This is a genomic window from Novilysobacter viscosus (assembly GCF_046600715.1).
Lineage (GTDB): Bacteria > Pseudomonadota > Gammaproteobacteria > Xanthomonadales > Xanthomonadaceae > Lysobacter_C > Lysobacter_C viscosus.
The window spans coordinates 221675-279345 of the sequence record NZ_JBJMAV010000004.1 but is presented as its reverse complement, the minus strand read 5'-3'; the positions used below and the strand labels follow the sequence as shown (position 1 = coordinate 279345).

Sequence of the window (57671 nt, the reverse complement as noted above, 5' to 3'; positions counted from 1 at the left end):
GGCATCGACGCCGACGCAATGGTGCCGGACGCGCTGCTGGTGCCGGTCGACGCCGCCGATCCGGAGCGGGCCGTGGTCATGGAACACGACGGACGCTGGCTGGTGCGAAGCCAGGACCGCGCATACAGCGCCGAGCCCGCCCTCGCCGCCCGGGTCCTGGGCGATGGCGACCTCCCGCCGCCGCGTGACACCAATGGGTTCGAGCTGGCCTGCGAGCGCGTGGGCGCGATCGACGCGCCGCCGCTCGACCTGCTGCAGGGGGGGTTCGCACCCCGCCAGCGCCATCGGACCGATCCCGGCTGGCGCCGCGCGGCGCTGCTGGCCGGCGTGTTGCTGGCATCGCCCTGGCTGTTGCTGGCTGCCGATGCGGTCCGGCACGGGGTCGTGACGCGGCAGCTGCACGACCACGCCTCTGCAATCGCTCTGCGGGTGGCGCCGGGGCACGCGGTGGGCGAGCCGCTGGAGGCGACCGCCGCCCGGCTTGCGGAACTGCGGTCGGTCGATGCACTGGCACGCGATGCGGGCGCTCTGTTCGGCGCCCTTGACGGGCTGCCCGGCACCCACCTGGCCAGCCTGCGCTACTCGACCGGTGACGGCCTGCGCGTCCAGTTCGTGCACCCGGGCGAGACCGAGCTGGAGACCCTGACCGGTTCACTGGCCGGGTCGGGCCTGACGCTTCAGCGCGCCGGCCGACAGCCGATGGGCGAGGCGGTCCGAAGCGACATCCTCATCGAGCCCGGCGCATGAACGGCGCGCGCGATCGGCTGGCGGCCTGGTGGCTGGCCCGCGACCCCCGCGAGCGCCGGATGCTGGCGGTGATGTGCCTGGCGCTGGTCGCGTTCACGGCCTGGTACGGGGTGACCACGCCGTTGCGCACGCTGCGCGACGATGCGCGCACGCGCCATGCGCAAGCGGCCGCGGAACTCGTGGCCACCCGCCAGGCGGCCGCCGAGATCGAAGCACTGCTGGCGGCTCGCCCTTCGCCGCCCAACGTCGAAACGCTCGAATCGACGGTGCTGGAGACCGCCCGCGCTGCCGGGGTCGCGATCAGTCGCCACCGCGCCGACGGCGCGGAGGCGATCCAGGTGGAGATCGAGTCGGTCACCACCCCTGCACTGCTGGCATGGCTGGACCGGCTGCGGCTGGACCATGGCGTGGCGCCGGGGCTGCTCGAGATCACCGGGGCCAACGGCGCCCTGCGGGTGCAGGCGCGTTTCGTGGCCATCGGGGCCGCCCCGTGACTGTCCGGCACCTGCTGCTGGCTCTGGTGTTGGCCTTTGCGGCATCGCTGGTGGTGTTCGCGCCGCTCGGGCTCGCGGCCCGGAGCCCGGCCTGGCCGGCCGGGCTTTCGGTGCTGCAGGCCCACGGCACGCTCTGGCGTGGGCACCTGTCCCGGGTCGCCTGGGGCGGGCACGCGTTCGACGCCGTCGACGCCGGCCTGCACCCGCTGTCCTGGGTGCTGGGCGTGCCACGGGTGCGGCTGCGCACCGGCGAGCTGGACCTGGCCTGGTCAGGCGGCCGCGTCCAGGGCCTGCATCACGGACAGGGAGGCGTGGAACTCCCAGCCGGGCCATCGTGGGGCGGGCTGTCCCTGGGCCTGCACCTGGAGGCGCTGCAGATGCTCTTTGCCGATGGTCGCTGCCTGCGGGCCGGCGGCAGGCTGCACGTGCAGGCCGACGGCGCCGCCCTGCCCGCCGGCCCGCTCGAGCTGGCAGGGCAACCCCGGTGCGAAGGCGACGAAGCCCGCGTGGTGCTGACGCCCCGCCAGGCACTGCCAGACCAACCCGATATCCGGGCCGACCTGGCGATCGGGGCAGACGGCCGCTACCGCCTGGCGGTGCGCGTCGCTTCGCAGGATCCAGTGCTGGGCATGGCCCTGCTGCCTGCGGGGTTCCAGGCCGGCCCGGCCGGCTTCAGCCGGATGGTCGAGGGCCAGTTGGGAGACTGAGTCCTTCGCCGCAACCACAGGGCACGCCGGCGTCCTCTGTCACGGGGCGGCAACGCGGAAGACCCGATCCGGACACCAGAACGTAACGGTCTCGAAACAAAACCGTCGAAATGTCACGGGACTGTAATGACGCGCCCCTAGCCTGCGCGGCATTCCCACCCCAATGTGACCTTTCCAAGTCATGAACATTGCACCTTCGCGACTCTTCATCGGCCTCGCCCTGGCCCTCACCGCCCCGCTGGCGCACGCCGAGATCAAACTCGACGAGATCGGTGGCATGGAGATCGGCTTCGAGGGCTTGGTCCAGGCCGATGCCACGTGGTTCGACAGCGACCGCGCGGAACTCGCCGACGGCGATCGCGCCACCGACCTGCGCCGTGCCGAACTGGTGCTCAAGGGCGGTATCGGCGAGTTCGACTGGGTAGTCGGCTATGACGCCGCCTCCGAGAAGTGGCTCGACGTGAACGGCAAGTTCGGGCTGGGCGGCGGCCATTACCTGCAGGCCGGCCAGTACAAGCAGCCCCACAGCATGGAAGAGCTGTCGTCGACCAAGAACAACGACTTCATCTCCAAGGCCGCCATCACCAACACCTTCGGCACCGGTCGCCGGCTGGGCGTGGCGTACGGCTATGGCAACGACGCGTGGACCTTCACGGCCAGCGCATTCGGCAACGAGCTGACCGACGGCGGCAACCGCGGCGCCGGCCACGGCCTGCGCGGCACGTTCGCCCCCATCAACGAGGCCGGGCGCATCCTGCATTTCGGCCTTTCCTACGTCGACCGCGACCTCGAAAACAACACCCTGCGCCTGCGCGCCAAGCCGCAGGCCGATCTCTCCGAGCGGCGGTTGGTGGATACCGGCAGCCTGTTCGATGCCGACCGCCTGGCCACCGTCGGCCTGGAAAGCTTCTGGGTCGCGGGCCCGCTGAAGCTGCAGGGCGAGTACATGACCGTCGCCGCCGATCGCACCGGCGGCAGCGAGGACTACCGTGGTGATGGCGCCTACGTCAGCGCGGTCTACAACCTGACCGGGGAGACCTGGGGCTACAAGTCCGGCGTGCCGACCACTGCCAAGCCGGCCGAACCCGCCCGCGGGATGTGGCAGGTGGGCCTGCGCTACGACACCCTGGACCTGGACGACGGGGCGGTGGGCGGGGGCCGGATGGACGCCCTCACCGCCGGGGTGAACTGGTACTGGCGCAAGAACTTCAAGCTGATGCTGGATTACGTCAGCGTCGACTCCGACCGGGCCGGATTGCCGGACGACCCCTCCAGCGTGCAGGCGCGCGTGCAGCTTCACTGGTGAGGTACGCGGACGACAGCCCGGAGAAGTCACTGGACTGACACCGGTACGCCCCCGCGGCCGTCATCGGATTGTCACTTCCGCAGTATCCAATGTCCGGGCGCCCTGGCACGGGATGGCCGGCGCCGCATCGAACCTCGAGCCCTCTCTCCCTCGTCGTTCCCGGCGCGGGCCCTTCACGGGGCCCGCGTTTTTCATTTCAGGCCCGCCAAGACCCTGAATTGCCTGCCATTTCCGGCATAAGACAAAAATGTGGCAACTCATGTCACATGCATGTAACAAAAACATCATTCCATGTCCGAGTCCCACCGGCGCACTGCCGGCCTATCACCCTGGAGCCAACCGATGACCGTTTCCTCGGCACGTACCGCCCTTCTCACCCTCGCCGTCGCACTGGCCATTGCCGCCTGCGGCGGCAATGACGGCGCCCCGGTCGCCGACACCGCCGGCCCGCTGCCGGGCCAGGCCGCGACCAGCAACGACCAGGTCAACGCACAGATCACCGGCGCGGGCGCCACCTTCATCTACCCGCTGCTGTCGAAGTGGTCCGACGAGTACAACAAGGCCACCGGCGCGCGCGTCAACTACCAGTCCATCGGTTCGGGCGGCGGCATCGCCCAGATCAAGGCAGCCACGGTGGACTTCGGGTCCTCTGACAAGCCGCTGCCGCCCGAAGAGCTCGCCGAGGCCGGGCTGGCCCAGTTCCCGTCCGCCATCGGCGGCGTGGTGCCGGTGGTCAACATCGACGGCGTCGAGCCGGGCCAGCTGCGCCTGACCGGCGAGCTGATCGCCGACATCTACCTGGGCAAGGTCACCAACTGGAACGACCCTGCCATCACCTCGCTCAACCCGGGCGTGGCACTGCCCGACACCAAGATCAACGTGATCCACCGTTCCGACGGTTCGGGCACCACCTTCAATTGGGTGAACTACCTGTCCAAGGTCAGTCCGGCGTGGAAGGACACCGTCGGCGAAGGCACCTCGGTGAGCTGGCCCACCGGCGTGGGTGGCAAGGGCAACGAAGGCGTGGCCGCATACGTCAAGCAGATCAAGGGCTCGATCGGCTACGTCGAGCTGGCCTACGCGACCCAGAACGGCATGAGCTACGCCTCCATGCGCAACGCCGCCGGCAACTGGATCGAGCCCAGCGCCGAGTCGTTCCAGGCCGCCGCCGCCAGCGCCGACTGGGCCAACTCGCAGGACTTCAGCCTGGTCATCACCAATGCCCCCGGCGCGGACGCGTGGCCGGTGGCGGCGACCAACTTCATCCTGATGTACAAGCAGCCCAAGGATCCCCAGCGCTCCAAGTCGGCCATCGAGTTCTTCACCTGGGCCTTCGAGAACGGCCAGGCGCAGGCCGATGAGCTGCACTTCGTGCCGCTGCCGGCGCCGCTGGTCGAGCAGGTCGAGGCGTACTGGGCCGAACAGATCAAGCTCTGAATTACAATGCGTTGATCGAAGCAACGCGGAAGGCCGGCACCTCGTCGTCCGGCCTTCCGCACGCTTCAACCAGGGGGCGATCCGTATCGCCCCTGTTGTATTTGCGGGGGTGCCCCGCCTGCAGGACCACCCCGGATCGACGGACGCCCGATGAACGCCACCACCCTGCCCACCGCGCCGCCCGCCTCGCGCGATTCCAAGGACTCGCGCGCCGACACCGGCTTCCGCTGGCTGGTCACCGGGGCCGGCATCCTGGTGCTGCTGTCGCTGGGTGCGGCGGCGTTGTCGATGCTGTGGGGGGGGCGCGCGGCGTTCGAGAAGTTCGGCATCCAGTTCCTCTGGCGCGATGCGTGGAACCCGGTGCTGCAGGACTTCGGCGCGCTGGTGCCGATCTACGGCACCCTGGTCACCGCGGCCATCGCCATGCTGATCGCGGTGCCCATCAGCTTCGGCATCGCCATGTTCCTGACCGAGATCGCCCCGAAGTGGCTGCGTGGGCCGGTCGGTGCGGCGATCGAGCTGCTGGCCGGCATCCCGTCGATCATCTACGGCATGTGGGGCCTGTTCGTGCTGGTGCCGTTCCTGGCCGAGCACGTCTACCCGTGGGTGGACGAGCACATGGGCGGGCTGCCGCTACTGGGTGCGCTGTTCTCCGGCCCGCCGCTGGGCCTGGGCATGGGCACCGCCGGGCTGGTGCTGGCGATCATGGTCATCCCGTTCGTCTCCTCGGTCATGCGCGAGGTGTTCCTGACCGTGCCGGGGCGGCTGAAGGAGTCGGCCTACGCGCTGGGTTCCACCACCACCGAGGTGGTCTGGGACGTGGTGCTGCCCTATACCCGCTCGGCGGTGATCGGCGGCATCTTCCTGGGCCTGGGCCGGGCGCTGGGCGAAACCATGGCGGTGACTTTCGTGCTGGGCAATGCCCACCGCCTGACCACGTCGCTGCTTGAGCCGGGCAACTCGATCGCCGCGACCATCGCCAACGAGTTCGCAGAGGCCGATTCACCGATGTACCTGTCCTCGCTGATCGCGCTGGGCTTCGTCCTGTTCCTGGTGACCTTCGTGGTGCTGACCATTGCGCGGTTGATGCTGCGCCAGCTGGCCCGCCGGGAGGGCAACTGATGAGCGCCTCCCTTTACCGCAAGCGGCGCGCCAAGGACGTCATCGCACGGGTGCTGGCGTTCGCGGCCACGGTGTTCGGCCTGTTCTGGCTGGTGTGGATCCTGTGGACCACGCTCAGCAAGGGCCTGGGTTCGCTCAACCTTGCCCTTTTCACCGAAATGACCCCCCCGCCCGGCGACGAGGGTGGCCTGCTCAATGCCTTCTTCGGCAGTGCGGTGATGAGTCTGATGGGGATCCTGATCGGCGCGCCGGTCGGCGTGCTGGCCGGTACGTTCCTTGCCGAGTACTCGCAGAAGACCTGGATGAACCGCCTCGGCGAGACCGTCCGCTTCGTCAACGACATCCTGCTGTCCGCCCCGTCCATCGTGCTGGGTCTGTTCGTCTACACCCTTGTGGTGGCTCAGATGGGCCACTTCTCCGCGCTGGCAGGCGCGATCGCGCTGGCGTTCATCGTGTTGCCGGTGGTGGTGCGCACCACCGACGAGATGCTGCGGCTGGTCCCCAGCCAGATGCGCGAGGCCGCCCTGTCGCTGGGCGTGCCGCAGTGGAAGGTGATCGTGCAGGTGCTGTACCGCTCGTCGATGCCGGGCATCGTCACCGGCATCCTGCTGGCGCTGGCACGCATCTCCGGCGAGACCGCGCCGCTGCTGTTCACCGCGCTCAACAACCAGTACTGGTCCAGCAACATCCTGGCCCCGATGGCCAACGTGCCGGTGGTGATCTTCCAGTACGCGATGAGCCCGTACGAGAACTGGCATACCCTCGCCTGGGCCGGCGCGTTCATCCTGACCATGTTCGTGCTGGCCGTCAGCATCATCGCGCGGCTGGTCGTCGCCCGGGGCCGGATCTCCCATGACTGACCTCGCCACGCCCTCCCGCCCCCGCTCCCACGACGCCCGGACCCCGGCCATGAACGATGCCCGCCTCAACCTTGCCACGCGCGAACGCGCCGACACCGGTGACGCCACGCCCGTCAAGCTCGCCGCGCGCGGACTGGACTTCCACTACGGCGACTTCAAGGCGCTCAATTCGATCAACCTGGAAATCCCGGAAAAGCAGGTGACCGCGCTGATCGGCCCGTCGGGCTGTGGCAAGTCGACCCTGCTGCGCGTGTTCAACCGGATCTACGCGCTGTATCCGAAGATGGTCGCCAGCGGGGAGGTGCTGCTGGACGGGGAGAACATCCTCGACCCCAAATACCCGATGAACCGGCTGCGCAGCAAGGTCGGCATGGTGTTCCAGAAGCCGGTGCCGTTCCCGATGACGATCTTCGAGAACGTCGCCTACGGCATCCGCCACCACGAGAAGCTGTCCAAGTCCGAAATGAACGACCGGGTCGAGCACGCCCTGCGCCAGGCCGCACTGTGGGACGAGGTCAAGGAAAAGCTCGGCCAGAGCGCGCTGGGCCTGTCGGGCGGCCAGCAGCAGCGCCTGTGCATCGCCCGCGCGGTCGCGCTCAGGCCCGACGTGCTGCTGCTGGACGAGCCGACCTCGGCGCTGGACCCGATCTCCACCAGCCGCATCGAACAGCTGGTCGAGGAGTTGAAGAAGAGCTACACGATCGCGATCGTGACCCACAACATGCAGCAGGCCGCGCGCGTGTCGGACTACACTGCCTTCATGTACCTGGGCGACCTGGTCGAGCACGGTGAAACCGGCCTGATCTTCTCCAACCCGTCCAAGCAGCAGACCGAGGACTACATCACCGGCCGGTTCGGCTGACCTCGCCCCGCCCGGGACACGAACATGGGAATCCACATGCACGACCACATCCTCAAGAGCCACGACGAAGAGCAGAAGCGGCTCCTCGACGAGACCCTGCGCATGGGCGAGATGGCCGCCTCGCAGCTCGAGGCCGCGCTTGACGTGGTCAAGCGCCGCGACGACAAGGCCGCCCAGCGCATCATCGCCAACGACGACGCGCTGGATGCGCTCGAGCAGGAAATCAGCCACGACGTCATGAAGCTGGCGCTGCGCGGGCCGATGGCGCGCGACCTGCGCGAGATCCTGGCCGCGATCCGCGTCGCCTCGGACATCGAGCGCATCGGCGATTACGCAGCCAACGTCGCCAAGCGCTCGACCGCCCTGAACCTGGCGCCACCCCTGCCCCAGGTCAGCGGCCTGCATGCGATCGGCACCCTGGCGGTGAAGCAGCTGCGCGACGTGCTGACCGCCTACCGCGACAGCGACGTCGAAGCCGCACAGCGCATCCGCGAGCGCGACGCGGAGATCGACACCGCGTACACCGCGCTGTTCCGCGAGCTACTGACCTACATGATGGAGGACGCCCGCGCGATCACCCCCTGCACGCACCTGCTGTTCATGGCCAAGAACATCGAGCGGGTCGGCGACCACGCCACCAACATCGCCGAGAACGTGTGGTTCCTGGTCAAGGGCGAGGAACAGCTGCCGCCACGCGAGAAGCGCGACGAGAGCAACACCGTCGCCCCCTGATGGGTCGGATGCCGGCCGACCATGCCCCCGGGCGTGCCGCGGCGGTGAGGGCTCCCTGCAGGGCGGACCGGCGACGGCCCGCCCTTTCCATTGGCTGCATCCGCACCGCGCCCCGCCACGAACCTGCCTTGGACCGCCGGAACCCGGTGGCACCCGGCCTTTCGGGCCTCGACGCGCGCCCGCCTGGCGCCAACCGTCGCCGCGGTAACGGTTTGCTAACCAGGGGTTGGGGTTGGCGGGTGTCTAATACCGGGCGCGGTGGCCAACCACCGACTCCAATCAATCCAAAGGAACTGCCATGTCCAAGACCATCAACAAGCCCGTTGCCCTGACTGCCGCCCTTCTCGGCGGCCTGGCCCTGTCCACGTCCGCCTTTGCCATGAGCGACCTGGCCGGTGGCTATCTGCTGGGTGCCCACGAAGCCGGTGCGCACAAGGACGCCGAGGGCAAGTGCGGCGAAGGCAAGTGCGGGGGCAGCGGCCACTCCATGGACGCCGTGGACACCGACGGCGACGGCAGCATCTCGCAGGCCGAGTTCGCCGCCGCCCATGAAGGCAACGCCGACCGCTTCGGGACCTACGACACCAACAGCGACGGCGCGATCGATGCCGCCGAGCTCAAGACCGCCCACGAGGGCAAGTGTGGCGAGGGCAAGTGCGGCAACGCCGACGCCGAGGCCGCCGCCAAGGCCGACATGGAAGGCAAGTGCGGTGAGGGCAAGTGCGGCGGCGCCAAGGCGGCCGACGAGAAGGTGGACCCGAAGGCCGACATGGAAGGCAAGTGTGGCGAAGGCAAGTGCGGCGGCTCCAGGTAAAGCCGCGCCCCGCCCCCGGCCGGTCGTGAGTTGACCGGTCGTGGGCGGACTGCACACCCCGCTGCCGAACGCGGCAGGACTCGGCCTGCGGCGGGCCCTGCTGGGCCCGCTGCGCGCCGCGCCGTCGCACGACTTGCCGGGGCGGGACTTCGACTTCCTGGAATGCGCGCCGGAAAACTGGATCGGCGTGGGTGGCGTGCTGGGCGAGGCGCTGGATGACCTGTCCAGCCGCCACCCGCTCACCTGCCACGGCCTGTCGCTGTCCCTTGGCGGGTTCGCGCCGCTGGATGAGACCTTCCTCGCGCGCGTGCGCAAGTTCCTCGACCGCCACCGGGTGGCGCTCTACAGCGAACACCTGAGCTACTGCGCCGACGACGGGCAGCTGTACGACCTGCTGCCGATCCCGTTCACCGAAGAGGCCGTGCACCACGTCGCCGCGCGGATCCGGCAGACCCAGGACATCGTCGGGCGCCGCATCGCGGTGGAGAACGCCTCCTACTACGCGTTGCATCCGCTGGACGCCGGCACGTTGCCGATGTCGGAGCTGGACTTCACCAACGCGGTGCTGGCCGAGGCCGACTGCGACCTGCTGCTGGACGTCAACAACGTCTACGTCAACGCGGTCAACCACGGCTACGACGCGACTGCATTCATGGCCGGCCTGCCCGGCGAGCGCATCGCCTGCATCCACGTGGCCGGCCATTTCGACGAGGCCGACGACCTCAAGATCGATACCCACGGGGCGCCGGTCAAGGCCGCGGTCTGGGACCTTCTCGCCGGCGCCTACGCGCGCTTCGGCGTCCGCCCCACCCTGCTGGAGCGCGATTTCAACTTCCCGCCGTATGCCGAGCTGGTCTCGGAGCTGGCGACCGTGCGCCAGCTGCAGGCCGCGGCCCACGCGCAGCCCGCGACGACCCGCGCCCGTGCCTGATGCGCCCGCACGGCTGCGCGAGCAGCAACTGCGCCTGACCCGGCACCTTCGCGACCCGCAAGGCCAGCCCGCTCCGGACGGCATGGATGACCGGCGCCTGCAGGTGTACCGAGAGCTGCTGTTCAACAACCTCGCCTCGCTGCTGGAGGGCAACTTCCCGGTGATACGAAAGGTGCTGGGCGAGGACGGATGGACGTCGCTGGTGCGCGCCTTCCATCGCGACCACCGCTGCCAGACGCCGCTGTTCCCCGAGATCGCGCGGGAATTCCTGCGCTATCTCGAGGCGACACCGGACATCAGCCCCGGGTTCCTGCCGGAGCTGGCGCACTACGAGTGGGTCGAACTGGCCCTACAGATCCATGAAGCCACCGCTCCTGAGCCCGACCCGTCACCGATGGACGACGCCGATCTGCTGGATGGCCCGCTGGCGGTGACACCCTTGGCATGGCCGCTGGCCTACCGCTGGCCGGTGCACCGCATCTGCCCGGATTTCCAGCCCGAATCCCCGCCCCCGGTCCCCACCCTGCTGCTGTTGAGGCGCCAGTCCGATGGCAGCGTGCGGTTCTCCGAGCTCAGTGCACTGGCCTGGCGCCTGCTGGAACGCATCGCCGAATCGCCCTCGCTCACCGGGCGCCAGCAGCTCCAGCAGCTCGCCGAAGAAGCGCGGGTGGCCGACCCCGGGGAGTTCCTTGTCCAGGGCGCTGCGTTGCTGCGCCAGATGCGCGGCAGCGGCGTGGTGGCGCCGGCGGCGGCGATTGCCGACTGAACACGTCGTCCCGCAGCCCGCCCCCCGCCGTCTGCTAGGCTTTCCCGATGCATGCCCCCACGCCCGCCCCGGCCGCCGACGCGCAGCCGGCGCCCAACCTGTTGCCTATGGCCGCCCGTTTCCGCGGCTACCTGCCGGTGGTGGTGGACGTGGAGACCGGTGGGTTCGACTGGAACCGGCATGCCCTGCTTGAGATCGCCTGCGTGCCACTGGAGCTGGACGAGTCCGGCCGGCTGGTGCTGGGCGAGACCGCCTGCGCCCACCTGGACCCCGCCCCGGGCATGGAGATCGACCCCAAGTCGCTGGAAATCACCGGCATCCGCCTGGACCATCCGTTCCGCTTTTCCAAGCCCGAGCGCGAGGCCTTGGACCACGTGTTCGCACCGGTTCGCGCCGCGCTCAAGAAGCATGGCTGCCAGCGCGCGATCCTGGTCGGCCACAACGCGCACTTCGACCTCAACTTCCTCAATGCGGCCGTCACCCGCTGCGGCCACAAGCGCAACCCTTTCCACCCGTTCAGCGTGTTCGACACCGTGACCCTTGCGGGCGTCGCGCTGGGCCAGACCGTGCTGGCACGCGCGGTCGCCGCCGCCGGCCTGGACTGGAACGCGGACGAAGCACACTCGGCCGTCTATGACGCCGAACGCACGGCCGAGCTGTTCTGCCGGATCGTCAATGCCTGGCCGGCGCCGCCGGCGCCCGGCGCCGCGACGCCAGCCGCGTCCTGACACGGACGCTGGCCTAACCGCCATTGCGTGTCCCGCCGCTACGGCGTGGCCAGCTTCAAGCCCACCAGGCCTGCCACGATCAGCGCGAGGCTGCCGATGCGCAGCGCGTTGACCGGCTCGTTGAACAGCACCACGCCCAGAATCACCGTACCCACCGCGCCGACGCCGACCCAGATGGCATAGGCGGTGCCGACCGGGAGCGACTTCATGGCGATGCCGAGCAGCCCCAGGCTGACGGCCATGGCCGCGACGGTACCCACCGTCGGCCACAGCCGGGTGAACCCTTCGGTGTACTTCAGGCCGATCGCCCAGCCGACTTCGAACAGGCCGGCTAGGACAAGGATGATCCAGGGCATGGCGGGACTCCTGACAGGTCCGGGGTCGTCCCCGATCGCGTGAGGGGCCGTCGGGTCGTCCCGGCGGCTGTACTGCTGGATGCGGGCTTGGCCTCGGCGTTGGCTTCGCCCCCACCTCCAGTCGGCACGCCCTGTAGGAGCGGCTTCAGCCGCGAGTACGATTCCACGAAACCCGTCTTGTAGGAGCGACGTGAGTCGCGACCGCGCAACTCCGCCGATGGGCGTGGTCGCGACTCACGTCGCTGCTACGGGGTTGCTCCAGGAAACGCGTCGCGGCTGAAGCCGCTCCTGCACTGTGGTTCGGCTCACGCCTGGCGCTGGCGTACGGCTTCGAACAGCGTCACGCCCGAGGCGACCGACACGTTGAGGCTCTCAACGCCGGCGCCTGCGCCCGGCATCGGGATCGACACCAGGCCGTCGCAGTTCTCGCGGGTCAGGCGACGCAGGCCGTCGCCCTCGCCGCCCAGCACCAGGGCAACGTTGCCACGCAGGTCCACCGAGTACAGCGACGCGTCCGCCTCGCCCGCCAGGCCGTACAGCCACACGCCCAGCTTCTGCAGCTCGCGCATGGTGCGGGCCAGGTTGGTCACCGACACCACCGGCACCGTATCGGCCGCACCCGCCGAGGTCTTGCGCACCGTCGCATTGACCTGCACCGCCTTGTCCTTGGGGATCACCACGGCGGTGGCGCCCGCGGCAGCCGCGCTGCGCAGGCACGCGCCCAGGTTGTGCGGGTCCTGCACGCCATCGAGCACCAGCAGCAACGCGCGCCCTTCGGCGGCCTCGACCAGGCCCTGCAGGTCACCCTCGCCGTATGTCTTCGCGGCGGCATAGCGCGCGACCACGCCCTGGTGGCGCAGGTTGCCGGTGACGCCATCCAGCGCCTGGGTGGCAACCCGGCGCACGTCGATGTCGCGGCGGCGCGCGTTCTCTTCGATCTCCACCAGACGCGGATTTTTCGCCCCGGCCTCGACCATCACCTCGCGCACGTTGGCCGCGTCGTGCTCGATGGCGGCGGCGACGGCGTTGATGCCGGCGATCCATTGTTTCTGGCTCATGGGAGGGCGTGTGTCGAGGGGGGCGCCATTGTAGGCCGGGGCGCCGGGCGGGGGGTCCCCCCCGGCGCTCCCGGCAGTCGAAAACCGCCACCAACCCACCCCCGATGCGGGGACAGCGAGTCGCGCCCGGCGGCCTGCGGACGAGGTCGCGACTCACGTCGCTCCTACACGTGCTCCCGGACGACCGGTTCTCCGGGACGTCGAGCTCCGCGGCTGACGCTCCGAAAGGGCCCCGCGGTAGCGAGACCTGCGACCCGGGTCAGGCCTGCGGCGTTACCCGGGCCATGGGAACCGCATCAATACGACTGCTTGCGGCGCTTGGCGGGCTGGCCGCGCGGCGGCGGCGGCTTGGTGTCGCGGTTCTCGGCCAGCTTGAAGTCGATCTTGCGCTCCTCGACGCTGGCCTTCATCACGATGATGCTGGCCCGGTCGCCGAGCCGGAACTCGCGGCCCGTGCGCTGGCCGGTCAGGGTCTTGCGGATCGGGTCGAAGTGGTAATAGTCGTGCGGCAGCTGGGTCACGTGCACCAGGCCGTTGACCTTGGAGTTGTCCAGCTCGATGAACAGACCGAAGCTGGTCACGCCGCTGATCACGCCGTCGAACTCCCCACCCACGTGCTGCTCCATCCACGCTGCGCGGTAGCGCTCGTCGACCTCGCGCTCGGCTTCTTCCGCCCGGCGCGAACGCTCCGAGCATTGCAGCGCGAGTTGCGCCATCGCGCTGGGCGAGTACTTGAACTTCTCCGGCTTCACCCCCGACAGCGCGTGCTTGATCGCCCGGTGCACCAGCAGGTCCGGGTAGCGCCGGATCGGCGAGGTGAAGTGCGCGTACGCCTCCAGCGCCAGGCCGAAGTGGCCGATGTTCTCGGGCTGGTACACCGCCAGGCTCTGGCTGCGCAGCAGCACCGACTCCAGCAGCGGCGCGTCGGGACGCTCGCGGATGGTGCGCAACAGCTGGGTGAAGTCGCGTGGCTGCACCTTCGACCACGTCGGCATCCGCAGCTTGAACTCCTTCAGGAACTCGAGCAGGTCGGTGTACTTCTGCTCCGGCGGGCGGTCGTGGATGCGGTACGGCGCGGGCACCTCGGCATCGATCAGGAACAGCGCCGCCTGCACGTTGGCCGCGATCATGCATTCCTCGATCAGCTTGTGCGCGTCATTGCGCTGGATCATGCCGGCCTGGGTGACCTCGCCCTTGGGACCCAGCACGAACCGCACCTCGCTGGACTCGAACTCGATCGCGCCGCGCTTGGTGCGCGCCTTGGCCAGCACCTCGTAGAGCTGGTGCAGGCGCTGGATCTGCGGGAGCAGCCCGCCGATCCGGCCCAGCGCATCCTCGCGCTCGTCGTCGGTGGCGTCGTCGCCCACCGCGTGCCAGACCTGGGTGTAGGTCAACCGTGCGTGCGAGTGCATCACCGCTTCGTAGAACTTCGACGAGGTGACCTCGCCCTTGCGGTCGACCTGCATGTCGCAGACGAAACACAGCCGGTCGACCTTGGGCTTGAGCGAGCAGATGCCGTTGGACAGGGTCTCGGGCAACATCGGCACGACAAAGCCGGGGAAGTAGACCGAGGTGGCGCGGCGCGTGGCCTCATCGTCCAGCGGCGTGCCCGGGCGCACGTAATGCGAGACGTCGGCAATGGCGACCAGCAGCCGGAAACCATCGCGGTTGGGTTCGCAATACACCGCGTCGTCGAAATCCTTCGCGTCCTCACCATCGATGGTGACCAGCGGCAGGTCGCGGATGTCCACCCGCGCCTTGATGTCCGCCGCCTGCACGTCCAGCGGCACCGCCGCTGCCTCGTCCAGTACCGGCTGTGGGAACTCGTGCGGTATGTCGTGGCCGTGGATGGCCGCCTGCACCGCGAGCGAGGCGGTAAGGCGCTCGCCCAGCACCGTCAGGATGCGGCCCATGGGCGGGCGGCGCCCATCCGGGGCTCGGGTGAGTTCGCACACCACCAGCTGCCCGGCCTGCGCTTCGCCGCGCGCTTCAGGCGGGATCATGATGTTGCGCTGGATGCGGCGGTCATCGGGCTCGACGTAGCTCACCCCGTCCTCGGAGGTGAACCGGCCGATCAGGCGGTTGAGCCGACGCTCCAGCACCTCGACGATCGCGCCCTCGCGTCGCCCGCGGCGGTCCACGCCGGTGACGCTGGCCAGCACGCGGTCGCCGTGCATGACCTTGCGCATCTCGAACGGGGGCAGGAACAGGTCGTCGCCGGTACCCGCATCGGGGCGCAGGAAGCCGAAGCCATCGGGATTGGCGATCACGGTGCCGGGCACCAGGTCGGCCTGCGCGGCCGGTACGAACGCGCCGCGCCGGTTCTGCAGCAATTGGCCGTCGCGGACCATGGCGCGCAGCCGCGCGCTCAGTGCGTCGAAGCGTTCCGGATCGGTCAGCGACAGTTTGGCAGCCAGCGCGTCGGCTTCCATCGGCCCGTCGGAGGCGGCGAGCATCTGCAGGATCATTTCGCGACTGGCGATGGGCTGCTCGTAGCGGGCGGCCTCGCGCTCGGCATAGGGGTCGTGCAGGCCGCCCTTGCCGTGGCTCGGCGGCGGCGTGCGCGTGCCCTTGGGGGGCGGCTCGGGCAGCCAGCCCGGCGCCTTGCGGCCCGGGCCCGGGCCGGCGCCCTTGGCCTTGCCCGGCGCGCCCCCCTTGCGGGGGCCCCGGGAGGGCGCGGTGCCCTTGGGGGTGTTGCCGGTGGAACCGCCGGACGAGCGCCGGGTCGACTTGCTGGGGGTCTTCTTGGTCATCCGGACATGGTCGCACAGCGCCGCCAAGGTGGCGTCGAACGGTGGCGCCGGGAAGGGAGCCGGAGAACGGGGACGCGGCCCGGCGCGGGTCAGTCGCGCAGCGTCAGCGTCGGGTTCTCGTCGATGGTGCCGTCGCCCTTGAGGAGCACGAAGCGGCCGTCCGGCGCGAACAGAACCGGGACCGGGTCCTGGAACAGCGGCCGGCGCACGAAGCGCAGGCTCCAGCGGAACTGCTCCATGGTCGCCAGCGTCTTGAGTTGCGCGGGAGACAGAGCCTCGCGCAACGCGGCGCTTTCGATCTCGCCGCGCTTGGCTTTCCTGCGCTCGCGTTCAGTCATCCCCGGCCCGGATGCATGTCCCGTGCCAGTGTCGCGACGGGGTGCTTCAGGCCGCGTGAATCCATGCCGCGGATGAGAATCGCCGCCAAATGGACGCGGCAACGCGGATCTCGATGACCCGCACCCCGATGCCGCCGAAGCGGACGTCGCCTCCTTCCATCATGGCCGTAGGCGACCCGCACGGAATGTGCGACGACCCGCAGCGCTCGGTCTGCACGGGCGGCCGGACACCCCTGCCGCCGTCCCGGCGGCGCAGGCATGATGCGAGGGCCGCCGCAGGCCGCAGCGCGCCACCACAGGGGCGGATTCGCGCCATGCATACGCGCCCTGCGCCAGCGTGGGGCGTTGACGAGGACATCCGCAGTGCCGCGCGTGTCTGTTTCTGCGGGACAGTTCCCGCCCCTCCAGGAGACATGGAAACCCTGCATGGCATACGTGAATCGAAAGACCGTGCTGGTCCTGGCCCTGCTGGCCGGGGCTGCCCTGGCCGCGATGGCCGGCCTGGTCTGGTCCGGCTTCTACAACGTCGCCGCGGACGACCCGCATTCGGCGCCGGTCTACAGCCTGCTGGCGACCATGCGCGACCGCTCCATCCAGGCCCGCGCGGGTGAACTCGAGATACCCGCGGACCTCATGGATCGCGCGCGCATCGTGCAGGGCTCCGGGAACTACGATGCCATGTGCATGGAGTGCCACCTGGCCCCCGGCATGGACGGGACCGAACTCAGCCGGGGCCTGTATCCCTCGCCGCCGGACCTGACCCGCAGCGCCGTCGATGCCGCGGAAGCGTTCTGGGTCATCAAGCACGGCATCAAGGCGTCGGGCATGCCGGCATGGGGCCAGAGCATGGACGACGCATACGTCTGGAACATGGCGGCGTTCCTGCAGGTGTTGCCTGGCCTGGACCCGGCGCAGTACCAGGCAATGGTCGACAGCAGCGGGGGGCACGAGCACGGCGGAGGTGAAACCCAACCCCACGCACACGCTCCGGGTGTTTCCGCCGACCACCACGATGCAGCTCCGGCCAGGTCGGAAGAGGGCAGGCCGGAAGCGGCGCAGGACAGCCCCGTACACGACCACCCACCCGGCACGCCCGCCAACCACCACGATGCACCTTCCGCCAAGGCCGACGCGCGCCTGCGCCAACCCGGGAATGACGGCCCGGCGCACGCGCACCCGCCCGGCACACCTGCCGACCACCACGCCACGGCCCCTGGCGCGAAGCCGATTGCGCAGCCAGAAGCACCGCCGCCGCAGCCGGAGTCGCACGCGGGCCACGACCACGACCACTGAGTGCCGGACGCGTTCGAGCAGGAACGGCGCCGCATCGGCCATCGGAGACCACATGACCCGGCCGCGGAGAGCGGACGAGCAATGCCGGTCCCCGCGCCGGATCCGGGAGTCCCGCCGGGGCGTCCTGGCGCAGCACCGGAGATCCGCCCCCGCGGGTCCTTCGGCCGTTCCACTCCCCCAAGAAAAAGGAGCACACCCCCATGAGCCACCACCTTACCCAGGCCGTCCGTGACTGCATCGCCGCCTGCAACGACTGCGCGACCGAATGCGGCAACTGCTTCAGCCACATGGTCGGCAAGGAAAGCAGCAACGACTGCCCCGCCTGCTGTATCGAATGCGCGGACCTGTGCCGCCTGAGCGCCGACGCCCTCGCTCGCAACAGCCCCTTTGCCAAGGAAATCTGCGAACTGTGCGCCAAGGTCTGCGAGTGGTGCGCCGAGCAGTGCGCGGCCCACGACATGGAGCATTGCAAGCGGTGCGCCGAGGCCTGCCGTCGTTGCGCTGAAGCGTGCCGTAGCATGGCGTGATCGACCCGGGGCCCACGCCCCCCGGCACGCGTTGGACTTCCCGTGCCGGGCGCGAGCCCGGCGCTGGGCCTGCGGCGTTCCGGGGATGGCCGCCCACGGGTAGGAAAGATCACCGCGGTAGAGCCAGGAGCCCAACGATGATCGACCCTGACACCACCCCGTCCCCCGGCGCGAACCCGGTGGACGCGCGATCGCCGCGTGATCCTGCGCGCGACCCGGTCTGCGGCATGCAGGTCGATCCCGACACGGCCCGACACCATTCGCAGGTGCAAGGCACCGACGTCTACTTCTGCTCGGCGCGCTGCAAGTCGCGCTTCGACGGCGACCCGGCCCGCTACCTCGATCCGTCATCGGCGCCTGCCGTGGACGCGGCCCCGCCAGGCGCCATCTACACCTGCCCGATGCATCCGCAGATCCGACAGCAGGGTCCGGGCACCTGCCCCATCTGCGGCATGGCGCTGGAGCCGGAGATGCCCTCGCTGGACGAGGAAGAGAATCCGGAACTGCGCGACTTCTCGCGGCGCTTCTGGTGGACATTGCCGTTCACGCTGGCGGTACTGGTGCTGGCCATGGCGGGTCCCGCGCTGGCGTGGCCGCCACACGACACACGCGCCTGGGTCGAACTGGGGCTGGCAACCCCCGTGGTGCTGTGGGCGGGAATGCCGTTCTTCCAGCGATGCGTGCAGTCGATCCGCAACCGCAGCCCCAACATGTGGACGCTGATCGGCGTGGGTGTCGCGGCGGCGTTCGGCTACAGCGTGGTGGCCACGGTGGCACCGGGCCTGTTCCCGGATTCGTTCCGCGAGCACGGCCGCGTGGGCGTGTACTTCGAGGCCGCGGCGGTCATCGTCTCGCTCACCCTGCTGGGCCAGCTGCTGGAGCTGCGCGCCCGCGCCAGTACCGGCGCGGCGATCAAGGCGTTGCTGGGGCTGGCGCCCAAGACCGCGCGCCGCCTGCAGCCCGACGGCACCGAAGCCGACGTCGCGCTGGACCAGGTCCGCGAAGGCGACCGCCTGCGGGTGCGCCCCGGCGAGAAGGTCCCGGTCGACGGCACGGTCGAGGAGGGCAGCAGCAGCGTCGACGAGTCCATGCTCACCGGCGAGCCGATGCCGGTCGGCAAGAAGCCCGGCGACACCGTGATCGGCGCCACCATGAACACCACCGGCGCCCTGGTGATCCGTGCCGACCGGGTGGGCGACGGCACCGTGCTGTCTCAGATCGTGCAACTGGTGGCCCAGGCGCAGCGTTCGCGCGCACCCATGCAGCGCATGGCGGACAAGGTGGCCTACTGGTTCGTCCTGGCGGTGGTGGCCGTCGCCCTGGCGACCTTCCTGGCGTGGGGGCTGTTCGGCCCGGAGCCGGCGTGGACGTTCGCGGTGCTCAATGCGGTGTCGGTGCTGATCATCGCGTGCCCGTGCGCGCTGGGGCTGGCCACGCCGATGTCGATCATGGTTGCCACCGGTCGCGCTGCACAGCAGGGCGTGCTGTTCCGCGACGCCGAGGCGATCGAGCGGTTCCGCACCATCGATACGCTGGTGGTGGACAAGACCGGCACGTTGACCGAGGGCCGGCCGGCGTTCCGCACCGTGGTCCCCGTGGGTGGCCACGCCGGCGACGAGGTGATCCGCATCGCGGCGAGCCTGGACCAGGCCAGCGAACACCCGCTGGCGGAGGCGATCGTGGCGGAGGCGCACGCGCGCGGGCTCGCCCTGCTCCCGTCCGCGGACTTCGAGTCGACCACCGGGATTGGCGTGCGCGGCACGGTCGACGGCCGCACGGTGGCGATCGGCAACTCCGCGCTCATGGACGAATTGGGCATCGACCTTGCACCCGTGCGCGAGGGCGCCGATGCGCTGCGCGGCGAAGGCGCCAGCGTCATGCATGTGGTCGCCGATGGACGACTGCTGGGCATCATCGCGGTAGCCGACCGCATCAAGGAGTCCACGCCGGCGGCGATCACCGAACTGCGCGACGCGGGACTGCGACTGGTGATGGCGACCGGTGATGGCATCGCCACCGCCCGGCACGTCGCCGACCGCCTGGGGATCGACGAGGTGCATGGCGAAGTGCGGCCGGCCGACAAGGTCGCCCTGGTCCAGCGGCTGCGCAGCGAAGGCCACCGCGTGGCCATGGCGGGCGACGGCATCAATGACGCCCCGGCGCTGGCGGCGGCCGATATCGGCATCGCGATGGGCACCGGCACCGACGTGGCGATGTCCAGTGCCCAGGTCACCCTGGTCAAGGGCGACCTGCGCGGGATCGCCAGGGCGCGCCTGCTGTCTGAGGCGACGGTGGCCAACATGCGCCAGAACCTGACCTTCGCGTTCCTCTACAACGCGCTTGGCGTGCCGCTGGCGGCAGGCGTCCTGTACCCGCTGACCGGCTGGTTGCTGACCCCCATGATCGCGGCGCTGGCGATGAGCCTGAGTTCGGTCTCGGTCGTGGCCAACGCGCTCCGGCTGGGTCGCCGCGCATCGCCACCGACCCTCGCGCCCCGTCCCGCCCCGGCCGTCCCGGACCACTGAACCCGGGCTCCGCCTCGCCTACCGAACACGCGTTCCGTTCCGGAGGGCCCCTGCCGCGAGCCGGTCAGACCCCGCTGGGCGCGCGCACCGTGACCCATGTCGGGGCATGGTCACTGGCCTTGTCCTGGAGCCGCACCCAGCGGTCCACGCCGGCCTCCTGCAGGTCCTTGGCGAGCACCGGATTGAGCAGCAGGTGGTCGATGCGCAGGCCACGGTCGCGCTCGGCGTGCTGGCGGAAATAGTCCCAGAACGTGTAGACCACGCGCTCACCGCTCGACTGCCGCAGCGCATCCGTCCAGCCCTGTTCCACGATCGATTCGAAGGCCTCCCGGACCTCGGGCTGGATCAGTGCGTCCTTGCGCCACGCCTTCGGGTCGTAGACGTCGATATCCGTGGGGATGACGTTGAAGTCGCCCAGCAGGGCGACCGGATGGGGCAGCCCGACCAGCGTCTTCGCATGGCGCGCCAACCGCTGCATCCACTGCAACTTGTAGTCGTACTTGGGGCCCGGCCGCGGGTTGCCGTTGGGCAGGTAGATGCTGGCCACCACGATGCCGTGGATGGCCGCCTCGATATAGCGGGCCTGCGCGTCCGAGGCATCGCCAGGCAGGGCGCGGCGGCTCTCGACCGGCACCGCGCCGCGCGCCAGCAACGCCACGCCGTTCCACGAGCGCTGCCCCTGCCAGATCGCGCCGTAGCCGGCGGAATCCAGTTCCGCCGCCGGGAACGCGGTGTCGACCGCCTTCAATTCCTGCAACGCGACGATGTCGGGCTGCTCCCGGCCGAGCCAGTCCAGCAGGTTCGGCAACCGCGTGCCGATGCCGTTGACGTTGTACGTCGCCAGTTTCAGGGTCTTCCGGGGTGCCATTGGGACTCCTTTCGCGCGCGGGCCCTGCCCGCCGATGCCGGCCTCGAACGTAAGCGAGCACCGCTCCGGGCAAGGTGAACCCGGCCGCGATGGACGTACCGGGCCGATGCACGCGCTGGGCGCAATGTCGGGCCGGGCCCTGCGGCCGGGCGTGAAGTGGATGCGGTGACCACCGGGGCGGTGTATATGATGCCGGCATGGGTTCCGACTCCTTTCCCATCCCGCCGGACGAGGACGCGCGCCTTGCGGACCTGGCGTCCTTCGATATCCTCGACAGCGCCTCGGAGCTCGACCTCGACGACATCGCGGCGCTCGCCGCGCAGGTGTGCGACACGCCGATCGCCACCATCACCTTCGTCGACGGCACCCGGCAATGGTTCAAGGCCAGGATCGGGCTGGACATGGACCAGACCCCACGCGAGGTCGCCTTCTGCGCCCACACCCTGATGCACCACGAGGTGCTGGTCGTGGCCGACGCGCAGCTGGACCCGCGGTTCCGGGACAACCCGATGGTGCTCGCCGCCCCCTTCCTGCGCTTCTACGCCGGCTATCCCCTGGTGACGTCCGCCGGCTCTGCGGTCGGGACGGTGGCGGTCATGGATCGCGTGCCGCGACAGCTGACGGCGCACCAGCATTTCGCGCTGCAGGTCATGGCGCAGCAGGTAGTGAAATGGCTGGAGTTGCGCCGCGCGGTGCGACGCCTGCAGGACACCGTGGTGGAGCGCGACCAGGTCAATCGCGAATTGCATGAGGTCAAGCACCAGCTGGAAGACGAGGTGGCCCGCAAGTCCAAGGCCCTGGACAGGGCCGCAAGCCGGCAGGCCCGGGCGGAGCTGCTGTACACCTCGGTCTGGGACACCACGTCCGACGCGATCGTGATCATGGACCGCCACAGCACCATCCGCTTCGCCAATCCCAGCGTGCTGGCGCTGTTCGGACATGAGCACGAGGCCCTCATCGGCCAGCCGCTCGCGCTGCTCCAGCCCGAACGGCTGCGCGCCCGCCACCTGGCCGGCTTGCAGCGCTACCTCGACACTGGCGTGCGCCGACTGGACTGGCGTTCGACCGAGGCCGTCGCGCTCAAACGTGACGGCAGCGAACTGCCCATCGAAGTTTCGTTCTCTGAAATCGAGCTGGGCGGCGAGGTGCATTTCGTCGGCATGTTCCGCGACATCACCGACCGCAAGCACGCCGAACAGGTCATCTTCGAAGAGAAGGAGCGTGCGCAGGCGACGCTGGGGGCCATTGCCGACGGCGTGATCGTCGTCGACCAGGCCGGCACCGTGACCTACCTCAACCCGACTGCCGAACTACTGACCGGCCTCAGCGCAGCACGGGCAATCGGGCGCAGCCACGGCGACGTGCTGGCGCTGGAGGATGCGCAGGGCGAGCCGGAGTCGCTGGACAGCGCGCGTCGTGATGGGCCTGACGAAAGCGCACCGCTGCCTATCACCGCGCCGTTCCTGCGCCGGCCCGACGGCACCACGATCGCCATCGAGGGCAACCTCACCCAGCTGCGCGACCGCGCGGGCAATCGCGCCGGGACGGTGGTGGCGTTCCGCGACGTGTCGCAGTGGCGGAAGCTGGCCGCCCAGCTCTCGTTCCAGGCCACGCACGACGCGCTGACCGGGCTGCCCAACCGCGCCGAACTCGAACGGCGCGTCGATGCCGCGCTGGTTTCCGCATCCCGGCTGGGCCATGTGCATTCACTGCTGTACCTCGACCTGGACCAGTTCAAGGTGGTCAACGACACCTGTGGCCACATCGCCGGCGATGAGCTGCTGGGCCAGCTCAGCCAGATGCTGGGGCCCCTGGTCCGCAGTCGCGACACCCTGGCCCGTATCGGGGGCGACGAGTTCTGCCTGCTGCTGGAAGACTGCGCCGAGCTGCCCGCGCTGCAGGTGGCTGAAAAGCTGCGGCAGGCGATCACCGAATTCCCGTTCGCGTGGAATGGCCACACCTTCAACGTGGGCGTGAGCATCGGCCACGTCTGCTTCGGCGACACCACCATGACCGTGGCCGACATCCTCAGCAAGGCCGACGAAGCCTGCTACCTGGCCAAGGACCTGGGCCGTAACCGCGTCCACACCTATCGCGCCGGCGACGAGGAGCTGGCGCGCCGCCACGGCGAGATGGAATGGGTCGGCCAGATCCGCAAGGCGCTGCGTGAGCAGCGGTTCGTCCTGTACGTGCAGCAGATCTTCTCGCTCGGCGACCCGCCCGGTCCCGCCCACTACGAAATCCTGCTGCGCATGCGGGGCGAGGATGGCCAGCTGGTTCCACCGATGTCCTTCATACCGGCAGCCGAGCGCTACAACCTGATGCCGGAGATCGACCGCTGGGTGATCGGCGCCGTCTGCCGCCACCTCGGCGCCCGGATCCAGGCCGACCCCGAGGCCGGGAGCCCACGCTACGCGATCAACCTCTCGGGCGGTTCGGTCAGCGATGCACACCTGGCCGGGCACGTCCGCGAGTTGCTTGCGGCAACAGGAGTGCCCGGCAGCAGCATATGCTTCGAAATCACCGAGACCGCGGCCATCCGCAACATGGCCCATGCGGTGCGGCTGATGCATGAACTCAAGGCCGAAGGCTGCCAGTTCGCCCTGGACGACTTCGGCAGCGGCATGTCGTCGTTCGCCTACCTGAAGAGCCTGCCCGTCGATGCCCTGAAGATCGACGGCGCTTTCGTCCGCGACATCGCCGACGACCCGGTCGACTACGCCATGGTCAAGGCCATCCACGACATCGGCCACCTGATGGGGCTCAAGACCGTGGCCGAATTCGTCGAGAGCGAGCGCATCCTCGAGCAGCTTCGCCACATCGGCGTGGACTATGGGCAGGGCTACGCCCTGGGCGAACCGGTGCACTTCCTCTAGGTCGCGGCACCGGCAGCGACGGGCCGCTGCTGCTCCGGGCCCCCTGTTGGAAACATGCGGAGAGGACATTGCCGCGCAGCGTCGTGGCCTGGAGCTCTGCTCCACTCCGCACAGGGCCCCATCAGACGCCATAGGCTCCCCTTCCGGCAGTACACGCTGTGCGGCGTACCGGCTCCACAGATGGGTCGATTGGTTCGGACGAGCAGGCAACAAAAAACCCCGCCGGGGCGGGGTTCTTCGCGGGGTGCCGGGACGCTGGTAGTCGTCGTCGGACTATAAGATGGTGCCCAGGAGAGGACTCGAACCTCCACGGAGTTGCCCCCGCTAGCACCTGAAGCTAGTGCGTCTACCAATTCCGCCACCTGGGCAAACCCGCACGCGTGTGGCTGTGCGGGGCGCGTATGTTGCGATGCGGCGATGGGGTTGTCAATACTGCCTCCGGATTCGCCCAACCCACGTATACAGCTGGAGTTGAACGCTCTTCGACCGGCGTAACGGCGGCTCGCCGCGGCTGCGCCACGACGAATTTCCACCCTCGCAAGGAGATGGGCAATGAAGAACCCGCACGGTCGATCCACGTCCGGCGTACGCTTCCTGGTACCCGCCATGATGGCGTTGCTGACCCTCCCGGGTGTCGCCGGCGCGCACGACTTCTGGCTGGCGGGGGAACGCGCCGACGACAGCGCTCCGCCGGCCGTGAGGATGCAGCTGGGCCACGCCCTCCACGCTGAAGAAGTGCGCGCCTACGATGCGGCCAGCACCATTTCCCTGCGCCTCATCACCCCGGAAGGCAAGCGCAGCATCATCGGAAGCGCAAGGAATGGAGCGTTGCCGTACCACACGCTCCCACGGGATACGCCCACGCCCGCAATGGTGGTACTGAACCGCAAGCCGGTCACGCTGGCCTTGCCGAACAAGAAGTTCGCCAGCTACCTCCAGGAAGAGCATCTCGGAGACATGCTGGCGCTGCAGCGCCGGCAGACGCCCACGGCCTCGGGCGAGGATCGCGAGCGTTACACCCGCCACATCAAGGCCCTGGTCACTGGACCCGATGCGGGCAGCCACGACGTGCACGCGGCAGTGATCGGATTGCCACTGGAGATCGTCCTGCTCGACGCGCCCCACGATCCACAGGCGGCCGAGGAGCTCAGGGCGCGAGTGCTGTTCCAGGGCGAGCCACTGGCCGGCGCCACGCTGACGGTGCTCCACCATCCCACGGGTGATTTCAAATCACACGGCAGCTCGCGAACGGTCAAGACCGACGGCGATGGCGTCGCACGGTTCCGATACGACAAGCCCGGGTTCTGGCTGCTGCGGATGGTGCACATGAAACCCTGCCCGAAATGCAGGGGCGCAGACTGGCGCAGCTATTGGGCCGCCTATGCCATCCAGCAGGACTGGCTGCCGCCGAAAAAATAGGGCTCGCCGCACAATGGGCCCGCCAGCGCCTGTCGGCGGGCCCGTTGCCTCGACGCGGTGGCATCAGCCCGGTTTGACCAACCGGTAGTGGCCTACCCCCCACTCCTGCCCGCCGCGCAGGCCGAACATCTCTGCGCACGCCATCCAGAACATCCGCCAGCGCTGGAACCACAGCGCCGCGCCCGCCTCGCCATACGCGTCGCGCAGCACTGCCATCACCGCGTCGCGCTGGGCGTCCTGACGCGCCAGCCAGTGGTTTGCGGTGCGCTGGTAGTGGGTCCCGTCCAGCACCCAGCGGCTTTCGATGCGAAGGTCGCGCTGGAACCACAGCAGGGTGTCGGCCGCCGGCATCAGGCCGCCGGTGAAGAAGTGCCGGCCCATCCAGTTGCCCTCTCCCCCGGTCTCGAACGGGTACATCAACGCCCTGTGCTGGAAGATGTGCACGAACAGCGCGCCACCGGGCTTCAGCCACTGACCGATGCGGCCCAGCAGGGTTTCGTAGTTGCGCATGTGCTCGAACATCTCGATCGATACGCAGCGGTCGAACTGCCCGGCGTCCAGCTCCAGCGTGTTGACGTCGCAGGTCAGCACACGGACGTTGAAGAGCGCGCGCCGCTTGCACTGGGCCAGGATGTGCTCGCGTTGCAGCGCGGAGTTTGAGACCGCGGTGATCTTCGCGCCGGGGAATCGCTCGGCCATCCACAACGTCAGCGAACCCCACCCGCATCCCAATTCCAGGATGGCCTGGCCGTCACGCAGCTGGGCGCGCTCGCCATAGAGCTTGAGCATCGCCTCCTCGGCCTGCTCCAGGCTCTCGTGGCCCGTGGGGTAGTAGCAGCTTGAATACTTCAGCCGCTTGCCCAGGCAGTGCTGGAAGAATGCCGGCGGCAGCTCGTAGTGCTGGGAGTTGGCGGCGTCGGCATGGATGGCCACCGGACTGGCGCGCAACGCCTCGATGCGGCGGGCGTAGCGCTCGGCCTGCGCCTGCAGACCGCCTTCGGACTCCTCGCGCAGGCGCTGCTCGCACATGCGCCGGATGCCCAGCCGCAGCAGCGCGTCGGGCACGCGACCACGCTCGGCCAGGCCCAGCAGGCCGGGACCCGGGCGATCGCTGGGAAGTTCGGTATCGACCAGGGCATTCATTCGGGATCCTTGCGTGAGGCGTCGGGGGAGTCGGGGGAGTCGGCCGTGACCGTCTGGAGCGGGTCGTCGGGGACGGCGTCGCGGGGAAACCAGGGGATCAGCATCGGCGTGGTGCGCTGGTAGTGCCGGTAGTCCTCGCCACGCGTGCGCAGCGCTTGCGCCTCGGTGTACGGGACGCCGCTGATCCAGCGAAGGAAGGCATACATGACCAGTGGACCGGCCCACGCCAGCCATGCGATCGGCGAGCCGACCGCCAGCAGGACATAGGTGAACCAGTGGGTCCACTCGAAGAAATAGTTGGGATGGCGCGAATATCGCCACAGCCCCGCCCGGCAGGTCCGGCCGCGGTTGGCCGGGTCGGCGCGGAAGCGGGCCAGCTGGCGGTCGGCGATGCCCTCGCCCGCCACGCTGGCCAGCCAGACCGCCACCGCCGCCAGCCACCATCCGGTGAAACCGTCCACCGGATTGCGGGCCACCGCCAGGAATGGCAGCGAGAACACCACCACCAGCAGCGCCTGGGCCTGGAAGAACAGGAAGAATGCCCCCTGGTGGCCCTGCCAGTGCGTGCGCAGGTGCCGGTACCGACCGTCCTCGTCCTCGTTGCGGACGCGCAGCCACAGGTGCCATGCCAGCCGAAGGCCCCACAGGCCGCCCAGCAGGGCCAGTGTCGCGCGCGGCCACGCCGCGGCATCAACCAGCAGCGCATACAGCAACGCGCTGCCGCCGACGCCCGCGGCCCAGATGACGTCGACGATGCCGGCATTGGCGCGGCGGCGCTGCCACAGCCAGCCGGCTGCCATCGCCACTGCGGCCCCTGCCCACGCCAGACCGATCACTGCAGGCAGGCTCATGCGCCGGTTCCCTTCATCGCCGGAGCAGGACGCGCGCGGCCCCGAGCGCGCACCGCCAGCTGCATCAGCACCACCAGCGCGACGCCCCACGCCACCGACAACGCCGACACGGTCGCCAGCGGTGGCCCGGCGAGTGCGACCGCGCCGAAGCCGCGCGCGGCGGCCAGGTACGCCAGCGGGCCACCCACGGCGCCCAGCGCGAACGCGAGGAGCGGACGATGCCGCAACCACGCCAGCGCATGCATCGGCAGCATCGCGAATGCCGCCCACAGGGCCAGGATCCACGCCGGCGCGAAGCCGGCCGACGGCCAGGGCGCGGCGTAGGCGAGCCACCCGGATGCCGCCATCGCCCCGTCGATCGCACTGCCCATGAGCAGAGCGGCGACGATCAGTTTCAGGTCCATGCCCCGCGAATCCGGACCCCGCAGCTGCCACGTGCAATAGACGAGCGCGGAGGCCACCCCGGGCCACGCCAGCCCCCGACCCGCGCCGGCAACCGCGCACAGCCAGACCGCCTGGTTGCCCAGTACGTTGCCGGCCAGCTCGAGCCGGGAGCCGGTCATCGCCATGCCCGCCTCATGCCCGTACCGCCAGCGGCGGCAACAGCGATGGCCGCCGGTTGCCCGGCTTGGCGAGCAGCAGGTGCGCCACCCCGATCGAGCGTTCGCGGAAACCGCCTTCGCAGTACGCGAGGTAGAACTGCCACAGGCGAATGAAGTGCTCGTCGAACCCCTGCGCGCGGACCTCGGGCAGCCGCGACATGAAGCGCTGCCTCCACGCCCGCAGGGTCAGCGCGTAGGAGCCGCCGAAATCCTCCAGGTGGGTCAGGGCCATGTCGCTGGCGCGGGTCTTGGCTGCCAGCATCGCGTGGACCGAGGGAATGAAGCTGCCCGGGAACACGTACCGCTTGATGAAGTCGACCGAGCGCAGCGCCTGCCGGTAGCGGTGGTCCTCGATGGTGATCGCCTGCACCAGTGCCAGCCCGTCGGGTTCGAGCAGCTCGCCCAGCTTGCCGAAGTAGGTGTCGAGGTACTCGGCGCCGATGGCCTCGATCATCTCGATCGACACCAGTTTGTCGAAGCGCCCGGTGAGGTCGCGGTAGTCCTCCAGCAACAGGGTGACGCGGTCCTGCAGCCCGGCCCCGGCCACGCGCGCGGCGGCCAGCGCGTGCTGCTCGCGCGAAATCGTCGTGGTGGTGACATGGCACCCGTGGTGGCGCGCGGCATGCAGCGCGAAGCCCCCCCAGCCGGTACCGATCTCGACCACCCGGTCGCCGGGCTTGAGGTCGAGCTTCTGGCAGATGCGTTCCAGCTTGCGGGTCGAGGCGGCCTCCAGCGTGTCGCCCTGCCCGGTCCCGGCGTCGCCGGCCCAGATGGCCGAGGAGTACATCAGGTCGGGCGACAGGAACAGCGAGAACAGTTCGTTGCCCAGGTCGTAGTGCGCGGCGATGTTCTGCCGGCTGCCGTCGCGGGTGTTGCGACGCAGCCGGTGCCAGCCGCGCATCGCCCATCCGCCGATTTTCGCCAGGCCCGACTCCATGCCGTCGAGCAGGTCGCGGTTGCGCACCAGCAGGCGCACCAGCGCCACCAGTCCGTCACCGGGGATGCCGGTGCCGTCCTCGCACTGCCACCAGCCCTGGATGTAGGCCTCCCCTGCGCCCACGCTGCCGTTGGCGGCAATGGCGCGGTAGAAGCGCATGTCACGGACGAGGATGCGCACCTGCAGGCCGCCCTCGCCCGCTTCCCCCAGCACCGCCTCGCCGAGCGCATCGACCAGCACCAGCCGCCCCCCGCGCATCCGGTGCATCTGCGCGAGCAGTTGCCGGCGCAGGGTGCGTTCGAGGACGCCCGGGGCAGTACCACCGGTGTCGCCGATACTGGACGCGTTGGCCGTGTTGGCGGCGCCGGTGACGGTGCGGGTGCGCTGGTTCATCGGGAGTTCCTGCGGGTGGGGTGGTCGTGCACGGGGTTGCCCTTGAGCCACAGCCGCAGCGCCTGCCAGTGGATCGCGCCGACCACCTGCAGGGTCATCAGCGGATAGCCCCACAGCACCCGGGCGAGCGCGGTCCCGTCCAGCGGCCTGCGATGCAGTGCAAGGGTGGCGTCGAACTCGTCGCGGCCCCCGGCCGACACGTCCATGTGCACGTGCAGGGAATCGCCGGGAACGGTGAACCGCCATGTGTAGTCGCGCGACATCGGCATGAATGGCGAGACATGGAAGGCCTTGGGGAAGCGCCACTCCAGCGTGCGCCCGCGGGGCCGCGCGGCTTCCACGGGCAACACGTAGGCATGGCGCTCCTTCCACGGCGTATTGGTGATCTCCGCGACGATGCAGTCCAGGCGGACGCCGTCGGCGTGGAAGCAGTAGTAGAAGCTGACCGGGTTGAAGGCGTGGCCGAAGTAGCGCAGGTGCGTGAGCAGGCGCACCGGTCCGGCCGGGCGCCGGCCGATGGCCGCCTGTACGCGTTGCCGCACCGCCTCCTCGAGGGGGATCTCATCCGGACCCAGGTAGTCGCTGCGACGGAACTCGCACGCGTTGCGCCGGTCGACCGACCACAGCCGGTGACGGTCGAACAACGTCGGCAGCTCGGCCAGGTCGATGTAAAGCTGCGCCATCGAATGGCCGAAGGCGTGCGCATGCGGGCTTCTGCGCCGGTGCATTACCCGACCTTCGTAGACTGCGCTGGCGAGTGCCGGGGTCATGCCGGCACCGCGCGAGCCGCGTCACGCTCCAGCGGCTTGGCAAAGGTCGACGTGGCGTCCCATGCCACGCCGAGCGCGCGTGCCACCTCCACCGCGCTGCGGATGCCGTCCTCGTGGAAGCCCCAGCCCCAGTACGCACCGGCGAACCACGTGCGCCTGCGGCCCTGGATCTCGACCTTGCGCGCCTGCGCGGCCACCGATGCATGCGAGTACAGCGGATGGCGGTAATCCATCCGCCGCAACACCCGCGCCGGGTCGATCGCGCCGGTGCGGTTGAGTGTCACCACCAGCGGCTCGGGCGCATCCAGGCCCTGCAGCAGGTTCATGCAATAGCTGACCGTGCACGCGTCGCCGGGCTCGCGCGGCAGCAGTGCGTTCCACGCCGCCCACGCCTTGCGGTTGCGCGGCAGCAGGCGTGCGTCGGTGTGCAACACGGTGTCGTTGGACTGGTAGCGAATCGCGCCGAGGATGTCGCGCTCGGCCGGGCCGGCATCGGCCAGCAGCCGCAAGGCCTGGTCGCCGTGGCAGGCCAGCACGGCGTGGTCGAAGCGCTCGCGGCCGATGATCGATTCCACCTCGACCCCGTCGGCGTCGCGCCGCAGCGCGTGCACCCGGCAGGCGATCCGCTCGCGCACCCGCCAGCGCTGGCGCATCGCCTCGATATAGGTCGACGACCCGCCCTGCACCACCCGCCACTGCGGCCGGCCCGACACCTGCAGCATCTGGTGGTTGGCCATGAACTGGACCAGGTAGCGCGCCGGGAACGAGAGGATGTCGTCGCAGGAGGACGACCACAGTGCCGACGCCATCGGCACCAGGTGCTCGTCGCGGAAGGCGGCGCCGTACCGGTGCTCGCGCAGGTAGTCGCCCAGGCTTGGCCCGGGGTCCGCGGTTTCCAGCAGGACCGGCGCCTCCCGGTAGAACCGCCGCAGGTCCCGCAGCATTCCCCAGAACCGCCCGGATACCAGGTTGCGGCGCTGGCAGAACAGGCCATCCAGGTCGGTGGCGTTGTACTCCAGGCCGCTGGCCTCGTTGCGTACCGAGAAGCTCATGGTGGTCGGCCGCGAGGCCACGCCCAACTCGGCGAACAGCCGCTGCAGCAGCGGGTAGTGCGCCGGGTTGAAAACGATGAAGCCGGTATCCACCCGGTATGGCCGACCCTGCACCAGGATGTCGTGGGTGTGGGTGTGCCCGCCCAGCCGGGGTTCGGCCTCGAACAGGGTCACCTCGTGGCGCCGCGAGAGCAGCCACGCCGATGCCAGGCCCGCGATACCGCTGCCGATGACCGCGATGCGCATCGGTCACTCCCTCGCCCTGGCCAGCACCCAGTCCGGGATCGGCTTGAGGTCGTGCACCAGCCCGAGCGCGGCCATCGCGCGCAGGCCGTACCAGGTCAGGTCGACCTCCCACCAGCGAAAGCCCTGGCGCACGGTACCGGGGAAGAAGTGGTGGTTGTTGTGCCAGCCCTCGCCGAAGGTGAGCAGCGCCAGCCACAGGTTGTTGCGGCTGTCGTCACGGGTGTCGAACCGGCGGCTGCCAAAGACGTGGGCGAGCGAGTTGATGGTCACGGTGGCGTGGAACAGCACCACGGTCGAGACGAAGAATCCCCACACCAGCATCTGTCCGCCGCTGGTGCCCAACTGTGGGGCAACGCGTTCCAGCAGCGCGCCCGTTGCGTACAGGGCCAGGGCGAGCAGCACCGGTACCAGCGTGTCGAACCGGTCCAGCCAGCGCAGTTCGGGGTACTTGGCCAGGTCGGGGATGCGTTCCCAATGGGTGTGGAAGCCGCGCGGGGTCAGGAACCACAGCACGTGGCTGCGCCAGAAGCCATGGACGGTGGGCGAGTGGGGATCGCGCGCGGTCTCGGCGTGTCGGTGGTGGTTGCGGTGGTGCGCGGCCCACCACAACGGCCCGCGCTGCACGCTGGAGGCGCCGATCAACGCGAACGCGAACTGCATCGCGCGCGAGGTCCGGAAGGTGCGGTGCGAGAAGTAGCGGTGGTAGAAGCCGGTCAGTGCGAACATCCGCACCGCGTACAGCGCCCCCGCCACGGCGAGCGCAACCGGGGACACGCCGACCCAGAAGACTGCCAGGCACGCAAGGTGCAGACCAACGAAGGGCACGGCTCGCAGCCAGTCGACGCGGTCCGCGTCGGGGCCGTCGGGGCCGTCGGTCGCGGTGTCGAACCAGCGGCGAATACGGGCCCATGCGCCGCTGGCAGGGGCGGTGCGTGGCCGCGAAGGGGATGCGGTCGCTACGAGGACGTCGGCATTGGCCGCATCGGCCGCGTCATCCAGAGCATCGGCGGGGAACGGTCGCGGGGTGGCGGTGGAATCCATGCCTGCACATACGGGCCAGCCATGGGGGCGGATGCAGGCGGCTCACGCCAAGGTCGGTCGCGAAAGGGTGGCAGCGCGACATGCGCCGCGGCCACCCTGTTCCCTGCACACCCGGACACCGGGGTGCGCGGGGCACCGCCTCAGAGCGTCAGGATGCTGCCCTGCGCCACCACCGGCCCGGTCGGCGCGGCATGCGGAATGCCTGCCTCCGGCTCCAGCGAGATCGCCAGGGTCGACCCCACCGCCAGGTGCGCGCGCAGCGCATCGGGGACGCCGACGGTATGCGCCCGCTCGCTGGACACGAAGCCCAGCGACAGCGGCGCCCCGCCCTGCGGAATCAGCCACAGTTCGCCGACCCGGCCATCCGGATCGCCCGGTGTCGGCACCGGCGTCATGGTCACGGCACCGGTGGCGGCATCGACCGCAGCGAGCCAACCGGTCTGGCCGTCGTCGCGCACCAGCACCACCACCGGCTTTGGCTGCTCGGCGGGGGGTGCGACCGGATCGGGCGCCACCGCCACCGGCGGCGTCGTGGGCACCGGGCCGGGCATGGGCCGAAGCACGGCCACCACTGCAAGGGCGGCGGCCGTTGCCAGCGCAGCGGCGGTGGCGCCGCGCCAGAACGACACGCGTTGCGTCAACGGCGCGCGCGCGCCTTCCACCGCCAGCCAGCCCAGGTGCGTGCGCAGCCGGGGCCACAGGTGCGCGGGGACGGGCACCGGGGCGATCTCCGCGATCAGCGCGGCAAAGCGGTATTCCCACTGCGCGACCAGCGCGGCGAACGCGGGTTCGGCGGCCATGCGCGCCTCGCTGCGGCGGCGCTCATCGCCCGCCTGCACGCCAAGCACGTATTCGGCCGCCTGCAGGTCGTCGCCCGGCGGGTCCTGGTCGAACTGCTCGAAGTCGCGCTCGTCCATGCTCATTGCTCCAGGCACGCGCGCAGTTGCATCAGGCCTCGCCGGATCCAGCTCTTGACCGAGCCGATGGGCGAGCCGATGCGCTGGGCCAGTTCTTCATATGTCGCGCCTTCGAAGAAGGCGGTGCGGATCAGCGAGCGCCGGCGGGTCTCCAGCTGGTCCATGCAGTAGCCCAGCCGCTCGCGGTCCACCGAGGCCTCGGCTTCCGACACCGGTGATGCGGCGGGGTCGGCGACCGTCTCGGCCAGTTCGATCGGCGCGGTGCGCGCGGCGGATGGGGTGGCGCGCAGCCGGTCGATGGCCTTGTTGCGCGCGATCATGGCCAGCCAGGTGATCGGGCTGGCGCGGCTGGCATCGAACTGCCCGGCCTTGCGCCAGACGGTGGCGTAGACCTCCTGCAGCACGTCCTCGGCTTCCTGGCGGTCCGGCAGCACCCGCAGGCACACCCCGAACAGCTTTGACGACGTAGCGGTGTACACCCGCTCGAACGCACGGCGATCGCCCCCTGCAACCGCCACCAGGTGGTCCGCCAATTCGGCCGTGGTGGTGGCTTCCTGCACTGCCTGTGTCTCGCCCATGGCGGTCGCGGCCCCTGTGGTGGTCGTGGCCGAGTGTAGCCAAGACCGGGCGGCAACGGTTCGCCGCCGGGCGCGTCGATGGACGGGGCCGCGGACCGGGAGCTGTCCGGGCGTGGACGGATGACTGGACACGGATGGACCTGCGCACTGGAGTTGCCGGGAGATACGCCTTGTGCACGGCGTTGGATTCATCGGGGCGGGGCGGGCTTGAAGCGGGCCGGGATCGGGGCTACCGTCGCTCCGCATCCGACCGGGCGACGCCTTAGCGCGTCGCCCGTTTCCATTTCCAGCCACCGGAGCCCCGCGATTCGCACCGCGTGGCCGCTCCCGGGCGGTAGCACGGCCCGCCCGCGCGCCGTCCCGATCTGCCCCCCGCCCGCGGCGGCACGCAAACTGCCCGGCCGAGCGCCGCCGCCCCGCCGCTAGAATCACGCGGCAACCGACCGGAATCCCCGCACCGCCATGACCGACCCCGTACGACCCGCCTTCCATGGCTTCGAGACCATCCCGCTGCGCGAGTACGCCGAGCGCGCCTACCTCGACTACTCGATGTACGTGGTGCTCGACCGCGCCCTGCCCTTCCTGGGCGACGGCCTCAAGCCGGTGCAGCGCCGGATCATCTACGCGATGAGCGAGCTGGGGCTCAACGCCACGGCCAAGCCCAAGAAGTCCGCGCGCACCATCGGCGACGTGATCGGCAAGTTCCACCCGCACGGCGACAGCGCCTGCTACGAAGCGATGGTGCTGATGGCGCAGCCGTTCTCGTACCGCTACCCGCTGGTGGAGGGCCAGGGCAACTTCGGCTCCAGCGACGACCCCAAGTCGTTCGCGGCGATGCGCTACACCGAATCGCGGCTGACCCCGATCGCCGAGGTGCTGCTGGGCGAACTGGCCCACGGCACGGTCGACTGGGATCCCAACTTCGACGGCACCCTGGAAGAACCCTCGTGGATGCCGGCTCGGCTGCCGCACCTGTTGCTCAACGGCACCACCGGCATCGCGGTCGGCATGGCCACCGACGTCCCGCCGCACAACCTCAACGAGGTGGTCAGCGCCTGCGTGCGCCTGCTGGAGGACCCCGACGCGACCACCCGCGACCTGTGCGAGCACGTGCTCGGCCCGGATTACCCGACCGCCGCGGAGATCATCACCCCGCGCGCGGACCTGCTGGCGATGTACGAGACCGGCCACGGCAGCGTGCGCGCCCGGGCCATCTACGGAAAGGACGGCACCAACATCGTCGTCACCGCGCTGCCACACCAGGCCTCGCCGGGCAAGGTGATCGAGCAGATCGCCGCGCAGATGCGGGCCAAGAAGCTTCCCTGGCTGGAGGACCTGCGCGACGAGTCGGACCACGCCAACCCGACCCGCATCGTGCTGGTCCCGCGCAGCAACCGGGTCGACATCGACCAGCTGATGGGCCACCTGTTCGCGACCACCGACCTGGAGAAGAGCTACCGGGTCAACCTCAACGTGATCGGGCTGGACGGGCGCCCGCAGGTGAAGGGGCTCAAGGCGTTCCTGGCCGAGTGGCTGACCTTCCGCAGCGACACCGTCACCCGCCGCCTCAAGCACCGGCTGGACAAGGTCGAGCGCCGCATGCACCTGCTGGAGGGCCTGCTGGTCGCCTTCCTCAACCTGGACGAGGTGATCCGCATCATCCGCAGCGAGGACGAGCCGCGGCCGGTGCTGCAGGCGCGCTTCGAGCTGTCCGACGAGCAGGTCGACTACATCCTCGAGACCCGCCTGCGGCAGCTGGCGCGGCTGGAGGAAATGAAGATCCGCGGCGAGCAGGACGAACTGGCCAGCGAGCGCGACCGCCTGGTCGCCACCCTCGGCAGCAAGGCCAGGCTCAAGAAGATGATCAAGGACGAGCTGCTGGCCGATGCCAGGAAGTTCGGTGATGCGCGCCGCTCGCCACTGGTATCGCGCGGCGCCGCGCAGGCCCTGAGCGAGACCGAGCTGGTGCCCAGCGAGCCGATGACCGTGGTGCTCAGCGAGAAGGGCTGGGTGCGCGCGGCCAAGGGCGGGGATATCGACGCCGCCGGCCTGAGCTACCGCGACGGCGATGCGCTGCTGGCGTTCGCGCGCGGCCGCAGCACGCAACAGGTGGCGTTCCTGGACTCCAACGGCCGCGCCTACTCCACCCTGGTGCACGGGCTGCCCTCGGCGCGCGGCAATGGCGAGCCGCTGACCGGCCGCTTCTCGCCGGCCCCGGGCGCGTCGTTCCAGGCTGTCGCCAGCGGCGAGCCGGACACCCGCTTCGTGCTGGCCAGCAGCCACGGCTACGGCTTCGTCACCCGCTTCGACAACCTGGTCGGCCGCAACAAGGCCGGCAAGGCGATGCTGTCGCTGACCCCGGGCGCCAGGGTCGTGCAGCCTGCGGCAGTGGCCGACCTCGACAACGACCGCGTGGTGGTCGCCACCAGCGCCGGCCACCTGCTGGCCTTCCCCGTTGCCGAGCTGCCCGAGCTGGACAAGGGCAAGGGCAACAAGCTGATCGACATCCCCAAGGCCAAGCTCGGCACCGAACGCGTCGTGGCCGTTGCCGTCGTGTCGCCCGGCACGACGTTGTCGGTCAGGTCCGGCGCCCGCACCATGACCCTGTCGTGGAAGGACCTGGACGCCTACATCGGTGGACGCGCTACCCGGGGTGGGTTGTTGCCGAGGGGGTGGCAGAAGGTCGAAGGCCTGGGTGTCGAATAGGAAGCGTGTTCCATCGCGCGCGGCGGCGCGATGGAACCGTGTCGCAACCGGGCCTGATCCCTGCGCGACAAAAGACGGACGCCGGGTCGGCCGAGTGAGTCGACGGCGCCACGCTGCCGCGACCGGGTGGGCAGCCGGCAGAGGATCCCGGGACACACACACGGAGCACACCCATGCACCCTGATTTCTGGCTCCAGCGCTGGTCGGAGAACCGCATCGGCTTCCACCAGGACGCGCCGACCCCGCTGTTGGTCCGGTACTGGCCGACGCTCGGGCTGCCCACCGGCGCGCGCGTGTTCGTGCCGCTGGCCGGCAAGTCGCTGGACATGGCGTGGCTGGCGGCGCAGGGCCACCGGGTGCTGGGGGTGGAGCTGTCACGGCAGGCCGTGGAGGCGTTCTTCGAGGAACACGGCCTGGCGCCGGAACGCCGCGAATCACGCCATGGCGTGCACTACGCCGCCGGACCGATCGAGCTCATCCACGGCGATGCCTTCGCACTGGATGCCGGCGTGCTGGCCGACTGTGAAGGCGTGTTCGACCGCGCCGCGCTGATCGCCCTGCCACCCGACCTGCGCCGACGCTACGTCCACGAGCTGTACGCACGCCTGCCGGCGGGCTGCCGCGGACTGCTGGTCACGCTGGAGTACCCGCCGCACGAAAAGGCCGGCCCGCCGTTCCCCGTGGACGAGGGAGAGGTGCGCGACCTGTATGGCCGTGACTGGACCGTCGAGGTCCTGGAACGGCGCGACATCCTGGCGTCCCAGCCGGGGTTCGTGGCCGACGGCGTCACCTCGCTGGAGACCGTGGCCTACCGGCTGCAGCGCCGCTGAGCACGCCGCGGGCTTTGCGGGAACGGTTTCATCAACGACCCCCACGACACCCTTGTAGGAGCGACGTAAGTCGCGACCGAAACACGCTTGCGTCGCACGCTGATGCACATCGCGACTTACGTCGCTCCTACAGGGCGTGGTGGACGCACCTCGGCTGAAGCCGCTCCTCCAGGGCAGGCCACGGCGCCGCGCACCCGCATCAGTGCGGCGCTTGGACCTTGTCGCCGCCGCGCATCTTCTTGACCAGGGTCACCACGGCCACCACCACCGCACCGACGGCCATGCCGACCACCGCGTTGGCCAGCGCCGACAGCAGGGTGCCGGCGATGCCCTGCGGCACCGCGTCCTCGACCCAGTGCGCCAGCACCGGGATGGCGTGCACGAGGATGCCGCCGCCCACCAGGAACATCGCCGCCGTGCCCGCCACCGACAGGAACTTCATCAGCCACGGTGCGGTGTAGAGGATGCCGCGGCCGAACGCAGCGGTGGCCCCGCCCTTTTCGGCCAGGTGCATGCCCGCGTCGTCCAGCTTCACGATGCCGGCCACCAGGCCGTACACGCCCACGGTCATGCCCAGCGCGATCACCACCAGTACCAGCGCCTGCTGGGTGAAGGGCTGCGCTTCCACCACCCCCAGCGACAACACGATGATCTCCGCCGACAGGATGAAATCGGTGCGGATGGCGCCCTTGATCTTGTCCTTCTCGAACTCGACCAGGTCGACCTGCTCGTCGGCGACCGCCTTGACCAGCTCCTCGTGGTGCTTCTCGTCCTCGGCACGCGAATGCAGGAACCGGTGCACGAGCTTTTCCATGCCTTCGTACACCAGGAACGTGCCGCCGATCATCATCAGAGGCACGATCAGCACCGGCAGCCACGCGCTGATCGCCAGCGCCGCCGGCACCAGGATCGCCTTGTTCTTGAACGATCCCTTGGCCACCGCCCAGACCACCGGCAGCTCGCGCGCCGCCTTGACCCCGGTGACCTGTTGCGCATTGAGCGCCAGGTCGTCCCCCAGTACGCCGGCGGTCTTCTTGGTGGCCAGCTTGGTCAGGATGGCGACATCGTCCAGCACGCTGGCAATGTCGTCGAACAGGGTCAACAGGCTGGCACCGGCCATGGGGTATCCGTCGTCACGAAGAATGGCGCGCATTGTCACCCACGGGGTGTCCACGGGTGTAAACGGCGTTGCCGCCAGCGTGCCGCACTCGCGGTCGCTGACGTGCTCGGCCGCATGTGCCTTGAGGCCGTCATCCAGTCGTAGCCGACGCCATCGCTGAACTGCTCCTTCTGCCGCCACAGGATCGCCTCGGGCAGGTAGCCCTCGAATGCCTCGCGCAGCACTAGGAAGGGAAGGCAATAACGATGGCCAACAAAAAGGCCCGCACTTCGCAGTGCAGGCCCGGGAATGCGATGCGCGGGGAGCGCGCGCTAGTCGCCGGCCTGCTCGAGGCGGGGCTGGGTATTGCGGTTGTTGTTGGACGCGGCGGGGCACGGCCGTCCAAGCGCTGCCATGGCGCCCGGTCGGGCGGACGAGTGGCGACGTCGGGCGTGGCGTGCGGGCATGGACCGATCCTGGGGCAGCGTGGCCCGCGCTTGCAAGCGGGCGGTCGAATGGGTGAACGTGCGCCACGGCCCGCGCCGACCACGGCACGCGGCGCGGGGCATGCCCGCTGGAACCGGGGGAGCGGCGGATGGCACGTTGGATCAAACGGGGGGCGCTGGCCCTGCTGGGCTTCGTCCTGCTGGCATCGCTGGCGGGCTGGCTGGCAATGCGCGAGAGCCTTCCCGTGCTGGACGGCGACCGCCCACTGGCGGGCCTGGCCTCGGCGGCCAGCGTGCACCGCGATGCGATCGGCGTGGTCACCATCGACGCCGGCAGCCGGGTCGACGCCATGCGGGCGCTGGGCTGGGTGCACGCGCAGGAGCGCTACTTCGAGATGGACCTGCTGCGCCGCACCGCCGCGGGCGAGCTGGCCGCGCTGTTCGGCCCGCGCGCCCTCGACCACGACCGCGAGAAGCGGATGCACCGGATGCGGGCCCGGGCCGAGGCCGGGCTGGAATCGATCGCCATCGCCCATCGCCAGGAAGCCCGGGCGTATGTCGCGGGGGTCAACGCCGGCCTCGCGGACCTGGCCGCCCAACCATGGCCGTACCTGCTGCTGCGGCGGGGGCCCGAGCCGTGGCGCCCGGCCGACTCGTCGCTGGTCGGCTACGCGATGTATTTCGACCTGCAGGACGAGCGAAACGCGCGCGAACTGGGACTGCTGCGCGTCCGCCCGCACCTGCCGCCGGCCTTGTACGACCTGCTGGCCCACGATGGCAGCCAGTGGGATGCGCCGGTGCAGGGCGCGGCGCGCGGCCCGGCCCGCCTGCCCGGTCCGGAGGCGCTCGACCTGCGCGCGCTGCCGGCGCCGCCCACCGGCGACACCGGCGACGCCGAGCCACCGTTCGCGCGGGGCAGCAACAACTTCGCGGTATCCGGTGCGTTGACCTCGCACGGCGGGGCGATGGTCGCCGACGACATGCATCTGGGCCTGCGCGCGCCCAACATCTGGTTCCGCGTGCGCCTGCGCTACCCCGACCCCGGCGCGCCCGGTGGCCGCGTCGACGTCACCGGCTTCAGCCTGCCCGGCCTTCCGGGCGTGGTGGTGGGCAGCAACGGCCACGTGGCCTGGGGATTCACCAACAGCTACGGCGACTGGGCCGACTGGCGGCGCGAGCCGGGGTGCGCGACCGACTGCCCCACTGCACGGACGCACGTCGAGCGTATCGAGGTCGCAGGCGGCGACGCGGTCGAACTGGAGGTGCGCGAGACCGACTGGGGCCCCCTGCTGCACGAAACCCCCGACGGCGATGCGCTGGCGCTGCGCTGGGCGGCGCACCTGCCCGGGTCGCTCGACCTGGGGGTGCTCGACTTCGCGCAGGCAGGCTCGCTGGACGCCCTGTTCGCCGCCGCCGACGCCGCCGCCATTCCCGCCCAGAACCTGGTCGCGGGTGACCGTTCCGGGCGCATCGGCTGGCGGGTACTGGGGCCGATGCCGACCGGCCCGCGTTGCGACCACGACCCGCCGCCGGGCACTGGCCCAGCCGGGCCGGATGCCGTCGCTGCCGGCACCTGCGTCCCGTGGGCGCTGTCGAGCCGGGGCAACCCGGCCGTGGTCGACCCGCCCGGCCAGCGCCTGTGGACCGCCAACAGCCGGGTGGTCGATGGCGATGCACTGGCGGCCATCGGCGATGGCGGTTACGTCATGGGCGTGCGCGCCTGGATGATCCGCCAACAGTTGCAGGCGAGGGAACGCTTCGAGGAAGAGGACCTGCTGGCGATCCAGCTCGACGACCGCGCGTTGTTCCTTGAACGGTGGTGGCGCCTGCTGCAGGAACGCGCGGCGGTCGCCGGCACGCCCGCGCTGCAGGCACTGGCCACGGCGGACCCCGCCTGGCCCGCTCGCGCCGCCGGCGACACCGCCAGCTATCGGCTGGTGCGCGGTTGGCGGTACATGGTGCATGCGCGCATTGCCCGGGGGCTGCTGGCACCGGCGCGCGCCGCGCTGGGGGCCGACGTTCCGATGCCCGACCTGCCGCAGCTGGAAGGCGTCGCCTGGCCCCTGGTGACCCAGCGGCCGGCGCACCTGTTGCCGGTTGCATTCGACAGCTGGGATGCGCTGCTGGAAGACGCCGCGCGCGAAATCCTGGACGATCTCGGCGACCGCGGCCCGCTGGCCGGGCGAACGTGGGCCGAGCGCAACACCGCGGCGATCTGCCATCCGCTGGCCCCCGCCATTCCGCTGCTTGGCGAGCGCCTGTTGTGCATGCCACGCGAGCCGCTCGCCGGCGACACCCTCACCCCGCGCGCACAGTCGTCCAGTGCCGGCGCCTCGCAGCGGATGGTGGTGTCCCCGGGACGCGAATCCCACGGCATCGCGCACATGCCCGGCGGCCAGAGTGGCCACCCGCTGTCACCCTTCTGGGGCGCCGGCCACGACGACTGGGTACACGGCCGGCCGACGCCGTTCCTGCCGGGCGAGACCCGACACACGCTGCGCCTGGTGCCGCCCACGAGGCGCTGATCGTGCAGGAGCGGCTCCAGCCGCGGCCGCGGATTTCGAATTCGACTGTAGGAGCGACGTAAGTCGCGATCCGCAGCGTCGTCCCTTGTCGTGGTCGCGACTTACGTCGCTCCTACAGGGGTTCCTGAAAACGTGCGTTCGCGGCTGAAGCCGCTCCTACGTGGCAGCCGATGGGACGAGCATCTTCCCGATCAGCGCCAGGTAGAGGCCCGGCAGGGCCTCGAGGTCGGCGACGCTGACGTGTTCGTCGACCTGGTGGATGCTCGCGTTCACCGGCCCGATCTCGATGCACTGGGTCCCCAGCGGGGCGATGAAACGCGCATCGGAGGTGCCGCCGCCGGTGCTCTCTTCGGGCTGCTGGCCACGATGCGCCGCCAGCACCTCGCGCGCCGCCTTCCGCAAAGCGCCTTCCGGGGTGTGGAACGGCTCGCCGCTGCGGTGCCAGTGCACCGTGTAGTCCAGTCCATTGGCACGCAGGACCGCCTCGCATTCGCGCTCCAGCGCCTCGGCCGTCCATGTAGGGTTGAAGCGAAGGTTGAACTGCACCTCCAGCACCCCCGGGATCACGTTGTTGGCGCCGGTCCCCGCGGTGATGTTGCTGACCTGCAGGCTGGTGGGGGGAAATGTTTCGTAACCCTGGTCCCAGCTGCGTGCGGTGAGCTCGGCCAGCGCCGGCAACGCCAGGTGCACCGGGTTGCGCGCATTCTCCGGGTAGGCGACGTGGCCCTGCACGCCGCGCACCTGCAGCCGGGCGGACAGGCTGCCGCGCCGGCCGACCCGCAGCAGGTCGCCCAGTGCCCGGGTTGAGGACGGCTCGCCGGTGATGCACCAGTCGAGCCGCTCGCCACGCCCACGGAACACCTCGGCGACACGGCGCACGCCGTCGATCGCGTCGCCCTCCTCGTCGGACGTCAGCAGGACCGCCAGCCGTCCTGCGGGCTGCGGGTTGGCAGCGGCGAAGCGCTCTGCGGCCACCACGAAGGCCGCCACGCTGCCTTTCATGTCCGCCGCGCCGCGCCCGTACAGCATGCCGTCGCGCACCTCGGGTACGAAGGGGTCGCTGGCCCACGCCTCCCTGGGTCCCGGCGGCACCACGTCGGTGTGGCCCAGCAGCAGGAGCGTGGGCGCAGCGGCATCGCCGAACGTGGCGTAGAGGTTGTCGACCTCGCCCAGGCGGATGTGCTCGCAGCGGAATCCGGCAGCTTGCAGCCGACCGGCCACCAGGGCCTGGCAGCCCGCGTCGTCCGGAGTGACCGAAGGGCGGGCGATGAGGTCGCAGGTGAGGTCGAGCACGTCACTCATGGGCAGTTTTTTCGTGGGTCGTCGTTGGATCTGGCGCGTTACTGGACGTCGAACCGCTTCTTGAAGCCGTTGTCCGAGAACCCCTGCGTCACGGTTGCGTCGTCGGTCACGACCACGGGACGCCGGATCAACTGCGGGTACTCCTTCAACAGCAGGTTCCACTCCGCGTCCGAGCCGGGCGACTTGCGGTTGCCGGGCAGCGTGCGCCACGTGGTCGAGGACTTGTTGATCATCGCGTCCCAGCCGCCCAGCGCATCACGCCACTGCGCCAGGGTCTGTGGCCGCTGGCGCTGGTCGCGGTAGTCGACGAACGCGTGCTCGACCCCGAACCGGTCCAGCCACTTGCGCGCCTTGCGGCAGGTATCGCAGTTGGACAGGCCGTAGAGCGTGGTCGCCATGCCCTACTCCGCCAGGCCGCGCAGCAGGTCGTTGATGCTGGTCTTGCTGCGCGTCCTGGCATCCACCTGCTTGACGATCACCGCGCAGTACAGCGAGTGCGTGCCGTCGGCCGACGGCAGCTGGCCCGACACCACCACGCTGTAGGGCGGGATGCGGCCGTAGCTGACCTCACCGGTGGCGCGGTTGTAGATGCGGGTGGACTGGCCGAGGAACACGCCCATGCCGATCACGCTGTGGTGGCCGACGATGACGCCTTCGACCACTTCCGACCGTGCGCCGATGAAACAGTGGTCCTCGATGATGGTCGGGGTGGCCTGCAGCGGCTCGAGCACGCCGCCAATCCCGGCGCCGCCGGACAAGTGGCAGTGCTTGCCGATTTGCGCACACGAACCGACCGTCGCCCAGGTGTCCACCATGGTGCCCTCGCCGACGTGCGCGCCGATGTTGACGAAGCTGGGCATCAGCACGACGTCGCGGCCGACGTGGCTGCCACGGCGGACGATCGCGCCGGGCACCACGCGCGCGCCCAGCTTGCGGAACGCGGCCTCGTCGAACTCGGCGAAGCGCGCCGGCACCTTGTCCCAGAACGGCGAGGGGTAGGACTCGACCAGCTCCATGTCCTGGGTGCGGAAGTACAACAGCACCGCCTTCTTCAGCCACTCGTTGACGGACCAGCCGCCCTCGCCGTCGGGCTCGGCGACGCGGAACTCGCCGCTTTCCAGCCCTTCGATGGCACGCTCGACCGCCGGGCGGGTCGAGCCTTCCACCTCGTCGGAGGTCAGCATCGACCGGCGCTCGAACGCGCTTTCGATCAGGAACCTGAGCTCGTCGTGCGCAGCGGCCTTGCCCGATTTGCGCGGGGCCGGCGCGGCCTTCGGCGCGGTGGCCTTGCCGCTGGCGACGCGCTTGGCGCTGGCCTTGGGTGCAGGTGACTCGGGCGCGGGCACCTTGCGTCCGGGAACCTTCTTCACCGCAGCCTTGCCCGACCCGGCGGCGGCCGACGGGCGCTTGGCCGGCGCTGCGCTGCCACCCTTGCCCTTGCCCTTGCCCAGGCCCGTCGCGGATTTGGCCGTGCGGGTCTTCGGACCGGCCTTCTTGCGCGGCTTGCTGGAACTCATGTGCCTTCTCCTTCGAAACAATCCAGCAGCGCTTCGCGCAGCGCCTGCTGCCTGGGTTCATCGAGCCGGAGGCCCTTGCCCTCCGGGTCGGACGTGGTCAGCTGGAACACATCCTCGGCGCGCTCGCCGAAGGTGGCGATGCGCGCGTCATGCACGCGCAGCGACTGGTTGCGCAGCAGCGCGGCAACCTCGGCCAGCAGGCCGGGACGGTCGGTGCAGACGAAGCTCAACGTCGTGCGGCCCTCGCCACCTTCATCGAAAGCGACCTGCGGCGGGATGCGGAAATGCCGGAGGTGGCGCGGCTGGGTGCGGCGCGCGGGGCGGATCCCGTCGAGGGGTCCATCGAGCGCGGCCGCCAGCTTTCGTTCCACCTCGTCGGCGGTGGGCGTGTAGCGCGGGTCGGAGGGAATCACCTCGAACGTATCGAAGATGGTGCCCTGCGGGCCGTCCAGCACGCGCGCCTGCAGGATCGCCAGCCCAAGGCGGTCGAGCTTGGCGACGATCGCGGCGAACAGACCATCACGGTTGGGGGAATGGACGAACACTTCCAGCGCGCCGGCCTGGGCCGTCACCGGCCGCGCCCGCACCCGGGTGTCCCCGGGCCCGACCCCGCGCAGGGCGACGGCCTGCCACGCCAGCTGGTCGGGGCGCCCCCTCTGGAAACCGGTATCGGGCATCCGCGCGAACATCGCCTCGATCGCCGCGTCGTCATGGCCCAGTGCCGACAGCATCGCGTGGGTGGTCTCGCGGATCTCGACGATCCGCTCCTCCAGCGCCACCGGGTGCTCGAGCCCGCGTCGCATCGCCAGGCGGGTGGCGGTGTAGAGGTCGGCCATCAGCCGGTCCTTCCACGCATTCCACAGCTTGGGCGAGGTGCCGGCAATGTCGGCGCAGGTCAGCAGGTAGAGGTGGTCCAGGTGCTCGCGGTCGGCGACCTTGGCCGCGAAGCGATGGATCACCTCCGGCTCGGTGATGTCCTCCTTCTGGGCGGTTCGCGACATCAGCAGGTGCTGGCGCACCAGCCATTCGACCATCGCGGTGTCGGGCGCCGACAGGCCGACGGCTTCGCAGAACTCGCGCGCGTCGTCACCGCCCAGTTCGGAGTGGTCGCCGCCGCGGCCCTTGGCGATGTCGTGGAACAGGCCGGCCAGCAACAGCAGTTCCGGCTTGCGCAGGCGCGGCCAGACCTCGTGCGCCATCGAGAACCGCTCGTCGCGCTCGCCCGAGGCGAACGCGGCGAGGTTCTTGAGCACGGCCAGCGTGTGCTGGTCGACGGTGTAGACATGGAACAGGTCGAACTGCATGCGCCCGGACACCCGCGCGAACGCGGGGATCCATCGCCCCAGCACGCCCAGGCGCGCCATGCGGGTCAGCGTCTGCACCGGTTGCGGGCCACGCAACAGGCGCACGAAGCGCTGTCGCAGGTCGACGTCGGCCTGCTTGAACCCGGGCAGGCGCGGCAACGCCTCGGCCAGCTCGCGCGCGGTGTGCGAATGCAGCCCCCGGACCGATTCGCCGTGCGCGGCCCAGGTCGCGAACAGGTCGAACACGTCGCCCAGTTCGCGCGGCCATTGCTCCGACGATGCCGCCAGGTAGCCGCGGCGAAGGTCGAAGCGCTCGTCGATCGGCGCCGGTTCCGCCTCGCCCTCCAGCTGTTCCTCGAACCGCTGCAGCAGGCGCTCGCCGATGCGCAGCACGACCGCCGCGCTGCGGTAGAAGCCCTGCATCATCTGCTCGACGGCCAGCGTCTCGCCGGTGTCCTCGAAACCCAGGCGGGCCGCGAGCGGCTTCTGGTAGTCGAACCGCAGCCGCTCCTCGCGCTTGTCGGCGACCAGGTGCAGGCCAAAGCGCAACCGCGACAGCGCACGGCGTTCCCGCTCCAGGCTGCTGACCTCGTCGGCCCCCAGCTGGCCGAAGGCCACCAGCGCCTCCAGGTCGGCGGTGCCGATGATGCGAAGCGCCATCCAGTGCAGCGTCTGCACGTCGCGCAGGCCGCCGGGGCCTTCCTTCAGGTTGGGCTCGAGGTTGTCGGACGTGTCGCCGTAGCGGGCGTGGCGGTCGCGCAGTTCGCGGCTCTTGGCCTCGAAGAAGTCCTGCGGCGGCCACACCAGCCGCGGCGAGGCGGCGGTCTGCAGCTCCCGCCGCTCCAGCTCGTTGGCCGCCAGCGGGCGCGCCTCCAGCAGGGCGGTCAGCACGCTGAGGTCGTCGCGTGACGCCTCGGTGCACTGGTCCAGCGAACGCACCGCATGGCCCACCGGCAGCCCGGCGTCCCACAGCACCGCGAAGAAGCGGGCCAGCGCATCGGCGCAGGCGCGGGATGCCTCGGGCTCGGCCAGCACCAGCAGGTCCACGTCCGATTGCGGAAACAGCTCGCCGCGCCCGTAACCGCCCACCGCGAACAGCGCCAGTGGCGCTTCCGGCGGGATGCAGCGTTGCCAGGCGGCCTGCACGTGGCCGTCGACCACGGCGGCACGCTCGGCCAGCAGCCGGTCGACCTCGGCCCCCTGGTCGAACCGCGCCGCGAAGCCGGCATCGGCCTCGGCCAGCTGCTCGCGCACCTGCCCCGCCCAGGCGGAGTCGTCAGGCCCGGGGTGTCGCTCCGCCCCGACTGCCGCGGGGGCGGCGTCTCCGGCGTCGCCCGGGTTCATAGGTCGTTGTCGTCGCCCGGCAACCGGGTGAGGACCTCGACGCCGTCGTCGGTCACCACCACCGTGTGTTCCCACTGCGCGGACAACTTGCGGTCCTTGGTGACCACGGTCCAGCCATCGGGCAGCAGCCGGGTGTGGCGCGCGCCTTCGTTGATCATGGGTTCGATGGTGAAGGTCATGCCGGGCTTGAGCACCACGCCTTCGCCCGCGCGGCCGTAGTGCAGTACCTGCGGCTCCTCGTGGTAGATCTGGCCGATGCCGTGGCCGCAGTACTCGCGCACGACGCTGAAACGCTCGCCTTCCGCGTACTGCTGGATGGCGGCCCCGATGTCGCCCAGCGTCGCGCCCGGGCGCACGGTACGGATGCCGCGGAACATGGCCTCGCGGGTCACGTCGACCAGGCGCCGGGCCATCACCGATGGGGTGCCGGCGAAATACATGCGGCTGGTGTCCCCGTGCCAGCCGTCCTTGATGACGGTGACGTCGATGTTGACGATGTCGCCGTCCTTCAGGACCTTGGCCTCGCTGGGGATGCCATGGCAGATGACGTTGTTGACCGACGTGCAGACCGTCTTGGGGAAGCCCTTGTAGCCCACGTTGGCAGGCACCGCCTGCTGCACGTTGACGATGTGGTCGTGGCAGATGCGGTCCAGCTCCTCGGTCGTCACCCCCGGCTTCACGTGCGGGGCGACGACCTGCAGCACCTCGGCGGCCAGGCGGCCGGCGACGCGCATCTTCTCGATGTCCTCGGGGGATTTGATGGTGATCGGCATCCGGCCATTATCGCCGATGCGCCCGTGGGTGTGGGATGGCGGGGTCCGGCTGGGCGGGGTGTCGGGATTCGCCACGGATTCTCACGATTGGACACCGAGCGCGGTCGACGCCCCCCCCACGGCACGCGGGACGGAAAGATCACCGCCCCGGCCCACCGCCGCTGAACCAGCAAAGGCCTGCCCGCGCTGCCACCACGCCCGGTCGCCCCCCCCTGCGCCACTGTCCATGCCATCAAGGCCCATGCCGCTTCCGATTGCCCCGCGCGCCGCGACCCGCTAGACTTCCGCGGCTGACCCGGGCCCCGTGCCTGCCAGCCGCCAACACCGGGCGTCACCGGTGAATACACACCCGCTGCAATACCCCGTGCCGGGGTGTCCCACCAGGCCTTGCCTGCCGGGATCTGGCCACGAGGCAGCGGGGAGGCCCAACCCCGGAACCCCGCCACGGCCCCGTGCCGCGGCAGCCGCCCTCACAACCCTGGCGGCCGGTTCCATTGCCTGGAGTTCAACACGATGTCCCAGATCACCATGCGCCAGATGCTGGAGGCCGGTGTCCACTTCGGCCACCAGACCCGCTACTGGAACCCGAAGATGGGTCCGTACATCTTCGGCGCCCGCGGCAAGATCCACATCATCAACCTCGAGAAGACCGTCCCGTTGTTCAACGACGCGATGAACTTCCTCTCGGGTATCGCCCAGAAGCGCGGCATGATCCTGTTCCTCGGCACCAAGCGCTCGGCGCGCGAGTCGATCAAGGAAGAGGCCGAGCGCTGCGGCATGCCGTACATGAACCAGCGTTGGCTGGGCGGCACGCTGACCAACTTCGCCACGGTCAAGAAGTCCGTGCAGCGCCTGAAGGAGCTGGAAGCGGCCGAGACCGACGGCACCTTCGAGAAGCTGGTCAAGCACGAAGTGCTGGGCCTGCGCCGCGAGCGCGACAAGAAGCTCGCATCGCTGGGCGGCATCAAGGAAATGAACCGGCTGCCCGACGCGCTGTTCGTGATCGACATCGGCCACGAGGACATCGCGATCAAGGAAGCCAAGAAGCTCGGCATCCCGGTCGTGGCCGTGGTCGACACCAACTACGATCCGGAACTGGTGGACTACGCGATCCCCGGCAACGACGACGCCATCCGCGCCGTGCAGCTGTACGCCCGCGCCGCCGCCGACGCCGTGCTGGAAGGCAAGGCCGCCGCCCCGACCCCGGGCAGCGTGCGCGAAGAGGACTTCTCCGAGTCCGGCGACGAGTCGGGCAAGTCCGCCCGCCGTGCGCCGGCCAAGAAGGCCGCCGCCAAGAAGGCCGACGAGCCGACCGCCGATGCCGGGGCCGCTCCGGCGGACGTCAAGGCCGACGCCGCACCCGCCGATGCCAAGGTCGACGAGTCCAAGGCCGACGACGCAAAGGCCGACGAGACCAAGTCCGCCGAGTAAGACACGTGCCACGCGGCCGCGCCATCGTGCGCGGTCGCGTTCCAGCTCTTTTGTAGGAGCGACGTAAGTCGCGATCCGGATTTCCCGCCGGCGCCGGTGATCGCGACTTACGTCGCTCCTACAACATCACCAATACCGAGGTAGATCCCCATGGCTGAAATCACCGCATCCCAGGTGAAGGAACTGCGCGAGCGCACCGGCGCCGGCATGATGGAGTGCAAGAAGGCGCTCACCGAGAACAACGGCGACATCGACACCGCGGCCGAGTGGCTGCGCAAGTCCGGCCTGGCCAAGGCCGACAAGAAGGCCAGCCGGGTCGCCGCCGAGGGCCGCATCGCCGCCGCCCAGGCCGACGGCAAGGGCGTGCTGGTCGAGATCAACTCCGAGACCGACTTCGTCGCCAAGGACGAGAACTTCGTCGCCTTCACCGAGTCCGTGGCCAATGCCGCGCTGTCCGCCAACGACGTCGACGCGCTCAAGGCCACCAAGCTGGCCTCGGGCGAGTCGGTCGAAGAGACGCGCTCGGCCCTGATCGCCAAGGTCGGCGAGAACGTACAAGTCCGCCGCATGGCGCGCATCGACAGCGCCAACACCATCGGCACCTATGTCCACGGCGGCCGCATCGGCGTGCTGGTCGAGGTCAAGAACGGCAACCCGGAGCTGGCCCGTGGCCTGGCGATGCACGTCGCGGCAATGAACCCGCCGTACATCTCGCCGGTCCATGTCCCGGCGGACTTCGTCGCCAAGGAAAAGGAAATCGCCCTGGCCCAGGTCAAGGACACCGGCAAGCCGGCCGAGATCCTGGAGAAGATGATTTCCGGCAAGGTCACCAAGACCGTGAACGAGCTGTGCCTGACCGGCCAGCCCTACGTCATGGACACCAACCAGACCGTCGAGGCCGCGCTGAAGGCGGCGGGCGCCGAGGTGTTGCAGTTCGTGCGACTGGCGGTTGGCGAAGGCATCGAGAAGCAGGCCGACGACTTCCACGCCGAAGTCATGAAGCAGGCCGGACTGGCGTAAGCCACGCCTGCCCTTGCAGTACCGGAAGAGGCCGCGGATTCCCGCGGCCTTTTTTGTTGCAGGTGTCGTGTACCGGCGCGGCCTGTGTTGCGGCCCGTACTGCGCCGTGCAGCAACGGCTCAGGCCGCGATCCAGACTCGAGCGGCGCGCGTGCGCTCCCGCCAAACCCCCTCCACGAAGCTTCAGGCAGGAACGACGTCAGTCACGACACGCGAGCCTGATCACCCGGCACCCGGCGCACCCATGTGCGCCGGGGACTGGATAAGGCAGGAGAGGTTCCGGCCGCAATCGACCGCCTTGCAGTGTCGCGCCTGCAGGAGCCACATGGTTTCCTGTGCGTGCAGGTGCGAGGGCTGTCCCGCTCGCGACTTGAATCGCTCCTGCGGGAACGGGTGAAGCCGCTCCTGCAAGGCGTCATTGGGCGGGCAGATCAGTGCATTCCCCCAAAAAAAAAGCTCCCGGCGCGGCGGACCCCGAAGTTCCGCCTGCACCGGGAGCCGACCCTCCCTGGTCGATGGCGCCAATCCCTGGCACCACCCCGGGCGAATGCTTCCGCCCGACCCCTGTTACGCGGGGTGCGTCAAAAACGAGTCGCGATCAGAAACGCATCGAGAAGCGGGCGTTGAGCCCGTGGTCGCGCGCTTCGTCGGCGTACTGGCCGCTGTAGGTCAACTCGAACAGGCTCGACTCGCCGACCCGGGCACCGAAGCCCAGTTCAGCGACGGTGGCGCCGTCTGCCAGCGGCGCGCCGCGGACGACGAACGCATCGCCGCCCTGCCAGGCCACCGTGGCAGCCGGCGAGAGGTCGCCGGTGGCATCGCGGTAGCCCAGGCCGCCACGCAGGCTGAGCCAGCTCTGCTCCTGCTGCGCACCCTTGAGGTTGAGGTTGAAGCGCACACCTGCGGTGGCCAGCCCGATGTCGCCCTCGGTGCCCGTGCCGCGAAGCGCGGTCACGCCACCCTCTTCCTGGAAGCCGTCGATCTCGTACGAGACATGGGCGTACTGCAGGTAGGGCTCGATCTCCCACGCATTGGCAGCGAACCGGTAGCCCGCTTCGATGAACGCCTGGGTCGACTGCGTGTCGTACTCGACATGGGTCTGGTCCTGCACGCCCGGGAAGGCAACCGTGCGCTGCACGTCCACCTCGCCCTGCGCGTGGGTCACGCCCATCCTCAGGCCCAGCCCGCCCCATGCCTGGCCGGCGTAGAGGCCGACGTGGCGGCCGATGATGTCGCCGTCGGTGCCACGGCCGTCGACGGACATGTCGTTGCGGTCCATGCCACCCAGGACGCCCACGCGCCAGCCATTGGCGAAGCGGTAGTCGACACCCAGCAGGGTGGCATTGCCGCTGTAGTCAACCCGGCCGGCATTGCCGTCGGTCTGGAGCGTGCCGCCGCTGCGAAGCACTTCGATCCACGCCGCCGGACCCGCCTCGCCCGTGGCCATCGGTGCGAACGCGCCGGTGCCGGCCTGCGACCGTGCCAGCGCCGCCTCGCGCACATGGCGCTGGCTGTCCACCAGCACCGACTGCGCGCTGGCGTGCAACTCACCGCTCAGGCTGTCCAGCGCAGGCAACGCCTGCTCCGGGAACAGCTGCGTCAGGCGCTGCGCGAGCACATGGTCCATCGCCAGCGCGTCCGCGCTGGCGCCGACCGCACGCTGGTTGGCGGTAACGGCAGCATCGGCCAGTGCCATGCCACGCACCACGTCGAGTGCGACGTAGTCCGTGCCGTAGACCAGGTTGAAGTCCAGGAACGGGGAGATCGACGACGAGTCCACGGTGCCGAACGCGCCGCTGACACCACCGTCGGCCGACAGGAACTCGTAGTACTGGCCCAGCAGGTACGAGCCGGGCACCTGCGCGATCTGCAGGGTGCCACCCGCCAGCGTGGCGGTGCCCGTGGCGTACAGCAGGTCGGATTCGTCCGAGTCGAGCTCCAGCTCGAAGATCGAGCTGGACGACAGGTCCAGGTCGCCATCGATCGTCAGCGTGCCGAGCGAGACGCCCGGTGCGATGGCGCCGGTGACGACGGTGTCGCCCAGCGTGCCGGTGCCCAGCAAGCGACCGTCGACGCCGACGTGGGTGCTGCCGCCCACCTGCTGGCCATAGACCAGCGCCGAACCGTCGGTCACCAGCAGGTCGGTGTCGAGCAGCGACCCGTTGAGGATCAACGCGCCGCCGTCGACTTCGACGTTGCCCGACAGCGCGTTCTCACCGTCAAGCTCCAGGATGCCTTCGGCGATGGTGGCACCGTTGAAGCTGTTGTCGCCGCTCAGCCTCAGCCAGCCGATGCCCGACTTGGTCAGCCGGCCCGGGCCACCGATGTCGTTGGTCCAGTCGTCCCACGCCAGGCCTTCCCAGACCTTGGCGCCGCCGGCACGACTGTTCATGACCACGTCGGTGTCGACGCGGAACTGGCCGTAGCCTTCGATGGCCTTCTGCAGGTCCAGCAGGCCCCAGCCGTAGATGGCGTCAACGCCTTCCTCGCCCAGGTCGCGGGCGGTGGTCAGCAGGATGTCGCGGATCTGCGGGTTGTCCAGGTACGGGTACCGCTCCATCAACAGCGCCAGCGCGCCGGTGATGTGCGGCGCCGCCATGGAGGTGCCGGTCAGGTCGCCGTGGCCGTACTCGGGGTTCTCTGACGTGATGTCCAGGCCCACGACGTTGCCCTCGTCGTCATACACGACTTCGCCCTCGATCCCGCCACCCACGACGGTCGAGGTGATGTCGGTGCCCGGCGCCGCGATGCACCAGTCCATCGACAGCCCGCAGGTGCTGGAGCTGCCGTCGATCTCGCCGGTCTGGTTGACGTTGACGACGCTGAGCCAGTACTTCTCGGCGTCCGGCACCCAGCGCGGCAGGGTGGCGTAGAGGCCGGCGATGTTGCCGGAGGCATTGCCCGCGGCCCATACCTGGATCATTCCGTCCCGGATGCCGGCATTCGTGAAGATCGACAGGTACTCGGCCACGCCCGGCGCGTTGTACAACCAGTCCATGTCCTCGGCCGTGGTCGGCTCCTGGGACAGGCCCCAACTGTGGTTGATCGCACGCACGCCCTGCGCGGCCATCTGCGCGAACACGTCGGCGAACGCCGCATCGCCCGGGCCGATCGAGTACGACTCGCCACCCCAGCCCAGCAGCGCATCGAGGTCCATGTAGCTGTTGGAGAACATGCGCGCAGCGGTCAGGTCCGCGCCGAACGCGACGCCGTGCGAACCCTGTCCGTTGCGGTTGGCGGCAATGGTGCCGGCCACGTGCGTGCCGTGGGTGTTGTAGGCAAAGCCGGCCCACGACTCCAGGATCTCGTCGGCATCGGGGATGAGGTAGCCGATGTCGATCAGGAACTGGATGAACGCGCGGTCTTCGTCGGTGTAGTGGAAGTAGTCGATGCCGGGCTGGTCGCCGTCCGCCATGTAGCAGGCGTCGGGACCATTGAGGGCGATGCGGTTCTCGCAGCCCGGGTCCGCCATGCGGATGCCGCGGTGGTCGCCGTTGGCGAAGTCGCCATGCCCGAACGCAGAACCTCCGTCGATCACGCCGATGCGCACGCCACGCCCGGTCAGGCCGCGCGCATACGCATGGTGCGCACCGATTACCCCGAGCCCCCAGTCGGCATTGAACTCGTCGGTCTTCCAGCTGTCGGCATCACCGACCTGGCCCTGTTCGTCGTACTGCGGGCCCTGCTGCGCCACCGCGACGCCCATGCTGCCCAGCAGCAGTGCGCCGACGATCGCCCTGGACAATGCGGAACGTACATGTCCACGCGAACCGCGGTGTGCTGCCGAACCCTTCTGCTTGCGCTGCATCTGTAACCCTCTCCCCTGTTTCAACATGGCCGGCGTGTTCGCCGGCGGCGTCGGCCCGCTCGTGGAGCAGGCATCGGGAGTGGTAACGCAACGGCCACGCCACCCCCCTACCCCGGGGTTCGTCGGCTTTGCGGTGTGCGGCCCGGGTCAGAAGCGCCGAAGCAGGCTCAGCAGGAGGAAGCGCCCGCGCGGGTCGTCCTGCGCGATGTCGTAGCCGCCACGGTCGATTTCGAAATCCACCGGGGTACGGTCACCCAGGTCGCGGATGTTCAGGGCGACGCGCCAGTCGGGCCAGCCGGTATAGGCCAGGTCCAGGTCGAAGGTGGTACGGGCCGGCGTTGTGCAGCGCCCGGCTTCGCGATTTGCACGGGGGCACCCGGCTCCCGGGCCACCGACCTGCACCGGACCCAGCGCCCGCGCTGACACCGTCGCCTGCCAGCCGCTGCGACGCCATTGCAACGATGCCAGTGCGCTGTGGGTGGGCGCGGCGTATCCGGCATGGTCCAGTCGGGGCGCGCCGGGCACCGATTCCCGCTCCAGCCGGTCAAGGTAATGCGCCGCCAGGCGCGCGGTGAATCCCGAGCGGGCGGTTTCCCACTGCCCTTGCAGGTCGAGCTCCCAGCCGCGCACGTCGGTCATCCCGACGTTGGCGAAATAGGCATCCAGGCCGACCAGGCGGCCCAGTTCGTCGCGCACGACGGAAAGCGGGAACGCCGCCGGATCGTCCGAGGCGCTTCCCGGCAGGATCTCGTTGCTGCGGCGGATGCGGAAGTAGTCGACGCTCGCGCTCAGGTGGCCGGCCGGCGCCCACACAAGACCGAAGGTGTGGCTGCGCGATGTCTCCGGCTGGAGGTGCGGGTTGTCGCGGGCGCTGCGCCCCACCAGGCAGTAGCGCTCATCCGGTCCGAATGCGAACACGTACGCGCAAGGGGCAAGCCCGGGGGTTTCCCGCACCAGGTCCAGCTCGTCGACGACGCTGGGCCGGCGCGTCTCGAACAGCGACGGCGCGCGGTACCCGGTGGCCCCTGCCGCTCGCAGGGTGAGCCTGTCCATCGGGCTCCATTTGATTCCGATCTTGGGCGACCAGCGGCGGCCGTATCCCTCGCGCTGGTCCACCCGTGCGGCAACGTCCATCTGCAGGCGCGGCGAGAACGGCAGGTTGACCTCGGCGTACACGCCGCCGCCGCGCTGCTGGCTGTCCACCGGCACCTTCTGCGGGCCCAGTGCGATGTCCTGGTCGACCATCAGCGGGTCCGGGCGGTGCTCCAGCACGTCGCGCAGCAGCTCCAGGCCGGCCGCCACCCGAACCGGCCCGCCCGGCAACGAGAACCATGTGCCATGGACATCGAACCCGGCCTGCTGCAGCGTCGCTTCGCCGCGCACCGTGATGGGAGGCGACAGGGAGGCCAGCAGCCCGGGCGAGTTGTGCGTGCCGTCGAACCTGTACCCGCCCGCATCGGTCACGCGGTCGAATTGGGTGTAGCGCAGCAATCCCTCGATGCGGCTGTCGACGCGGTTGCGATGGTGGGAGATCGACGCGTTCCAGCCCCACTCGCCCCGCCAGCCCGAAAGCGCCACCGTGCCGTCCAGCGTGCGCGTGTCCCCGTGGCTGCGCACCGGGCCGATGTCGAAGAACGCGTAATCCAGGTCGGCGCCCGGCCAATGGTCCGGGTGGTTCTCCGGCAGGCTTACCCGCGCATGGAACGGCGCGTTGCTCAGGGTCTGGCTGGCGTGGCCGGCGCGCAGGTCGACGGAGAGGTCTATGGCGTCGGTGAGGGGCCGGTCGACGTGCCCGTACAGCGACCATCGCCGGCTGGAAGGCTGCAGGCTGGTGTAGGCCGGGATGTCGAGCAGGCAGTCGTCCGCCACGTCGGCCGGTGCATGCGCGCACTGGCGCTTGACCAGGTTGAAGTCGTAGTCGCGGTAACCCAGCGGGATCCGCCGGTCCCCCAGCCCGTGGCGGCGCAGGTCCATGGTCCGCCATTCGCGCGCCGCACCGAGCAGCTCGTCGCGCTGGAGCACGTCCATGCCCAACACGGCGTGGCCGGCAGGCCCGGTATCGAAGCCATGGCTGACCGCAAGGCGGGACTCGCGTGCATCGCCCCGCGAGGACTGCCCGTGCCGGACCACGGCCTCGCCCCCGTCCTGCCGCTTGCGCAGGATGATGTTGACGACGCCCGCCATGGCGTCGGCCCCGTAGGTGGCCGAAGCCCCGCCGCGCAGGATCTCGACCCGTTCGACGATGGTCAGCGGTATCGCGTCCAGGTCGGCCAGGCCGCCCAGTTCCGAGGAGATCAGGCCGTAGTTCGCCACCCGGCGGCCGTCGACCAGGAACAACGTCGCCCGCGGGCCCAGGGCGTTGAGGCTGGTGGTGGCAGCGGCCGCGAACGGCTGCTGGATGCCCGACCCGCCATCGGACGCCACCGCTACCGGGTGGTGGCCGAGCATGCCGGGCTGGGTCCGCAGCAATTCGAACAGCGTCTGGTGGCCGCTGGCCTCGATCTCTTCGCGGCTGATCAGGGTTACCGGGGACGGTGTCAGCGTGCCGATGTCGCTACGCGGGATGTGGGTGCCGGTGACGAACACCGTGGGGATAGGCACCGGCACGTGGACGGGCGCCTTGGGCCGGGCGGGCGCAGGCGCAGCCCGCGCCTTTGCAACCCGCGTTCCCAGCACGTAGGTGTTGGCGTTGACCACCTGGACGGTCAGCCCGGCCGCGCCGGCGAGTTTGCGCAATGCCTCACCGGGCGCGAGTGTGCCCTTCAGCGCCCTGGCCCGTCGTCCACGGACCACGTCGGGGGGGTACAGCAACTGCAGCCCGGCCTGCGTGGCCAGCCGCTCCAGTGCCAGGCCCAGGTCCCCGGCGGGAATGTCGAATGCGACCCGCGCGGGCGGCACTCGACCGTCGCCCCCCGCGCCCAGGGCGGGCGTCGGAGTGGTCAAGCCGGCAACCAGGAGCACACCGGAAATGGCGAGCGCGACGCGGGACCAGGCCATTAACGGGGCACGGGAAAAGCAGGTCCCGCACCATACGAGAGCCCCTGCGGACGCGCAACGATGAACGGGCTTCTCGCTGCGGTGTGGGCGAGGCGCGCCTGCAATGCGGTCCGGCGCGGTGCGGTGCGATTCGGTGCGACGCCCCGCGACGCGGTGACGGCAACTGAAGGCCCAGCCCGCCGTGGGGGCCGTGCCTTGGCTACCCGGCCGGCGGGTACAGGACGATGTGGCCGTCCCGCGCCGGACGGGGACGCAGCGACCAGCCGCGCTCAAGCGCCGCCACCAGTGCGGCCTGGTCGTGCATGTGGAACACGCCGCTGACGCGGATGTCCCCCAGCGCGGGGTCGGCAAGCCGTACCTGGGTGGTGGAGTAGCGGTTCATCTCCTCCAGCAGGCTGGACAACGGGCGCTGCTGGAAAACCAGCTCGCCCTTGGGCCACCCAACCGCGGACGCCTGGTCCATCGCTGCGACTTCGCCCAACCGGCCCTCGGCGGACAGCGCAACCTGCTGGCCGGGCGCA

Annotated in this window: 46 protein-coding genes, 1 tRNA gene and 1 pseudogene (2 of these 48 running past the window's edge); 23 read left to right on the top strand and 25 right to left on the bottom strand. The window is 69.9% G+C overall.

Translation table 11 applies throughout. The features are described 5' to 3' along the window. The 13 genes from gspL to rnt all read left to right on the top strand — a co-directional run. A protein-coding gene (gene gspL, locus ACJQWL_RS08805; protein ID WP_330969571.1) for a type II secretion system protein GspL crosses the window boundary here: on the top strand, nucleotides 1-747 show its 3' portion. It extends 375 nt beyond the left edge of the window; the window shows 747 of its 1122 coding nt (coding positions 376-1122); the start codon falls outside the window, past its left edge; its stop codon occupies nucleotides 745-747. Continuing rightward, on the top strand, nucleotides 744-1241 hold the full coding sequence (locus ACJQWL_RS08800) for a type II secretion system protein M (RefSeq protein ID WP_330969570.1): 498 nt from the start codon (nucleotides 744-746) through the stop codon (nucleotides 1239-1241). Before gspL ends, ACJQWL_RS08800 begins: the two co-directional genes overlap by 4 nt. Then, a complete protein-coding gene (gene gspN / locus ACJQWL_RS08795; protein ID WP_330969569.1) occupies nucleotides 1238-1948 on the top strand; it encodes a type II secretion system protein N in 711 nt (236 codons plus the stop codon). The genes ACJQWL_RS08800 and gspN overlap by 4 nt, the downstream gene beginning before the upstream one ends. 181 nt (nucleotides 1949-2129) lie before the next feature. Next, on the top strand, nucleotides 2130-3254 hold the full coding sequence (locus ACJQWL_RS08790; RefSeq protein WP_330969568.1) for an OprO/OprP family phosphate-selective porin: 1125 nt from the start codon (nucleotides 2130-2132) through the stop codon (nucleotides 3252-3254). Between the two features lie 342 nt (nucleotides 3255-3596). Continuing rightward, nucleotides 3597-4691, top strand: coding sequence for a phosphate ABC transporter substrate-binding protein PstS (gene pstS / locus ACJQWL_RS08785; RefSeq protein ID WP_330969567.1), 1095 nt, complete (start codon nucleotides 3597-3599; stop codon nucleotides 4689-4691). Nucleotides 4692-4841: 150 nt separating this feature from the next. Beyond that, nucleotides 4842-5813 carry a phosphate ABC transporter permease subunit PstC gene (gene pstC, locus ACJQWL_RS08780; RefSeq protein ID WP_330969566.1) on the top strand — a complete coding sequence of 324 codons (972 nt, stop codon included), beginning with the start codon at nucleotides 4842-4844 and terminating at the stop codon, nucleotides 5811-5813. Next, nucleotides 5813-6673 carry a phosphate ABC transporter permease PstA gene (gene pstA, locus ACJQWL_RS08775; protein WP_330969565.1) on the top strand — a complete coding sequence of 287 codons (861 nt, stop codon included), beginning with the start codon at nucleotides 5813-5815 and terminating at the stop codon, nucleotides 6671-6673. Before pstC ends, pstA begins: the two co-directional genes overlap by 1 nt. Nucleotides 6674-6722: 49 nt before the next feature. Continuing rightward, nucleotides 6723-7535 carry a phosphate ABC transporter ATP-binding protein PstB gene (gene pstB, locus ACJQWL_RS08770; RefSeq protein ID WP_330969564.1) on the top strand — a complete coding sequence of 271 codons (813 nt, stop codon included), beginning with the start codon at nucleotides 6723-6725 and terminating at the stop codon, nucleotides 7533-7535. Nucleotides 7536-7559: 24 nt separating this feature from the next. Beyond that, the gene (gene phoU / locus ACJQWL_RS08765; protein ID WP_330969563.1) at nucleotides 7560-8267 is read left to right on the top strand and encodes a phosphate signaling complex protein PhoU; all 708 of its coding nucleotides are present in this window, start codon (nucleotides 7560-7562) and stop codon (nucleotides 8265-8267) included. Between the two features lie 298 nt (nucleotides 8268-8565). Continuing rightward, a complete protein-coding gene (locus ACJQWL_RS08760; RefSeq protein ID WP_330969562.1) occupies nucleotides 8566-9081 on the top strand; it encodes an HvfA family oxazolone/thioamide-modified RiPP metallophore in 516 nt (171 codons plus the stop codon). A 49-nt stretch (nucleotides 9082-9130) separates the two neighbouring features. Then, complete coding sequence (locus ACJQWL_RS08755) at nucleotides 9131-10012, top strand: HvfB family MNIO-type RiPP peptide maturase (RefSeq protein WP_441005012.1); 882 nt, start codon at nucleotides 9131-9133, stop codon at nucleotides 10010-10012. Further along, entirely contained in the window at nucleotides 10005-10778 is a 774-nt protein-coding gene (locus ACJQWL_RS08750) for an HvfC family RiPP maturation protein (RefSeq protein WP_330969560.1), read from the top strand. Before ACJQWL_RS08755 ends, ACJQWL_RS08750 begins: the two co-directional genes overlap by 8 nt. Before the next feature lie 47 nt (nucleotides 10779-10825). Further along, nucleotides 10826-11506 (top strand): ribonuclease T, encoded by a 681-nt coding sequence (gene rnt, locus ACJQWL_RS08745; RefSeq protein WP_330969559.1) that lies wholly within the window; start codon nucleotides 10826-10828, stop codon nucleotides 11504-11506. A gap of 38 nt (nucleotides 11507-11544) precedes the next feature. On the opposite strand, the gene sugE is transcribed toward rnt, so the two are convergent. The 4 genes from sugE to ACJQWL_RS08725 form a co-directional block, all read right to left on the bottom strand. Further along, complete coding sequence (sugE, locus tag ACJQWL_RS08740) at nucleotides 11545-11862, bottom strand: quaternary ammonium compound efflux SMR transporter SugE (protein ID WP_330969558.1); 318 nt, start codon at nucleotides 11860-11862, stop codon at nucleotides 11545-11547. 305 nt (nucleotides 11863-12167) lie between these two features. Continuing rightward, nucleotides 12168-12920: a 23S rRNA (guanosine(2251)-2'-O)-methyltransferase RlmB gene (gene rlmB / locus ACJQWL_RS08735; protein ID WP_330969557.1), complete on the bottom strand. Its 753-nt coding sequence runs from the start codon at nucleotides 12918-12920 to the stop codon at nucleotides 12168-12170. Between the two features lie 296 nt (nucleotides 12921-13216). After that, nucleotides 13217-15673 carry a ribonuclease R gene (gene rnr / locus ACJQWL_RS08730; RefSeq protein ID WP_411300838.1) on the bottom strand — a complete coding sequence of 819 codons (2457 nt, stop codon included), beginning with the start codon at nucleotides 15671-15673 and terminating at the stop codon, nucleotides 13217-13219. An 89-nt stretch (nucleotides 15674-15762) separates the two neighbouring features. Continuing rightward, on the bottom strand, nucleotides 15763-16011 hold the full coding sequence (locus tag ACJQWL_RS08725; protein ID WP_330969460.1) for a hypothetical protein: 249 nt from the start codon (nucleotides 16009-16011) through the stop codon (nucleotides 15763-15765). Nucleotides 16012-16437: 426 nt separating this feature from the next. Between ACJQWL_RS08725 and ACJQWL_RS08720 the strand changes: the two genes are divergently transcribed. From ACJQWL_RS08720 to ACJQWL_RS08710, 3 genes are all read left to right on the top strand, one after another. After that, entirely contained in the window at nucleotides 16438-17304 is an 867-nt protein-coding gene (locus tag ACJQWL_RS08720) for a c-type cytochrome (protein ID WP_330969461.1), read from the top strand. 200 nt (nucleotides 17305-17504) lie between these two features. Further along, nucleotides 17505-17831 carry a four-helix bundle copper-binding protein gene (locus ACJQWL_RS08715; RefSeq protein ID WP_330969462.1) on the top strand — a complete coding sequence of 109 codons (327 nt, stop codon included), beginning with the start codon at nucleotides 17505-17507 and terminating at the stop codon, nucleotides 17829-17831. 137 nt (nucleotides 17832-17968) lie between these two features. Beyond that, nucleotides 17969-20356 (top strand): heavy metal translocating P-type ATPase, encoded by a 2388-nt coding sequence (locus ACJQWL_RS08710; RefSeq protein ID WP_330969463.1) that lies wholly within the window; start codon nucleotides 17969-17971, stop codon nucleotides 20354-20356. A gap of 64 nt (nucleotides 20357-20420) precedes the next feature. On the opposite strand, the gene xth is transcribed toward ACJQWL_RS08710, so the two are convergent. After that, nucleotides 20421-21224 carry an exodeoxyribonuclease III gene (gene xth / locus ACJQWL_RS08705; RefSeq protein WP_330969464.1) on the bottom strand — a complete coding sequence of 268 codons (804 nt, stop codon included), beginning with the start codon at nucleotides 21222-21224 and terminating at the stop codon, nucleotides 20421-20423. Nucleotides 21225-21421: 197 nt separating this feature from the next. On the opposite strand from xth, the gene ACJQWL_RS08700 reads away from it, so the two are divergent. Then, on the top strand, nucleotides 21422-24100 hold the full coding sequence (locus ACJQWL_RS08700) for an EAL domain-containing protein (RefSeq protein WP_330969465.1): 2679 nt from the start codon (nucleotides 21422-21424) through the stop codon (nucleotides 24098-24100). A gap of 281 nt (nucleotides 24101-24381) precedes the next feature. On the opposite strand, the gene ACJQWL_RS08695 is transcribed toward ACJQWL_RS08700, so the two are convergent. Further along, nucleotides 24382-24468 (bottom strand) — tRNA-Leu (locus ACJQWL_RS08695). 184 nt (nucleotides 24469-24652) lie between these two features. On the opposite strand from ACJQWL_RS08695, the gene ACJQWL_RS08690 reads away from it, so the two are divergent. Then, nucleotides 24653-25519 (top strand): DUF4198 domain-containing protein, encoded by an 867-nt coding sequence (locus ACJQWL_RS08690; RefSeq protein WP_330969466.1) that lies wholly within the window; start codon nucleotides 24653-24655, stop codon nucleotides 25517-25519. A gap of 63 nt (nucleotides 25520-25582) precedes the next feature. On the opposite strand, the gene ACJQWL_RS08685 is transcribed toward ACJQWL_RS08690, so the two are convergent. The 9 genes from ACJQWL_RS08685 to ACJQWL_RS08645 all read right to left on the bottom strand — a co-directional run bounded on the left by ACJQWL_RS08685 (nucleotide 25583) and on the right by ACJQWL_RS08645 (nucleotide 34049). Next, nucleotides 25583-26662 (bottom strand): SAM-dependent methyltransferase, encoded by a 1080-nt coding sequence (locus ACJQWL_RS08685; RefSeq protein WP_330969467.1) that lies wholly within the window; start codon nucleotides 26660-26662, stop codon nucleotides 25583-25585. Then, nucleotides 26659-27513, bottom strand: a complete 855-nt coding sequence (locus ACJQWL_RS08680) for a DUF1295 domain-containing protein (RefSeq protein WP_330969468.1) — start codon at nucleotides 27511-27513, stop codon at nucleotides 26659-26661. Before ACJQWL_RS08680 ends, ACJQWL_RS08685 begins: the two co-directional genes overlap by 4 nt. Next, nucleotides 27510-28082, bottom strand: a complete 573-nt coding sequence (locus ACJQWL_RS08675) for a DUF2878 domain-containing protein (protein WP_330969469.1) — start codon at nucleotides 28080-28082, stop codon at nucleotides 27510-27512. Before ACJQWL_RS08675 ends, ACJQWL_RS08680 begins: the two co-directional genes overlap by 4 nt. A 7-nt stretch (nucleotides 28083-28089) precedes the next feature. Further along, complete coding sequence (locus ACJQWL_RS08670; protein WP_330969470.1) at nucleotides 28090-29445, bottom strand: class I SAM-dependent methyltransferase; 1356 nt, start codon at nucleotides 29443-29445, stop codon at nucleotides 28090-28092. Continuing rightward, nucleotides 29442-30215, bottom strand: a complete 774-nt coding sequence (locus ACJQWL_RS08665) for a DUF1365 domain-containing protein (RefSeq protein ID WP_330969471.1) — start codon at nucleotides 30213-30215, stop codon at nucleotides 29442-29444. Before ACJQWL_RS08665 ends, ACJQWL_RS08670 begins: the two co-directional genes overlap by 4 nt. Further along, entirely contained in the window at nucleotides 30212-31513 is a 1302-nt protein-coding gene (locus ACJQWL_RS08660) for an NAD(P)/FAD-dependent oxidoreductase (protein ID WP_330969472.1), read from the bottom strand. Before ACJQWL_RS08660 ends, ACJQWL_RS08665 begins: the two co-directional genes overlap by 4 nt. A 3-nt stretch (nucleotides 31514-31516) precedes the next feature. Beyond that, nucleotides 31517-32413 carry an acyl-CoA desaturase gene (locus ACJQWL_RS08655; protein ID WP_330969478.1) on the bottom strand — a complete coding sequence of 299 codons (897 nt, stop codon included), beginning with the start codon at nucleotides 32411-32413 and terminating at the stop codon, nucleotides 31517-31519. A 281-nt stretch (nucleotides 32414-32694) separates the two neighbouring features. Continuing rightward, nucleotides 32695-33471: an anti-sigma factor gene (locus ACJQWL_RS08650; protein WP_330969473.1), complete on the bottom strand. Its 777-nt coding sequence runs from the start codon at nucleotides 33469-33471 to the stop codon at nucleotides 32695-32697. Between the two features lie 2 nt (nucleotides 33472-33473). Then, nucleotides 33474-34049: a sigma-70 family RNA polymerase sigma factor gene (locus ACJQWL_RS08645; protein ID WP_330969474.1), complete on the bottom strand. Its 576-nt coding sequence runs from the start codon at nucleotides 34047-34049 to the stop codon at nucleotides 33474-33476. A 462-nt stretch (nucleotides 34050-34511) separates the two neighbouring features. Here ACJQWL_RS08645 and parC point away from each other — a divergent pair, with 462 nt between their 5' ends. Together parC and ACJQWL_RS08635 are read left to right on the top strand one after the other, a co-directional pair. Then, a complete protein-coding gene (gene parC, locus ACJQWL_RS08640) occupies nucleotides 34512-36755 on the top strand; it encodes a DNA topoisomerase IV subunit A (RefSeq protein WP_330969475.1) in 2244 nt (747 codons plus the stop codon). 173 nt (nucleotides 36756-36928) lie between these two features. Then, on the top strand, nucleotides 36929-37585 hold the full coding sequence (locus tag ACJQWL_RS08635) for a thiopurine S-methyltransferase (RefSeq protein WP_330969476.1): 657 nt from the start codon (nucleotides 36929-36931) through the stop codon (nucleotides 37583-37585). 199 nt (nucleotides 37586-37784) lie between these two features. Here the strand turns inward: ACJQWL_RS08635 and ACJQWL_RS08630 are convergent, their stop codons facing one another. Together ACJQWL_RS08630 and ACJQWL_RS08625 are read right to left on the bottom strand one after the other, a co-directional pair. After that, the gene (locus tag ACJQWL_RS08630; RefSeq protein WP_330969479.1) at nucleotides 37785-38705 is read right to left on the bottom strand and encodes a DUF808 domain-containing protein; all 921 of its coding nucleotides are present in this window, start codon (nucleotides 38703-38705) and stop codon (nucleotides 37785-37787) included. A gap of 42 nt (nucleotides 38706-38747) precedes the next feature. After that, nucleotides 38748-38929: pseudogene (locus ACJQWL_RS08625) on the bottom strand (asparagine synthase-related protein); the annotation flags it as partial. Nucleotides 38930-39279: 350 nt separating this feature from the next. Here ACJQWL_RS08625 and ACJQWL_RS08620 point away from each other — a divergent pair. After that, nucleotides 39280-41655 carry a penicillin acylase family protein gene (locus ACJQWL_RS08620; protein WP_411300837.1) on the top strand — a complete coding sequence of 792 codons (2376 nt, stop codon included), beginning with the start codon at nucleotides 39280-39282 and terminating at the stop codon, nucleotides 41653-41655. Between the two features lie 156 nt (nucleotides 41656-41811). Here the strand turns inward: ACJQWL_RS08620 and dapE are convergent, their stop codons facing one another. From dapE to map, 5 genes are read right to left on the bottom strand one after another with little or no spacing between them, the layout of a single operon-like run. After that, nucleotides 41812-42957: a succinyl-diaminopimelate desuccinylase gene (dapE, locus tag ACJQWL_RS08615; protein WP_330969619.1), complete on the bottom strand. Its 1146-nt coding sequence runs from the start codon at nucleotides 42955-42957 to the stop codon at nucleotides 41812-41814. Nucleotides 42958-42995: 38 nt separating this feature from the next. Beyond that, nucleotides 42996-43355 carry a Spx/MgsR family RNA polymerase-binding regulatory protein gene (locus ACJQWL_RS08610; protein ID WP_330969620.1) on the bottom strand — a complete coding sequence of 120 codons (360 nt, stop codon included), beginning with the start codon at nucleotides 43353-43355 and terminating at the stop codon, nucleotides 42996-42998. 3 nt (nucleotides 43356-43358) lie between these two features. Beyond that, on the bottom strand, nucleotides 43359-44474 hold the full coding sequence (gene dapD, locus ACJQWL_RS08605) for a 2,3,4,5-tetrahydropyridine-2,6-dicarboxylate N-succinyltransferase (protein WP_330969621.1): 1116 nt from the start codon (nucleotides 44472-44474) through the stop codon (nucleotides 43359-43361). Beyond that, a complete protein-coding gene (gene glnD / locus ACJQWL_RS08600; protein WP_330969622.1) occupies nucleotides 44471-47122 on the bottom strand; it encodes a [protein-PII] uridylyltransferase in 2652 nt (883 codons plus the stop codon). The genes dapD and glnD overlap by 4 nt, the downstream gene beginning before the upstream one ends. Beyond that, complete coding sequence (map, locus tag ACJQWL_RS08595; RefSeq protein ID WP_330969623.1) at nucleotides 47119-47895, bottom strand: type I methionyl aminopeptidase; 777 nt, start codon at nucleotides 47893-47895, stop codon at nucleotides 47119-47121. Before map ends, glnD begins: the two co-directional genes overlap by 4 nt. A 513-nt stretch (nucleotides 47896-48408) precedes the next feature. Here map and rpsB point away from each other — a divergent pair. Beyond that, entirely contained in the window at nucleotides 48409-49326 is a 918-nt protein-coding gene (gene rpsB, locus ACJQWL_RS08590; protein ID WP_330969624.1) for a 30S ribosomal protein S2, read from the top strand. 150 nt (nucleotides 49327-49476) lie between these two features. Then, nucleotides 49477-50346, top strand: coding sequence for a translation elongation factor Ts (gene tsf, locus ACJQWL_RS08585; RefSeq protein ID WP_330969625.1), 870 nt, complete (start codon nucleotides 49477-49479; stop codon nucleotides 50344-50346). A 597-nt stretch (nucleotides 50347-50943) separates the two neighbouring features. Here tsf and ACJQWL_RS08580 read toward each other — a convergent pair. The 3 genes from ACJQWL_RS08580 to ACJQWL_RS08570 form a co-directional block, all read right to left on the bottom strand. Then, a complete protein-coding gene (locus ACJQWL_RS08580) occupies nucleotides 50944-54090 on the bottom strand; it encodes an autotransporter domain-containing protein (protein ID WP_330969626.1) in 3147 nt (1048 codons plus the stop codon). Nucleotides 54091-54300: 210 nt separating this feature from the next. Then, a complete protein-coding gene (locus tag ACJQWL_RS08575; RefSeq protein ID WP_411300836.1) occupies nucleotides 54301-57096 on the bottom strand; it encodes a TonB-dependent receptor domain-containing protein in 2796 nt (931 codons plus the stop codon). Nucleotides 57097-57349: 253 nt separating this feature from the next. Beyond that, nucleotides 57350-57671: the final stretch of a FecR family protein gene (locus ACJQWL_RS08570; protein WP_411300835.1), read on the bottom strand. The gene runs 668 nt beyond the window's last position; 322 of the gene's 990 nt are visible here — the last part of the coding sequence; its start codon lies beyond the right edge, outside the window — the gene reads right to left on this strand; it ends in the stop codon at nucleotides 57350-57352.

Bases quoted from the DNA above. Each gene is read 5' to 3' on its own strand.
- ACJQWL_RS08800 (WP_330969570.1), top strand. From the start codon at position 744: ATGAACGGCGCGCGCGATCGGCTGGCGGCCTGGTGGCTGGCCCGCGAC.
- ACJQWL_RS08790 (WP_330969568.1), top strand. From the start codon at position 2,130: ATGAACATTGCACCTTCGCGACTCTTCATCGGCCTCGCCCTGGCCCTC.
- pstS (WP_330969567.1), top strand. From the start codon at position 3,597: ATGACCGTTTCCTCGGCACGTACCGCCCTTCTCACCCTCGCCGTCGCA.
- pstC (WP_330969566.1), top strand. From the start codon at position 4,842: ATGAACGCCACCACCCTGCCCACCGCGCCGCCCGCCTCGCGCGATTCC.
- pstA (WP_330969565.1), top strand. From the start codon at position 5,813: ATGAGCGCCTCCCTTTACCGCAAGCGGCGCGCCAAGGACGTCATCGCA.
- pstB (WP_330969564.1), top strand. From the start codon at position 6,723: ATGAACGATGCCCGCCTCAACCTTGCCACGCGCGAACGCGCCGACACC.
- phoU (WP_330969563.1), top strand. From the start codon at position 7,560: ATGGGAATCCACATGCACGACCACATCCTCAAGAGCCACGACGAAGAG.
- ACJQWL_RS08760 (WP_330969562.1), top strand. From the start codon at position 8,566: ATGTCCAAGACCATCAACAAGCCCGTTGCCCTGACTGCCGCCCTTCTC.
- rnt (WP_330969559.1), top strand. From the start codon at position 10,826: ATGCATGCCCCCACGCCCGCCCCGGCCGCCGACGCGCAGCCGGCGCCC.
- sugE (WP_330969558.1), bottom strand. From the start codon at position 11,862: ATGCCCTGGATCATCCTTGTCCTAGCCGGCCTGTTCGAAGTCGGCTGG.
- rlmB (WP_330969557.1), bottom strand. From the start codon at position 12,920: ATGAGCCAGAAACAATGGATCGCCGGCATCAACGCCGTCGCCGCCGCC.
- rnr (WP_411300838.1), bottom strand. From the start codon at position 15,673: ATGACCAAGAAGACCCCCAGCAAGTCGACCCGGCGCTCGTCCGGCGGT.
- ACJQWL_RS08725 (WP_330969460.1), bottom strand. From the start codon at position 16,011: ATGACTGAACGCGAGCGCAGGAAAGCCAAGCGCGGCGAGATCGAAAGC.
- ACJQWL_RS08720 (WP_330969461.1), top strand. From the start codon at position 16,438: ATGGCATACGTGAATCGAAAGACCGTGCTGGTCCTGGCCCTGCTGGCC.
- ACJQWL_RS08715 (WP_330969462.1), top strand. From the start codon at position 17,505: ATGAGCCACCACCTTACCCAGGCCGTCCGTGACTGCATCGCCGCCTGC.
- ACJQWL_RS08710 (WP_330969463.1), top strand. From the start codon at position 17,969: ATGATCGACCCTGACACCACCCCGTCCCCCGGCGCGAACCCGGTGGAC.
- xth (WP_330969464.1), bottom strand. From the start codon at position 21,224: ATGGCACCCCGGAAGACCCTGAAACTGGCGACGTACAACGTCAACGGC.
- ACJQWL_RS08700 (WP_330969465.1), top strand. From the start codon at position 21,422: ATGGGTTCCGACTCCTTTCCCATCCCGCCGGACGAGGACGCGCGCCTT.
- ACJQWL_RS08690 (WP_330969466.1), top strand. From the start codon at position 24,653: ATGAAGAACCCGCACGGTCGATCCACGTCCGGCGTACGCTTCCTGGTA.
- ACJQWL_RS08685 (WP_330969467.1), bottom strand. From the start codon at position 26,662: ATGAATGCCCTGGTCGATACCGAACTTCCCAGCGATCGCCCGGGTCCC.
- ACJQWL_RS08680 (WP_330969468.1), bottom strand. From the start codon at position 27,513: ATGAGCCTGCCTGCAGTGATCGGTCTGGCGTGGGCAGGGGCCGCAGTG.
- ACJQWL_RS08675 (WP_330969469.1), bottom strand. From the start codon at position 28,082: ATGGCGATGACCGGCTCCCGGCTCGAGCTGGCCGGCAACGTACTGGGC.
- ACJQWL_RS08670 (WP_330969470.1), bottom strand. From the start codon at position 29,445: ATGAACCAGCGCACCCGCACCGTCACCGGCGCCGCCAACACGGCCAAC.
- ACJQWL_RS08665 (WP_330969471.1), bottom strand. From the start codon at position 30,215: ATGACCCCGGCACTCGCCAGCGCAGTCTACGAAGGTCGGGTAATGCAC.
- ACJQWL_RS08660 (WP_330969472.1), bottom strand. From the start codon at position 31,513: ATGCGCATCGCGGTCATCGGCAGCGGTATCGCGGGCCTGGCATCGGCG.
- ACJQWL_RS08650 (WP_330969473.1), bottom strand. From the start codon at position 33,471: ATGGACGAGCGCGACTTCGAGCAGTTCGACCAGGACCCGCCGGGCGAC.
- ACJQWL_RS08645 (WP_330969474.1), bottom strand. From the start codon at position 34,049: ATGGGCGAGACACAGGCAGTGCAGGAAGCCACCACCACGGCCGAATTG.
- parC (WP_330969475.1), top strand. From the start codon at position 34,512: ATGACCGACCCCGTACGACCCGCCTTCCATGGCTTCGAGACCATCCCG.
- ACJQWL_RS08635 (WP_330969476.1), top strand. From the start codon at position 36,929: ATGCACCCTGATTTCTGGCTCCAGCGCTGGTCGGAGAACCGCATCGGC.
- ACJQWL_RS08630 (WP_330969479.1), bottom strand. From the start codon at position 38,705: ATGGCCGGTGCCAGCCTGTTGACCCTGTTCGACGACATTGCCAGCGTG.
- ACJQWL_RS08620 (WP_411300837.1), top strand. From the start codon at position 39,280: ATGGCACGTTGGATCAAACGGGGGGCGCTGGCCCTGCTGGGCTTCGTC.
- dapE (WP_330969619.1), bottom strand. From the start codon at position 42,957: ATGAGTGACGTGCTCGACCTCACCTGCGACCTCATCGCCCGCCCTTCG.
- ACJQWL_RS08610 (WP_330969620.1), bottom strand. From the start codon at position 43,355: ATGGCGACCACGCTCTACGGCCTGTCCAACTGCGATACCTGCCGCAAG.
- dapD (WP_330969621.1), bottom strand. From the start codon at position 44,474: ATGAGTTCCAGCAAGCCGCGCAAGAAGGCCGGTCCGAAGACCCGCACG.
- glnD (WP_330969622.1), bottom strand. From the start codon at position 47,122: ATGAACCCGGGCGACGCCGGAGACGCCGCCCCCGCGGCAGTCGGGGCG.
- map (WP_330969623.1), bottom strand. From the start codon at position 47,895: ATGCCGATCACCATCAAATCCCCCGAGGACATCGAGAAGATGCGCGTC.
- rpsB (WP_330969624.1), top strand. From the start codon at position 48,409: ATGTCCCAGATCACCATGCGCCAGATGCTGGAGGCCGGTGTCCACTTC.
- tsf (WP_330969625.1), top strand. From the start codon at position 49,477: ATGGCTGAAATCACCGCATCCCAGGTGAAGGAACTGCGCGAGCGCACC.